The sequence below is a fragment of the Geothermobacter hydrogeniphilus genome, from assembly GCF_002093115.1.
Lineage (GTDB): Bacteria > Desulfobacterota > Desulfuromonadia > Desulfuromonadales > Geothermobacteraceae > Geothermobacter_A > Geothermobacter_A hydrogeniphilus.
The window spans coordinates 1-56517 of record NZ_NAAD01000008.1; the positions used below are offsets into that span (position 1 = coordinate 1).

General features: G+C 60.7%; 52 protein-coding genes and 3 riboswitches (1 of these 55 only partly in view). Of the genes, 15 read left to right on the plus strand and 37 right to left on the minus strand.

Translation table 11 applies throughout. The features are described from left to right. Positions 1 to 51: 51 nt before the first annotated feature. The 15 genes from B5V00_RS07585 to B5V00_RS07655 all read right to left on the minus strand — a co-directional run bounded on the left by B5V00_RS07585 (position 52) and on the right by B5V00_RS07655 (position 17078). A complete protein-coding gene (locus tag B5V00_RS07585) occupies positions 52 to 1422 on the minus strand; it encodes a sigma-54-dependent transcriptional regulator (RefSeq protein WP_085010174.1) in 1371 nt (456 codons plus the stop codon). 26 nt (positions 1423 to 1448) lie between these two features. Further along, positions 1449 to 3695 (minus strand): sensor histidine kinase, encoded by a 2247-nt coding sequence (locus B5V00_RS07590; RefSeq protein ID WP_085010175.1) that lies wholly within the window; start codon positions 3693 to 3695, stop codon positions 1449 to 1451. 130 nt (positions 3696 to 3825) lie between these two features. Continuing rightward, positions 3826 to 4755: a UDP-3-O-acyl-N-acetylglucosamine deacetylase gene (gene lpxC, locus B5V00_RS07595; RefSeq protein WP_085010176.1), complete on the minus strand. Its 930-nt coding sequence runs from the start codon at positions 4753 to 4755 to the stop codon at positions 3826 to 3828. 217 nt (positions 4756 to 4972) lie between these two features. Then, positions 4973 to 6664, minus strand: a complete 1692-nt coding sequence (locus B5V00_RS07600) for an ABC1 kinase family protein (protein ID WP_085010177.1) — start codon at positions 6662 to 6664, stop codon at positions 4973 to 4975. A gap of 18 nt (positions 6665 to 6682) precedes the next feature. Further along, on the minus strand, positions 6683 to 6988 hold the full coding sequence (locus B5V00_RS07605; protein WP_085010178.1) for a phasin family protein: 306 nt from the start codon (positions 6986 to 6988) through the stop codon (positions 6683 to 6685). A gap of 68 nt (positions 6989 to 7056) precedes the next feature. Beyond that, positions 7057 to 8025: a patatin-like phospholipase family protein gene (locus B5V00_RS07610; RefSeq protein ID WP_172399652.1), complete on the minus strand. Its 969-nt coding sequence runs from the start codon at positions 8023 to 8025 to the stop codon at positions 7057 to 7059. Between the two features lie 40 nt (positions 8026 to 8065). After that, positions 8066 to 8605 (minus strand): epoxyqueuosine reductase QueH, encoded by a 540-nt coding sequence (locus B5V00_RS07615; RefSeq protein WP_085010180.1) that lies wholly within the window; start codon positions 8603 to 8605, stop codon positions 8066 to 8068. Positions 8606 to 8633: 28 nt separating this feature from the next. Further along, the gene (locus tag B5V00_RS07620) at positions 8634 to 10994 is read right to left on the minus strand and encodes a hypothetical protein (RefSeq protein ID WP_085010181.1); all 2361 of its coding nucleotides are present in this window, start codon (positions 10992 to 10994) and stop codon (positions 8634 to 8636) included. Between the two features lie 150 nt (positions 10995 to 11144). Further along, positions 11145 to 11585 carry a hypothetical protein gene (locus B5V00_RS07625; protein WP_085010182.1) on the minus strand — a complete coding sequence of 147 codons (441 nt, stop codon included), beginning with the start codon at positions 11583 to 11585 and terminating at the stop codon, positions 11145 to 11147. 4 nt (positions 11586 to 11589) lie between these two features. Further along, the gene (locus B5V00_RS07630) at positions 11590 to 12915 is read right to left on the minus strand and encodes a diguanylate cyclase domain-containing protein (RefSeq protein WP_085010183.1); all 1326 of its coding nucleotides are present in this window, start codon (positions 12913 to 12915) and stop codon (positions 11590 to 11592) included. A 17-nt stretch (positions 12916 to 12932) separates the two neighbouring features. Further along, a complete protein-coding gene (gene ruvB / locus B5V00_RS07635) occupies positions 12933 to 13958 on the minus strand; it encodes a Holliday junction branch migration DNA helicase RuvB (protein WP_085010184.1) in 1026 nt (341 codons plus the stop codon). A gap of 111 nt (positions 13959 to 14069) precedes the next feature. After that, complete coding sequence (gene ruvA / locus B5V00_RS07640) at positions 14070 to 14666, minus strand: Holliday junction branch migration protein RuvA (protein WP_085010185.1); 597 nt, start codon at positions 14664 to 14666, stop codon at positions 14070 to 14072. Further along, on the minus strand, positions 14663 to 15190 hold the full coding sequence (gene ruvC / locus B5V00_RS07645) for a crossover junction endodeoxyribonuclease RuvC (RefSeq protein WP_085010186.1): 528 nt from the start codon (positions 15188 to 15190) through the stop codon (positions 14663 to 14665). Before ruvC ends, ruvA begins: the two co-directional genes overlap by 4 nt. Before the next feature lie 90 nt (positions 15191 to 15280). Then, positions 15281 to 16024, minus strand: a complete 744-nt coding sequence (locus B5V00_RS07650) for a YebC/PmpR family DNA-binding transcriptional regulator (protein ID WP_085010187.1) — start codon at positions 16022 to 16024, stop codon at positions 15281 to 15283. 226 nt (positions 16025 to 16250) lie between these two features. Then, entirely contained in the window at positions 16251 to 17078 is an 828-nt protein-coding gene (locus B5V00_RS07655) for a cytidylate kinase family protein (protein WP_085010188.1), read from the minus strand. Positions 17079 to 17511: 433 nt separating this feature from the next. Here B5V00_RS07655 and B5V00_RS07660 point away from each other — a divergent pair, with 433 nt between their 5' ends. The 6 genes from B5V00_RS07660 to B5V00_RS07685 all read left to right on the plus strand — a co-directional run bounded on the left by B5V00_RS07660 (position 17512) and on the right by B5V00_RS07685 (position 21508). Then, the gene (locus B5V00_RS07660) at positions 17512 to 17910 is read left to right on the plus strand and encodes a rhodanese-like domain-containing protein (protein ID WP_085010189.1); all 399 of its coding nucleotides are present in this window, start codon (positions 17512 to 17514) and stop codon (positions 17908 to 17910) included. Beyond that, complete coding sequence (locus B5V00_RS07665; protein WP_085010190.1) at positions 17910 to 18665, plus strand: glycerophosphodiester phosphodiesterase; 756 nt, start codon at positions 17910 to 17912, stop codon at positions 18663 to 18665. The genes B5V00_RS07660 and B5V00_RS07665 overlap by 1 nt, the downstream gene beginning before the upstream one ends. Before the next feature lie 223 nt (positions 18666 to 18888). Then, entirely contained in the window at positions 18889 to 19533 is a 645-nt protein-coding gene (locus B5V00_RS07670; protein WP_172399653.1) for an HAD family hydrolase, read from the plus strand. Positions 19534 to 19625: 92 nt separating this feature from the next. Then, positions 19626 to 20777, plus strand: coding sequence for a class I SAM-dependent methyltransferase (locus tag B5V00_RS07675; RefSeq protein WP_085010192.1), 1152 nt, complete (start codon positions 19626 to 19628; stop codon positions 20775 to 20777). 273 nt (positions 20778 to 21050) lie between these two features. Then, positions 21051 to 21272, plus strand: a complete 222-nt coding sequence (locus B5V00_RS07680) for a NifU family protein (protein ID WP_085010193.1) — start codon at positions 21051 to 21053, stop codon at positions 21270 to 21272. Between the two features lie 44 nt (positions 21273 to 21316). Then, positions 21317 to 21508, plus strand: coding sequence for a hypothetical protein (locus B5V00_RS07685; protein ID WP_085010194.1), 192 nt, complete (start codon positions 21317 to 21319; stop codon positions 21506 to 21508). A 57-nt stretch (positions 21509 to 21565) separates the two neighbouring features. On the opposite strand, the gene B5V00_RS07690 is transcribed toward B5V00_RS07685, so the two are convergent. Genes B5V00_RS07690 through B5V00_RS07700 form a run of 3 tightly spaced genes read right to left on the minus strand, consistent with a single transcriptional unit; the run spans position 21566 to position 24624 of the window. After that, positions 21566 to 22351 carry a TonB family protein gene (locus tag B5V00_RS07690; RefSeq protein WP_085010195.1) on the minus strand — a complete coding sequence of 262 codons (786 nt, stop codon included), beginning with the start codon at positions 22349 to 22351 and terminating at the stop codon, positions 21566 to 21568. 12 nt (positions 22352 to 22363) lie between these two features. Next, positions 22364 to 24445 (minus strand): TonB-dependent receptor, encoded by a 2082-nt coding sequence (locus B5V00_RS07695; protein ID WP_245803930.1) that lies wholly within the window; start codon positions 24443 to 24445, stop codon positions 22364 to 22366. Then, entirely contained in the window at positions 24442 to 24624 is a 183-nt protein-coding gene (locus B5V00_RS07700; RefSeq protein ID WP_085010196.1) for a hypothetical protein, read from the minus strand. Before B5V00_RS07700 ends, B5V00_RS07695 begins: the two co-directional genes overlap by 4 nt. A 199-nt stretch (positions 24625 to 24823) precedes the next feature. Between B5V00_RS07700 and B5V00_RS07705 the strand changes: the two genes are divergently transcribed. Beyond that, positions 24824 to 25474: a DeoR family transcriptional regulator gene (locus B5V00_RS07705; RefSeq protein ID WP_085010197.1), complete on the plus strand. Its 651-nt coding sequence runs from the start codon at positions 24824 to 24826 to the stop codon at positions 25472 to 25474. On the opposite strand, the gene B5V00_RS07710 is transcribed toward B5V00_RS07705, so the two are convergent. The 3 genes from B5V00_RS07710 to B5V00_RS07720 are packed head-to-tail and all read right to left on the minus strand — an operon-like array spanning position 25463 to position 27815. After that, complete coding sequence (locus B5V00_RS07710) at positions 25463 to 26593, minus strand: DUF362 domain-containing protein (RefSeq protein WP_085010198.1); 1131 nt, start codon at positions 26591 to 26593, stop codon at positions 25463 to 25465. The two genes, B5V00_RS07705 and B5V00_RS07710, sit on opposite strands and share 12 nt — an antisense overlap. Continuing rightward, positions 26590 to 26985, minus strand: a complete 396-nt coding sequence (locus tag B5V00_RS07715) for a secondary thiamine-phosphate synthase enzyme YjbQ (RefSeq protein WP_085010199.1) — start codon at positions 26983 to 26985, stop codon at positions 26590 to 26592. The genes B5V00_RS07710 and B5V00_RS07715 overlap by 4 nt, the downstream gene beginning before the upstream one ends. Next, positions 26982 to 27815 (minus strand): alpha/beta fold hydrolase, encoded by an 834-nt coding sequence (locus B5V00_RS07720; RefSeq protein WP_172399654.1) that lies wholly within the window; start codon positions 27813 to 27815, stop codon positions 26982 to 26984. Before B5V00_RS07720 ends, B5V00_RS07715 begins: the two co-directional genes overlap by 4 nt. A gap of 256 nt (positions 27816 to 28071) precedes the next feature. On the opposite strand from B5V00_RS07720, the gene xerC reads away from it, so the two are divergent. The 3 genes from xerC to B5V00_RS07735 all read left to right on the plus strand — a co-directional run bounded on the left by xerC (position 28072) and on the right by B5V00_RS07735 (position 31148). Then, positions 28072 to 28998, plus strand: a complete 927-nt coding sequence (gene xerC, locus B5V00_RS07725) for a tyrosine recombinase XerC (RefSeq protein WP_281249674.1) — start codon at positions 28072 to 28074, stop codon at positions 28996 to 28998. A gap of 154 nt (positions 28999 to 29152) precedes the next feature. Beyond that, a complete protein-coding gene (locus B5V00_RS07730; protein ID WP_085010201.1) occupies positions 29153 to 29755 on the plus strand; it encodes a peroxiredoxin in 603 nt (200 codons plus the stop codon). 109 nt (positions 29756 to 29864) lie between these two features. After that, entirely contained in the window at positions 29865 to 31148 is a 1284-nt protein-coding gene (locus B5V00_RS07735) for a U32 family peptidase (protein WP_085010202.1), read from the plus strand. On the opposite strand, the gene B5V00_RS07740 is transcribed toward B5V00_RS07735, so the two are convergent. The 9 genes from B5V00_RS07740 to B5V00_RS07780 form a co-directional block, all read right to left on the minus strand. After that, positions 31140 to 31511 carry an iron-sulfur cluster assembly scaffold protein gene (locus B5V00_RS07740; RefSeq protein ID WP_085010203.1) on the minus strand — a complete coding sequence of 124 codons (372 nt, stop codon included), beginning with the start codon at positions 31509 to 31511 and terminating at the stop codon, positions 31140 to 31142. The genes B5V00_RS07735 and B5V00_RS07740 overlap by 9 nt on opposite strands. 6 nt (positions 31512 to 31517) lie before the next feature. Then, entirely contained in the window at positions 31518 to 32222 is a 705-nt protein-coding gene (locus B5V00_RS07745) for an ATP-binding cassette domain-containing protein (protein ID WP_085010204.1), read from the minus strand. 5 nt (positions 32223 to 32227) lie between these two features. Next, positions 32228 to 32914 (minus strand): ABC transporter permease, encoded by a 687-nt coding sequence (locus B5V00_RS07750; RefSeq protein WP_085010205.1) that lies wholly within the window; start codon positions 32912 to 32914, stop codon positions 32228 to 32230. Positions 32915 to 32926: 12 nt separating this feature from the next. After that, positions 32927 to 33721 (minus strand): ABC transporter substrate-binding protein, encoded by a 795-nt coding sequence (locus B5V00_RS07755; protein ID WP_085010206.1) that lies wholly within the window; start codon positions 33719 to 33721, stop codon positions 32927 to 32929. Between the two features lie 223 nt (positions 33722 to 33944). Beyond that, complete coding sequence (locus B5V00_RS07760; RefSeq protein WP_172399655.1) at positions 33945 to 35159, minus strand: porin; 1215 nt, start codon at positions 35157 to 35159, stop codon at positions 33945 to 33947. A gap of 246 nt (positions 35160 to 35405) precedes the next feature. Further along, positions 35406 to 35525, minus strand: a riboswitch (molybdenum cofactor riboswitch). A gap of 281 nt (positions 35526 to 35806) precedes the next feature. Then, positions 35807 to 35924, minus strand: a riboswitch (molybdenum cofactor riboswitch). A gap of 13 nt (positions 35925 to 35937) precedes the next feature. Continuing rightward, the gene (locus tag B5V00_RS07765; protein ID WP_085010208.1) at positions 35938 to 36756 is read right to left on the minus strand and encodes a HesA/MoeB/ThiF family protein; all 819 of its coding nucleotides are present in this window, start codon (positions 36754 to 36756) and stop codon (positions 35938 to 35940) included. Between the two features lie 2 nt (positions 36757 to 36758). Then, positions 36759 to 36983: a MoaD/ThiS family protein gene (locus B5V00_RS07770; RefSeq protein WP_085010209.1), complete on the minus strand. Its 225-nt coding sequence runs from the start codon at positions 36981 to 36983 to the stop codon at positions 36759 to 36761. Next, the gene (locus B5V00_RS07775; protein ID WP_139800701.1) at positions 36980 to 37558 is read right to left on the minus strand and encodes a hypothetical protein; all 579 of its coding nucleotides are present in this window, start codon (positions 37556 to 37558) and stop codon (positions 36980 to 36982) included. The genes B5V00_RS07770 and B5V00_RS07775 overlap by 4 nt, the downstream gene beginning before the upstream one ends. Positions 37559 to 37615: 57 nt before the next feature. Next, positions 37616 to 39352, minus strand: coding sequence for an aldehyde ferredoxin oxidoreductase family protein (locus B5V00_RS07780; protein WP_085010211.1), 1737 nt, complete (start codon positions 39350 to 39352; stop codon positions 37616 to 37618). A gap of 22 nt (positions 39353 to 39374) precedes the next feature. Beyond that, positions 39375 to 39491, minus strand: a riboswitch (molybdenum cofactor riboswitch). A 365-nt stretch (positions 39492 to 39856) separates the two neighbouring features. On the opposite strand from B5V00_RS07780, the gene B5V00_RS07785 reads away from it, so the two are divergent. Continuing rightward, entirely contained in the window at positions 39857 to 41185 is a 1329-nt protein-coding gene (locus B5V00_RS07785; protein WP_085010212.1) for a radical SAM/SPASM family putative metalloenzyme maturase, read from the plus strand. 215 nt (positions 41186 to 41400) lie between these two features. Here the strand turns inward: B5V00_RS07785 and mobA are convergent, their stop codons facing one another. The 5 genes from mobA to fdnG form a co-directional block, all read right to left on the minus strand. Next, positions 41401 to 42096: a molybdenum cofactor guanylyltransferase gene (gene mobA / locus B5V00_RS07790; RefSeq protein ID WP_085010296.1), complete on the minus strand. Its 696-nt coding sequence runs from the start codon at positions 42094 to 42096 to the stop codon at positions 41401 to 41403. Between the two features lie 14 nt (positions 42097 to 42110). Continuing rightward, positions 42111 to 42959 (minus strand): formate dehydrogenase accessory protein FdhE, encoded by an 849-nt coding sequence (locus tag B5V00_RS07795; RefSeq protein WP_172399656.1) that lies wholly within the window; start codon positions 42957 to 42959, stop codon positions 42111 to 42113. A gap of 143 nt (positions 42960 to 43102) precedes the next feature. Beyond that, positions 43103 to 43714, minus strand: a complete 612-nt coding sequence (locus B5V00_RS07800) for a formate dehydrogenase subunit gamma (protein ID WP_085010297.1) — start codon at positions 43712 to 43714, stop codon at positions 43103 to 43105. A gap of 2 nt (positions 43715 to 43716) precedes the next feature. Beyond that, a complete protein-coding gene (locus tag B5V00_RS07805) occupies positions 43717 to 44487 on the minus strand; it encodes a 4Fe-4S dicluster domain-containing protein (RefSeq protein ID WP_085010214.1) in 771 nt (256 codons plus the stop codon). Positions 44488 to 44499: 12 nt separating this feature from the next. Beyond that, positions 44500 to 47550, minus strand: a complete 3051-nt coding sequence (fdnG, locus tag B5V00_RS07810) for a formate dehydrogenase-N subunit alpha (RefSeq protein ID WP_085010215.1) — start codon at positions 47548 to 47550, stop codon at positions 44500 to 44502. 468 nt (positions 47551 to 48018) lie between these two features. Between fdnG and B5V00_RS07815 the strand changes: the two genes are divergently transcribed. From B5V00_RS07815 to B5V00_RS07830, 4 genes are all read left to right on the plus strand, one after another. After that, positions 48019 to 49383 (plus strand): sigma-54-dependent transcriptional regulator, encoded by a 1365-nt coding sequence (locus B5V00_RS07815; RefSeq protein WP_085010216.1) that lies wholly within the window; start codon positions 48019 to 48021, stop codon positions 49381 to 49383. Next, entirely contained in the window at positions 49380 to 50594 is a 1215-nt protein-coding gene (locus B5V00_RS07820) for an ABC transporter substrate-binding protein (RefSeq protein WP_216355472.1), read from the plus strand. Before B5V00_RS07815 ends, B5V00_RS07820 begins: the two co-directional genes overlap by 4 nt. Continuing rightward, a complete protein-coding gene (locus tag B5V00_RS07825) occupies positions 50591 to 52957 on the plus strand; it encodes a two-component system sensor histidine kinase NtrB (protein WP_085010217.1) in 2367 nt (788 codons plus the stop codon). The genes B5V00_RS07820 and B5V00_RS07825 overlap by 4 nt, the downstream gene beginning before the upstream one ends. A gap of 178 nt (positions 52958 to 53135) precedes the next feature. Beyond that, positions 53136 to 53819: a PEP-CTERM sorting domain-containing protein gene (locus tag B5V00_RS07830; RefSeq protein ID WP_172399657.1), complete on the plus strand. Its 684-nt coding sequence runs from the start codon at positions 53136 to 53138 to the stop codon at positions 53817 to 53819. Between the two features lie 136 nt (positions 53820 to 53955). Here the strand turns inward: B5V00_RS07830 and scpC are convergent, their stop codons facing one another. Both scpC and B5V00_RS07840 read right to left on the minus strand, forming a co-directional pair. Beyond that, entirely contained in the window at positions 53956 to 55521 is a 1566-nt protein-coding gene (gene scpC, locus B5V00_RS07835; RefSeq protein ID WP_085010219.1) for a succinyl-CoA:acetate CoA-transferase ScpC, read from the minus strand. A gap of 520 nt (positions 55522 to 56041) precedes the next feature. Further along, a protein-coding gene (locus B5V00_RS07840) for an outer membrane protein assembly factor BamD (RefSeq protein ID WP_085010220.1) crosses the window boundary here: on the minus strand, positions 56042 to 56517 show its 3' portion. The gene runs 259 nt beyond the window's last position; only the last 476 of its 735 coding nucleotides appear in the window; its start codon lies off the right edge, out of view; its stop codon occupies positions 56042 to 56044.

A 56517-nucleotide genomic window follows, 5' to 3' on the forward strand; every position in this document is an offset into this window, starting at 1 on the left:
TCTCACATCTCACATCTCACATCTCACATCTCACATCTCACATCTCACATCTCACTTTTTCAACTCGATTCCAAATGACTTGATCTTGCGGTGCAGGTTGGACCGTTCGATTTCGATGGCTTCGGCGGTCCGGGAAATATTCCAGTCGTTCTCCTCAAGTTTCTGCAGCAGGAATTCCTTTTCAAACTCCTCTCTGGCCACCCGGAAAGAGGTTTCCCTGGTGATGTTCGAGACAGTCGCCGAGCGTCGGCCGTTGCGTTTGCCGCCGGCGATGGCAGCCGGCAGGTGATCACAGGTTATGACGGCGTCCGGGACCATGATGACCAGGCGTTCGATGATGTTCTTCAATTCTCGAACGTTGCCGGGCCAGCTGTAGGCGGAAAGGGCGTTGATGGCCTCGCTGTCAAGTCGTTTGCTCTCGCGGCTTTCCTTGCTGCAGAAAAAATTCAGGAAATGCTCGGCAAGCTGCGGGATGTCGGCACGGCGTTCCCGCAACGGTGGGACATGAAAGGGGAGAACATTGAGGCGGTAATAGAGATCCTCACGGAAGTTTCCGGCTTCGATTTCGGCTTCGAGGTCCTTGTTGGTGGCGGCAATGACCCGGACATCGACTTCAATGGTGCGGTTGCCGCCGACCCGTTCGAACTTGTGTTCCTGCAGGATGCGCAGAATTTTCGCCTGGGTTTTCAGGCTCATATCGCCGATTTCGTCGAGGAAGAGGGTGCCGCCGTTGGCCTGGTCGAATTTCCCCTTGCGGGCGGTCGTGGCGCCGGTAAAGGCACCCTTTTCGTGTCCGAACAGTTCCGATTCGATCAGTTCCTCGGGGATGGCGGCACAATTCACCTCGACAAAGGGTTTGCTGTTGCGTCGTGAGTGCTGATAGATGGCCCGGGCGACCAACTCCTTGCCGGTGCCGTTTTCTCCGGTGATCAGAACCCAGCCCGAGGTCGGCGCGGCAATGCTGATCTGCTTTTTCAGTTCGGTGATCGGCGTGCTGTTGCCGATGATCTCGAAGTCTCTCGCCAGCCGCTCCTTCAGGACACGGTTTTCCTCGGTCAGGGCTCCAACCTTCAGTCCATTCTGAATCGAAAGCAGTACTTTTTCCAGAGAGAGGGGTTTTTCGATGAAGTCGAAGGCGCCGAGCTTGGTGGCCTTGACCGCCGTTTCGATGGTGCCGTGGCCGCTCATCATGATCACGGTCAGATGCGGATGACTGCCGGCGATCTGTCGCAGAACCTCCAGCCCGTCAATTCCCGGCATCCAGATGTCGAGCAGCACCAGGTCTGGTTCCTCCTGGCGCAGCAGGGCAAGGGCCTGTTCTCCCGATTCTGCCAGCAGCGGCTTGAATCCTTCATCCTGAAGAATGCCCTGAAGGCTTTCCCGGATACTGCGCTCGTCGTCAACGACAAGGATGGTTTTCATAGATATCTTCCTGAGTTTGGTCGGGGTCAGGCCGTAAGGCTCTGACCGCTGACGGGTAGTTCGACGATAAACCGCGTTCCCCGGGGATCATTGTCTTTCACCCGGATGTAACCGTTATGGTCGGAAATAATGGTTGCGACAATGGCCAGACCGAGACCTGTTCCCGATTTTTTAGTGGAGAAATAGGGTTCAAAAAGACGGGGTTTGTCTTCGGCACTGATACCCTCTCCACTGTCGGCGACGGTGAAGGTTGCCATCTGCAGACCCTGGTTGAAAAGGGTTTCGATTTCGATTGTCCCCTTGCCGTGCATGGCGTCTATGGCATTGTCGAGCAGGTTGATCAGGACCCGCTTGATCTGTTCCCGGTCCATGTCGAAGGTCGGCACCCGGGGATCCTGGCGGAATTGAAACTGAATCGCCTTGTGTCCTTCCTGGTAGAGGATGAGGGTGTCGCTGATGATTTTGTTGAGATCATTGGGTGTTGGATTGCTGGCCGGCATACGGGCAAAGCTGGAAAATTCATTGACCAGGTTTTTCAGTTCGTCAACCTGGTTGATGATCATCCGGGTGCATTCATCAAAGACCGAATCATCGTCACTGAAGCGGTCAAGGTAGCGCCGGCGAAGGCGTTGGGCGGAAAGCTGGACCGGGGTCAGGGGGTTCTTGATTTCGTGGGCGATACGTCGGGCGACTTCACGCCAGGCGGCCATGCGTTGGGCCTTGAGAAGCTGGGTCAGGTTGTCAAAGACGACCACGGTTCCCATGAATTCGTCCTGCTCATCGCGCAGCGTGGTGATGTTGACCAGCAGGGTCAGCCGCTGTTCCCCGACCTGGATGTTCATCTGTTTGCGGATGGAATCCTTGCCTGAACTGACCAGCTCCCGTAAAAAATCCTTGATGACCGGAAGGTAGGTCGGGCCGACGACCTCACGGAAGTTTTTGCCGATGATTCGTGTCGGGGCGATTTTCAGCAACCGGGTCGCCGATTTGTTGATGGTGGTGATCGCCCCCTGTTTGTTGATTGAAATGACGCCGGCGGTGACATTGGAAAGGACGATCTCCATGTAGCGGCGGCGCTGGTCAAGCTTGAGGTTGGAGGATCGCAGTTCGCGGTTGGTTTTGCGCAATGCCTGCTGATGGCTGCGCAGGTCGGCGGTCATCTTGTTGAAGGACTGAACCAGACCGCCGACTTCATCGTCGCTGTGAGCCTCCAGGTGGACATCAAGTTTGCCGGCGGCAACCTGTCCGGTGGCTTCGGCCAACTCCTGCAGGGGGCCGGTGATGCCGCGAGCGAGGTAGAAACCGAACCAGGTGGCGAGAAAAATGATGACCAGGGCGATCAACAGCAAGACGATGATATAGCCCTTCTGGATACGCGATTTGAGAAACTTGGTCCCCTTGTACTGCTCGTAGGAGGCGGAGATCTCCTTCATTTTGCTGACCAGGGAGTAGGGGACATAGTAGTTGACGACCACGGTGCCGACAATATCTTCGGGATTGAAGTTGGAATAAATCGGGACGATCCCCCGAATCAGATCGGCTTTGCCGATCGGCGTGATGCGGGTGATGCGCTGGCCCTGCAGGGCTTCACGAATGGAATCCGAGTCCGGATTGGTGAACTCGACCGCTGGAATGTGGGGATTGGTGGCCCGCACCAGTTCCTCGTAGGTTGCAGAAAAAACTTCAACGATACCGAGGTTGTATTCCTTTTGTTTCTGCATGATCAGGGCTTCCAGTTGTGGCAGATTGCCCTGGTTGAGCAGTTTGTTTTCCTTGATCATCGCCGCCAGCTGGTCGGCATAGTAGAGGGCGTTGGCAGCCGAGTTGCGATAGTAGGTCTGGGCCACCTCAAGCGATTCCTGCAGGGAATTTTCGATCTGGGTGTTGAACCAGTTTTCGATGGTCGTGCTGATGAAGCCGGCCGAGACGAAATAAAGCAGCATGGTCGGCACCAGCGACAGGGTCACAAAAGCCAGCACCAGTTTGCTGCGCAGCCGGGCTCCGGGAACGCCCCGACGACGTTCGACAATCAGTTTGAAGAGATTGCGGAAAATCAGGAACAGAAAAAGGATGATCAACAGGATATTGAGGTTGATCAGGGCCAGAACCAGAACGGTGTTGGAGAAGGAGATGTTGGAGGTGAATTGGAAAAGCTCGGTTTCGAACCGGGAGAAAAGCACCACCAGGACAATGACAACCAGAATGAGAATCCATTCCCGGCGGCGTTTGCGGGTTTCCTGTACCGCGGGGATGTTGTCACTGGAACGGCTCATGAACGTCCTGTCAGGGTAGTTGCGGATATCTCTTAAACTTAGGACAACAGGCCGCGGTTTGGCAAGGGGAAGACGCAAAAAAGGCAGCTGATGCAGCTGCCCTTATCGGTTTGCAAGGTTGTCTTGAAGGTCAGGCCTTGGAGAAGGCAAGTTCCCGCTGGTAGGTCGCGGGGGCTTTCTGCAGCGCGCAGGCCAGATCGGCTTCACTGAACTCCACCAGTTGCCAGTGCTCGGCGGAACTGAGAACCTTTTCAACGGCCTGGTGGTTGATGTCATGACCGGCCTTGAAGGCCTTGATGTGGCCGAGCAGGGGGTAGCCGAGCAGGCTGAAATCGCCAACCGCGTCGAGAATCTTATGGCGGACAAACTCGTCGTTGAAACGCAGCCCTTCCTCGTTGAGAATCTTGTCTTCGCCGATGACCACGGCATTTTCAAGTGACCCGCCCCGAGCCAGACCGTTGGCCTTGAGATATTCGACCTCATGCAGGAAGCCGAACGTCCTTGCCGGAGCTATGTCGCGCCGGAAAACCTCCGGTGAGAATTTGACGCTGCGGTGCTGCTGGCCGATGCAGTGGTGGTCAAAGGCGATATCGTAACTGATGCGGAAGAAACGCGAGGGTATAAGCGAGACCCGCTTCTCTCCGTCAACAATAGTGATCGGTTTGCGGATCGCCAGGTACTTGCGGCTGTGGGGCAGGCTGTGGATGCCCGCGGCAGCGATCATTTCCACCAGCGGCGCTGCGCTGCCGTCCATGATCGGCACTTCCGGACCGTCGATATCGATATGCAGATTGTCAATGCCGAAAGCGGTAATGGCAGCCATCAGGTGTTCGATGGTTGAAACGCTCAGACCCTGCTTGCCGATCACCGTTGCCAGTTTGGTATCAACGACATTGCAGGATTTCGCTTCAATCGAAACGGTTCGTTCTCCATCGCTGCGGTGAAAGATGATCCCGGTGCCGGCATCGGCGGGACGCAGGGTCATGGTGATCGGAGTCCCGGAGTGGAGACCGATTCCGGTCATGGTGACGGGTTGAGCGATGGTTGCCTGAAAAATCATGATAACTGTCGTAACTCCTCGAAAGTTCCGCCTTCACAGGCGTACGGGGGAGTACATATAGCAAACTTCGTGCCTTGTTTGAAGTTTTTTTTTCGGTCGGCGAATCGCCTGTTATTTAATGGCTTTGCAGGATGCTTAGTGTTGTGAAGGGGGACCGGGAAGACGATTGACTTGTGGTGACAGAACCACAGCCTGTGGCGCAGCGTCCACAATCAGGTCACAGGCGTCCCGATCTGAGGATGGCGATCGCGAGCCACAGCCCGAGGAAACCGGCGACCGAATAGCCGAGAAAACCGAGAGCCGGGAAGCCGAAGATCATCGGTCCCTTATCGGTCTGCATGATCAGGGAGGAGCCGATGATCAGCGCGGCGATCAGCAGGCTGAAGGAGAGCCGGTTGCTGGCCTTGTCGAGGTCGGTAATCAGTTTTTCCAACCCGCGATGTTCGAGGTCGATTTTGAACTTGTTGCGGTTGACGCGGTTGATGAACTCCTTGATGTCACGCGGCAGGTGTCGGGCCAGGGAACCGTAGGCCTGGGCAACCCGCAGCATTTCGCGGGAGAGGTTGGTCGGGGTGAGCCGTTCCTTGACCAGCCGTTCGAGAAACGGCCGCAGGTGGGTGATCATGTTGAAATCCGGGTCGAGCTGCCGGCCGAGTCCCTCCATGGCGACCAGGGCGCGGGCCAGCAGCATCAGGTCGGAAGGGAAGCGGATCCGGTAGTGGGTCAGGATCTCGACGAAATCGGCCAGCAGTTTGCCGACCTTGATATCCTGCAGGGGGATTTCGTAATAGTCCTCGATGAATTCCCCCAGGTCGCGATTGAGGGCCTTGAGATTTGATTCGTCGGTCAATTCTCCGGAATAGAGTAATTGGGAGATGATCCGGTCGACATCGCGCTGCAGCACCGCCAGCAGCAGGTCGACCAGTTGTTCCTTGAGATCCTGGTTGATGCGCCCGACCATGCCGTAATCGAGCATGCAGATGGTGTTGCCGGGCAGGATGAAGATATTTCCCGGATGGGGGTCGCCGTGAAAGAAGCCGAATTCAAGCACCTGGCGCAGGAACGAATTGGCGCCGCGATCGGCAATGAGCTTGAGATCGTAGTCTTCGGCCCGGAGTCGTTCGAGATCATTGACCTTGATCCCGGAGATATACTCCATGGTCAGAACGCGTTCGCCGCAGAAATCCCAATGGACTTTCGGGACGTGGACGCTGTCGTCGTCCTTGAAATTGGTTGCGAAACGTTCAATTGTTCGCGCTTCGCGGGTGAAATCGAGTTCACGATGAATCGTGCGGCGGAATTCCTTGACCAGCCCGACCGGGTCGTAGATGTCTCCGCCGGGGAGATGATGTTCGACTAGGTAGGCCAGCCCCATCAGGATGTCGAGATCGGTTTCGATGACCTGAACGATGCCGGGACGGCGGATCTTGAAGACTACCTCTTCGCCGTTGTGCAGGCGCCCGCGATGGACCTGGGCGACGCTGGCGGCCGCCACCGGTTCCGGGTCGAAGTGGGCGAAAAGCTCCGCCAGTGGATAGCCCAGTTCACTTTCGATCTCGATGCGAATCTGCTCGGTGGGCACCGAGGGAACCTTGTCCTGCAGTTTTTTCAGTTCGTCGAGGTAGTCGCCGGGAATCAGGTCGGGGCGGGTTGAAAGCAGCTGGCCAAGTTTGATGAAGGTTGGTCCGAGTTCCTCAAAGGCAAGCCGCAGGCGCTGCGGCTGGCCCAGACGCTCAATGCCCTTGGGCGCCGTGCCGAGGGTGACGATTTTGCGGCCCAGCTCCAGGTAGTAGTTGATGTTGAGCTGTTCGACAAACTGGCCGAAACCGTACTTGATGAGGATACCGAGAATGGTCCGGTAGCGACGGATCGTCCGGATATTCCGGTTGAAGCGGGTAAATGGCAGCATGCTGGCGGCGGGCCGGCGTCAGCGCGACTGGGCGCGGAGCTTTTTTTCCAGCTGCGTCACTTTTTTGCGCAGTTTTTCAAATTCCTCGGTCGTGACGACTCCCATCCGCTGACAGGCCTTGTGGACTTCCTGCTGGGCCATTTCCTGGAGTTTGCTCTGATTCTCTCTGGCGATCCCCTGCAGTCGCTGCAACAGGTCCTTGCCCTCTTCCTCGCTGAGGTTGCAGCGTTGCTTCAGTTCTTCCAGCATCTCTTCGGCCTTTTTCTGCGTCATGGAGACCGCCCCCATCGCCGTGAGAACCGTTTTTTCGATCAGCTCAAGCATTTTATCCTCCGGATCCCTGAGTTATTCCAAGTACTTGAATCCTACCACAGGAGGGCGGTATGGCAACCTTAGAAACCGTCTCCGGTTGGTTCCGCCAGTTTTCGAATGTTTGTCAGTTCAAGACGGGCCGCGGTTTCTCCGGCGGCGATGATCTCCTCGGCGCGATGAAATTCCAGCAGGTTGACCCCCGCAAGTTGCGGGCGCAGCAGCAGGTCGATATCGTCGTGTGCCAGGCGCAGGGCATTGATCTGGTTTTCCATGATGGCGACGCTCTGGGCGAAGACCCGAAAGATATTGGGCGGTCGGCGGTTGCCGTTGGCTTCGCCGCGATTGCCGTTGCGACGGCCGAAAATGTCGCGCCAGAGTTTTTCCACCCGCTCGGCGTTGAGGATGCCGAGCAACGGAGTGCTGCGAACCTTCCGGTCGGTCGTGGATCGTCCGGGCAGAAAGGCTTCATGGCTGCTCTTGTCGACCTCGGGAATGGCGCAGATGCCGAGAACCCGGGTGGCCCCGAGTTCTCGGACGATGGCGGCCGGGACCGGGTGGCAGAGTCCGCCGTCGACCAGGTAGCGATCACCGAAACAGACCGGCGGGAAGATGCCGGGAAAGGCGATCGCCGCCCGCAGGGCACTGAGCAGGTCGCCCTGCCGCAGGACGATGCTTTCTCCGGTTTCGACATCGGTGGCGACCATCGCCAGCGGGATCTGCAGTTCGGAAAAATCCCTGACCGGCAGCAGCTCGGAGAAAAAACGGGTGATTTTTCGGCCGTCGATCAGTCCGCGGGTCGGCAGTATCGGGTCGACCAGGCGGGCGAGACTGCGCCAGTCAATACTGCGGGCGACATCTTCCATGTCGGCGGCGGGAACGCCGGCGGCGTAGAGAGCGCCGATCAGGGCGCCGATGGAGGTGCCGGCGACGGCGGATGGACGGATGCCTTCAGCTTCCAGCACCTTGATGACGCCGATGTGGGCCAGGCCTCGGGCGGCTCCACTGCCGAGGGCAAGTCCCAGCCGGTTTCTTGTTTGCAGTCCTGGCACGGTATTCTGTCCCGTCGAATAGGCAGCTTTACAGGTCGGATCAGTTTGTCGATGGTCGGTAATAACGTTCTTTTTCAGAATAGATGCAGCCGCAGTACTGCTGGCGGTAGAGCCCCATGGTCTTCGAAACGTCAATTCCTTCCCGCCAGCCGACACGGTAGTCCTCGTAGACAAAGACCAGGCCGTACTCGGCGGCGAGATTTTCACCGAAGGCACGGATGGCGTCATGCTGCTGATAACGGGAGTAGAGCAGGCTGGTGCTGAAGCCGTCAAAACCCTGTTCGGCGGCCAGGCGGGCGGTGGCGCTCATCCGCGCGCGGTAGCAGTAGTCGCAGCGTGAAGCGGGATCGGCGGCGACATTGGAGAGGAACTCTTCCAGGGCGTACTCTTCGCTGACGATCAGCGGCAGGTCGACCTGTTCGGCGTATTCGCGGGTGGTGTCGAGTCGGCGTCTGAATTCCTGGTAGGGATGGATGTTGTGGTTGAAAAAATAGCCGGTCAGGAGGTGGTGCTGCTGGCGCAGCATTTTGACCGGATAGATGGCGCAGTTGGCGCAACAGATATGCAGCAGCAGATTCATCGGATTCTCCCTGGCCGTGTGGTCGCAGTCATTCTACTTGGTTTGTCTCCGGAAGGAAAGCCTTGACCCGTTCGATGCTGTCAGGTCCGGGAAGCTCCCAGCGTTTCCAGATGCGGCTGACCAGGCGCCTGGCGGCCGCCGGATCTTCCTGCAGCCGGTGGGCTTCGCGGTTCAGTTCACCGCGCAGGCGGCGCAGGTCGGTCAGGTAGCGCCGCGCGATGTCGGCGGCAACCCGGGCGTCGTTCGGCAGATCCAGGGGGCCGCGATGACCGGCTGACGCCAGCAGCAGGCAGGCGGCCAGGGGGTCTGAGTCAACCTGGATCTCTTGGTGCTGATCGCGTAAAGCGATCTGGCCGAAAAACCGACCGCACTCTTGCAACTCGCCGTGCAGTTCGTAGCGGGTCAATTGAGGCCGGTAATGATCGTAGAGGTAGTGGGTGGGGAATTGCGGCAGCCCGTCCACCAGGATCCGCTCTTCGATCTCTTCGATCAGGTCGGTCGGGGACGGTCGCTCGTGGGCGGTGGCGCCAGTTTCCCGCTCCGGCGCCTCCGGCCAGTTGTCGTTTGTCAGTTCCGGTCCGATCCAGAGCGCGACTTCGCTGTCGAAACGGCTGTCGTCGGGCGTTATGTCGGCGGCGATATTGGCCAGCCTGCGCAACCGGTCTGGGTGGGGGCAGCAGGGCAGTCCGGCTCGCTCGGCTCGGTAGCCCGCCTTGTTCAATCGTCTGGAATCGATTCCGCACCAGGCCGCGAGGCGCAGGCCATGAGAGGATTGCCAGTACAGTTGTTCGACCGCTGCCAGCTCTTCGGGACAGCCCTGCTCGTCGCAGAGCAACAGCAGTTCCCGGTCGACCAACTGCAACAGCGGTTCGGGCCAGTTGAGCAGCAGTCGCAGGTAGCTCAAGGGTCGCCGGCGCAACTCCGACCAGGGCAGCTCGCGGTTGCTTCGGTGCCCGGTGATGACGCAGTTGATGTCGTTCCGCTCCGACTTGACCATCTGCAGGCAGATAAACTCCTGACGTTCCGGAAAGAGTGCCGTCAGTTGAAAATCGCTGCGGATCAGCTCCCATAGCGGTTGGCCGTCAGCTCGGTCGATCCAATCCGCCGGCAGACGGATTTCCAGTCGGGCTCCGGGGGCGGCGCGTCCCAGCAGTTGCAGCAGGTCGTAGTGCCAGCGCGGGGCGGTGGCCGGCAGGGAGAATCTCCGGCTTGGCCAGGCGATGCGCAGTGCCGTGGCCAGCTGTGGACGTTGCGGTCGTTGCGGCGGAGGGGACGGGTAGAGGGTTCCCCGTATCAGGTCAGGTTTGAAATCCGCCGGCAGGGCGGCGATTTCCGCCAGCTGCAATCGTGGCTGCGGTCGGTGACGCAACCAGCGCAACAGGGTACGTCGGCCAAGGGTGGCGGGCAGGCCGATTTCCGCCGCGGCGGTACGGTCGCCGGGGATTTCGGGCGGATTGATGACAAGTTCCCCGGTCTCTTCAGCATCCGTTTGTTCCGATTCGGTGAAGACCGTCGGCAACGGTTCAGATCCGGTCGGCAGCCATTCGACGGCTTCGGCGAGCAGCGTCCGGTTCGACAGGCAGCCGAGCTGTTGCAGTCGTCGCCAGACATGGTGCAGTCGGGCAACAGCGGTGGCCGGCAGCGGTGGTTCCTCGGCTGTTGGCGTCAGCTGTCCGGCCAGTTCATCGGGCAACTGGTTGCAGGCGAAGCGGAGTGCCCGTTCCAGACCGTCGGCGACAACGGTCGGCGGGAGCAGGTCGGCATGACCCACGGCAAGCAGGCGACAGAGGGTGAGCAGAACTTTGCTCCTTCCCGGGTCGCGTCCCCCGGGCCAGGAGTTTTCCGGGGATTGTTCGGAACGGCAGACCCGCAGGCTCTCATTGAGTTCGGGGGTGGTTTCGAGCAGCGCCAGGTGGAGCAGGTTGGTCAGGTAGAGAGCGGACAGTTCTTTGTTGTCCGGGGCGTTGGCCACGGCGAAAAATTTCAGTCGTTCGAGAAGGGACTGCAGTTGCTGCTGGAACTGGCCGGCGCTGCGGACGGTCGCCGCGGAGATGGTTTCCTGCTTGACCGCGGCTCCGCTGTTCAGGGCCCAGATGCCGAGCTGGTCGCGGTCCCAGCAGGCAAAGGTTTTCAAGCCCAGGGCATCGGCCAGAATGACCCCGGTGGCGAGCGCCTGGTCGATATCACCGTCCGGCAGCAGGATCAGGCCGCCCGCCATGTGACTGTCGCGGTTGATCCAGAGAACGAGATGGGGCAGGTCGCGACAGGGGGGATGGATCAGCGGCGGATTGAGCTCGACCTTGCGAAACGGAGTGCGTCCGGATTCGATGACCTGACTGGTCCAGCGGCCAAGTTGAAGAAGAAAACTGTCGAGAGATTCTCTGGACATCGATCTGCGGGAGAATGGGGGAATGGAAAAGCAAAAGGGCCGTCACCATGACGGCCCCGGGGGTCAATCAGCAGGGCTTTATTGCTTATTTTCCCCCTGCAAAAAGCTAGCACAGGGGGTGTGCTTTGCCAACAGGAAAATGCACCATTTTCAGCGGGCCTGTTTCTCCAGTTCAATCAGGATCCGGGTCAACTCGTCAAGCTTGCCCTGCAGTTGCCGGTTCTGCTCTTGAGTCCGTTTCAGGTTGTTGTCGGTCGTGGTGAGTTTTTTTCGCAGGCGCCGGACCTCCCGCCGCAACGTTTCAACCTGTTGTTGCCGGTTGTGGTTTTCAGCGCCCAGTTGCAGCAGTTTGGCGGCCGTCAGGCTCCAGATCGTATGCGGTTCGCTGTCGGCCAGCCGCCGCAGACGTTTGTCGTTGCCGTTGCCGAAGTCTTCAAGCCCCTGGCGAAAAGCTCTGCGGCCGAGTTCGTCGGCATTTTCCGCGGTCGAACTTTCCGGCGAGGATGGGCGATCCTGTTGCTGCAGGCCCGGCAACGGACAACCGGTGGTCAGCAACAACAGCAACAGCAGGCCGATGACAAGGCGCGGCACGGTTTCACTGCCCCCGGCGGCGGTCGATGAGGAAGATGCTTCCCGGCTGGTTTTTCAAATGCTCTTTCATGCGCGCACACTCCCGGCCGATCAGGGCCGCGGTCGGATGCTCGAAGTTGTCTGAACAGACGATGGCAATGGAAATGCTCAGCAGCGGGAAGCGGCGTTCTTCTCCGAAACGGTCACGGGCGTAGAAAAAACCGGCTTCCCGATCAGCTTCAGAATAACAGTCCGGCACCACCCGGTCAAAACGGGCGATAATCTCAGCCGCCATCTGCTCGGCAAGCTCCGGCCGGGTGAGGAAGATATAGTCGTCGCCGCCGATGTGGCCGACTGTATCCCCGGGGTCACCGTACTGCTCGACCACTTCGCGGATGATGGTTCCGGTCAGGTTGATGACATCGCTGCCCCGCTGGTAGCCGTAACGATCGTTATAGACTTTGAAATTGTCGAGATCGGCAAAGGCGTGGGCAAAGGTTTCGCCGCGCTTGATGCGCTGCTCGATTTCCCTGGCGATGGCGAGGTTGCCGGGCAGGCGGGTCAGGGGGTTGGCGTCGAGCTGCAGCTGTTCCAGCTCCCTCAACTTGGTGGCCATGGTTTGAAATTCCCGTGCCAGCAGGCTGAACTCGTCATGTCCCTTGTCATCGACCTTGATGTCGAAGCTTCCGGAGGCGACGTCGCGGATCATGCGGGCCAGTTTCTGCAGCGAGGCATTGATGTACAGGCGCAGCGAGATGGCAACGATGGTCGCCAGCAACATCCCGCAGATGACCAGCACCAGGGTGATCTTGTAGGCACTGCGGCTTTCCCGGCCGAGCAGTTGCAGTGTCTGATCGACCCTGGTGGCGCCGGCGGCGAGGTTCCGGTTGAGCTGCCGCAGGGTTCGTCGACGGGTTTCGGCCAGGCGATCGCGCAGTTTTGCGGTCATCTTTTGTCCGCTGTTGCGGCTGGCCTGAAGGAATTTTTCGCCGGCGGCCAGGTAATCGCGGCCGGCCGCCGCCAGTTGCGGATCGAACTGTCCGCCTTCCAGCGCTTCAAGGGCATCGCGGCGGGCGCGGAACTCGGCCAGCCGCTCCGCCAGGGGAGGCAGCAGGTCCGGTTGGCCGAGAACCTGGTACTGCCGGGTCAACCGTTCTTCACCGAGCAGGCTGGAACGTAGCGACCGCAGCAGGTTCTGGGCGCGGATGTCGACCTGGACCAGGTTGTCCGCCCGGTTGACCTGGTCGTGCAGGCTGTTGAGGGCGTAAGCCACCGCCGAAAGGCTGAACAGGGCCAGGATCAGGTAGCCGAAGACGATCTGGCGGGTCAGGGTAGGGCGGATCAGGCGCATGGTCGGTGCCCGGATGGTCAGGATGAGGAGTCGAACAGTCCGCCCGGGGGCGATGCCCGGCGGTCGAAGTGGCGATAGGCGAGGGGCGTCGCGACCCGTCCGCGGGGGGTGCGGTTGAGATAGCCGCCCTGGATCAGGAAGGGTTCAATGACATCCTCGATGGTGTCCCTTTCCTCGCCGATGGCAGCTGCCAGGGTGTCGAGACCGACCGGTCCCCCGGAGAATTTGTCCATGATGGTGAGCAGCAGCCGGCGGTCCATGTGGTCGAATCCTTCGGCGTCGACCTCAAGTCGGCCGAGCGCCATGTCGGCCACCTCGCGGGTGACCATGCCGTCGCCCTTGACCTCGGCGAAATCGCGCACCCGCCGCAGCAGGCGGTTGGCGATCCGCGGCGTGCCGCGGCTGCGACGGGCTATCTCCAGGGCGCCCGCCGCGTCGGTCGGGACACCGAGCAGTTCCGCGCTGCGCCGGACGATGGTGGCCAGCTCCTCGGACGTATAGAATTCCAGCCGCGAGATGACTCCGAAGCGGTCGCGCAACGGGGATGAGAGCAACCCGGCGCGGGTGGTCGCTCCGACCAGGGTGAAGCGCGGCAGGTCGAGTTTGATGGTCCGCGCCGACGGCCCCTGGCCAATGATGATGTCGAGCTGGTAGTCCTCCATGGCCGGGTAGAGGATCTCCTCCACCACCGGAGAGAGACGGTGGATCTCGTCGATGAAGAGAACATCGCCCGGTTCGAGATTGGTCAGGATCGCCGCCAGGTCGCCGGTTTTCTCGATCACCGGTCCGGAGGTGCTTTTGATGCCGACCTCCATCTCGTTAGCGATGATGTTGGCGAGGGTGGTCTTGCCGAGGCCGGGCGGACCGTAGAAGAGGACGTGATCAAGCGACTCCTGACGTCCGCGGGCGGCGTCGATGAAAATCTTGAGGTTCTCCTTGACCTTGGCCTGGCCGATGTATTCGCTCAACTGCCTGGGGCGCAGGCTGGTCTCGAAGCTGTTGTCGTCGTCCTGAATCTGTCCGGAAATGAGCCGCTCTGTCATGCGCTGATCCTTTGCTGGCGTCGCAGAAACTCTCCGACAGCTGCGTTGCCGTGCTTGTTGCCGACACTTTTGGCTTAGCCAACGGCATTATTGCATGCCTGCGAGAGCATCTTACTTGATCAGGAGCCGGAGGGCGCCCTTGAGAATCTCTTCAACCGTACTGCCGGGGCTGATATCCAACGATTCGATGGCTTTGCGGGCCTGGTTTTCCTTGTAGCCGAGGTTGGTCAGGGCCGACAGGGCGTCTTCCAGGCTGAACCCCGTGCCGGTGGTTGTCGCCGTCTGGCCCGTTGCCGTTTCCGGAGCGGAGGCGCGGGCCTTTTCGCGCAGGTCAACCACCAGCCGCTCGGCGGTTTTTTTGCCGATTCCGGGAATGCTCGACAGCCGGGCGAGGTTCCCCTCGCCAAGGGCGGTCCGCAACTCATCGGTACCGATGTTGGAAAGGATGTTGACCGCCAGCTTGGGGCCGACGCCAGAAACGCCGATCAGTAGCCGGAACATCTCCTTTTCGTCAAAGGTTGCAAAACCGAACAGCTGGAAGCTGTCTTCCTTGACATGGGTCTGAACCTGCAGGGTGACCTGGCCCTGGTCCGGTAGAGCATAGAAGGTCGAAAGGGGGACGATCACCCGGTAGCCTACGCCGTTGACGTCGAGGATGATGTGGTCCAGGGAGCGGTAGGCGATCAGGCCGGTCAGTTGAGCAATCATCGGCGGGTCTCCCGGCGGCGGCCGGTCGCGGCCTGCAGGCGCGCCAGCTGGTTGTTGAGCGGTCGACTGTGGAAGTGGCAGATCGCCACCGCCAGCGCGTCGGCGGCATCCTCCTGGGAAATTTCCGGCAGGTTGAGCAGGGTCTTGACCATCTGCTGAACCTGGGACTTGGCGGCCTTGCCGTAGCCGACCACCGCGCTTTTGACCTGCAGGGCGGAGTATTCGGCGACCGGCAGGCCGGCATTGACCCCGGCGATGATGGCGCTGGCCCGGGCGTGTCCCAGCTTCAGCGCCGACTGGGCGTTTTTGGCCAGGAAAACACTTTCGATCGCCATCGCTTCGGGATGGAACTCTTCGATCAGGGCGGCCACGCCGTCATGGATGATTTTCAGTCGCTGCGGCAGGGGATCCTTGCTGCTGGTGGCGATGACCCCGTTGTCAACATGGCGCAGGTGATTGCCTCGGCCTTCGATCAGGCCGTAGCCGGTCAGTCGTGATCCGGGGTCGATGCCGAGAATGCGCATAGATAAGTCGCGGCGTTGGCTGTCGGGTCTCAGGCGCCGGGCTTCAAGACATGAGTCCGGCACCCGGCGCCCGGCGCCTGAAGCCTGCCTTTATCCCATGATCCGATCCATCTCCTCGTCGGAGATGTCGAAGTTGGCGTAGACGTTCTGCACGTCATCGTTGTCTTCCAACTTGTCGATCAGCTTCATCAGCTGTTCGGCGTGCTTCCCTTCGACCGTGGTCTGGGTTTGCGGCAGCATGGTGATTTCGGCGGTGGTCATCTCCAGCCCGGCGGATTCGAGGGCGTTCTTCACGGTTTCAAAGTCGGCCGGATCGGTAATCACCTCGATGCCGTTGTCCTGTTTGACATCCTCGGCACCGGCTTCCAGCGCCGCTTCAAAGATGGCGTCGAAATCGGCATCGTCGGGGAAGGTGATCAGCCCCTTGCGGTCAAACATGAAGGCGACCGAGCCGCTGACGCCGAGGTTGCCGTTGTGCTTGGCGAAAATATGGCGGACATCGGCCACGGTGCGGGTGCGGTTGTCGGTCATGAATTCAACGATCACCGCCACGCCGCCGGGGCCGTAGCCTTCGAAGACGCCTTCTTCGTAGGTGACTCCGTCCAGGTCGCCGGTGCCTTTTTTGATGGCCCGGTCAATATTGTCTTTGGGCATGTTCGCCTGCTTGGCCTTGTCGACCGCCAGCCGCAGGCGCGCGTTGGCCTCAAGGTCGCCGCCGCCGATCTTTGCGGCCACGGTGATTTCCTTGATCAGCTTGGTGAAGATTTTGCCGCGCTTGGCGTCCTGGGCCCCTTTCCGATGCTTGATGTTGGCCCATTTACTGTGTCCTGCCATACCTGGTATTCTCCTTTGATGCCTTGATATTGGTCGTGCTGCAGCGAAGGCCCCGGTGTCGTCTGTCACCGGCGGCATCGCGGAATACTGTCTCGTCGGGCGTTGCCGGGTGTGGCTTTCCGGTCGCAAAAACGAGCAATCCTACCATAGACGTCGCCGCCGGGACTACTGCAAAAGCCGGCCCGAAGGCCGGCTTTTGCAGATGGGAATCGCTGATTGTCGGGGCTCAGTGTTCGTCCGGAAAATTGCGGTACTGGATGATTTTGGTCCGGTCAATAATTTCAGTCACCCCGTCGATGGCCTCGATAATCTGCAGTGCTCTCGTCCGTTCTTCCCTGCTGTGCATGTGACCGGTGAAGGTGATAACGCCTTCAGCGGCGGTCAGTTCCGTATGCAGGGTGTCGATTTCCTTGTCGGCGGCGAGAGCGATTTCGGCCTTTTTCTGCAGGATCAGGTTGCTGAGAATTTTCTTCGAGGCTCCCTTGCGCTCCACAAGATTGCTGTCCATGACCCCGTCACAGATCATTTTGACGGCCATTTCGTGGGAGAGTCGGGAGGTATTGATGACCAGGTCATAGTCGAGCGGGTCTTCCCAGTCCCGGTCAAAGTAGTATTTGATGAACCCGGCCCGCTGCTGGTCGCTGCGCCGTACCAGGATGCGGGCGTAGTCGGGGTCGAGCCATTCACGTTCCGCCCAGCGTTCGACGCGTTCTTCGAAGGGAGCGATAATCCGCACCCGGAAGACGTTGGCGACCTGCTTGAGCAGGTCCTGGCCACCGCGACCGTAAATGATCACGTTGCCCTGCAGGGCCTTTTCGAGGATGATCAGTTCGATCTGGTGCAGGTCGACGGCCAGTTGGTCGTCGAGGGCATCGACGAATGCCGGCGGCTTTTCATCCGCCTGTTCGATGGCCTCTTCGGTCAGACCGTACTCGCCGGCTACTTCACGGATCGAATCGCCGTCTATCAGGGCGTAACCAAGTTTCTGGGCGGCTTCAACGGCAATTGGGATACCGCCGCTGCCCATCTCGCGTGAAATGGTGATGATGGCCATGATCTGTCCTTTGGTGAAAACGGCGCGGTGCCTGTGTCGTGAGTCCGGTCAGTTCCTCCGTTTCCGTTTGTTGACATGGAAACGGTTGTCCGCTGGACGGACTCGCTGATTCGGATTTTCCAGCCTCGCGAAGTTTAGCAACTGCTGTCCCGCTTGACAAGGGTTTGCTGAACGGCGGAAAAAGCACGATACCTGCGGGAACAGTGCTGGTCAGTATATGGCTTTTTGCATATACCTGAATCAGTGAGCCCTTGGTCGGCGGCCAGCACAAGTCATTGTCCTGCCTGAGCTTCCCAAAAATCACCAGCGAACCTATGGGTGCGCTTCAGATTTTTGGAAATCTCATTCAGGCCAAGCACTTGCACTCTCCATCCAACAGGGGCTCACTGATTCAGGATATACTGTAGGGAACCCTTGATGCTGGAGGAAAAACATGCCTCTGTTGCGGATAGCTGGAATTCTGCTGTCAATCTCGCTGCTGCTCCCGGTCGGCCCGGTCCGTGCGGCACAGGTCAGGAATATCAATGCCGATCAGGCACGGAAGATCATCGCGACAATGGATGATCTTTTTCTGCTCGATGTTCGGACCCCACAGGAATATGCCGAGGTGCGGCTGGACGGCGCCCGGCTGATTCCCATCAATGACTTTGTCGCCCGGATCGCTGAAGTCCCGAAGGACCGGCCGGTCCTGGTCTATTGCGCGGTCGGTTCACGCAGTTCACGGGTTGCCGATTATCTGGCCCGAAGCGGTTATGCCGATGTCTACAATCTGACCGGCGGCATCTGGGCCTGGCAGCTGCGCGGCTATCCGGTGCTGAAGGGGTTGCCCTGATGGGCCTCTTTATCTGGGCGCATCGGGGCGCGTCGGCACGTGCCCCGGAGAATACCCTGGCAGCATTTTTCGCTGCTCTGGAAGATGGCGCCGACGGTATTGAACTGGATATCCAGTTGACCCGCGATGGCGTTCCGGTGGTGCTGCACGACGTGACGCTCGACCGCACCACCGACGGCCGGGGGCGGCTGTGCCGCTGGCTGTTGCGCGATCTGCGGCGGCTCGACGCCGGCAGCTGGTTCGATAACCGATTCGCCGGAGAACCGGTGCCGTTGCTGGAGGAGGTGCTGTCTCTGTTCGGCGGTCGACTGCGTCTTAATCTCGAACTGAAGGATGGTGCCGCCGCCCGCCCGGTCCTCGACCTGGTGCGCCGCTTTCCGCGGGCCGAGGTCGTACTCTCCTCCTTCAATCGACGGTTGCTGCGTCAGTTGCGGCAACACGATGCCGGGTTGCCGCTGGCGGTGCTGACCGACCAGCGGTTCTGGCGACCGGCGCTGGCGGCTGCCCGCCGCCTCGGAGCGGAGAGCCTGAATCCCCGTGTCTCCCTGGTCGGGCCGGCCCTGGTTGCCGCCTGCCGTCGGCGGGGACTGGCGGTTGTTCCCTGGACGGTTGACGGTGATGGCCCCCTGCGGCGGATGCGGCGTTTCGGGGTCGACGGTCTGTTCAGCAACGATCCGGCCGCCGCGCGCCGGGTGCTGCGGTACGATCAACCTGAATCCGTGAGTTCCTTGTCGGCGGACAGCACAAGTCATTGACCTGCCTGAGCTTCCTGGAAATCACCAGTGAACTTCAGATTTCCGGCAATCTGATGCAGACCGGGCACTGGCACTCTCCATCCCACAGAAACTCAACAGGTTCAGGATTAAGGGCGCACGGGGTCCGGTTTCGCCGCTTGCCTGCGGGGGCATCTCTGGTAGTCTTGTCAGACCCGGTCGGATGGGGCCGGAGTTGTCCAGTCCTCTGTTGTTGGAGTCGCCCTTGCTGACCTCTGCCGAGCATGTTCGATCGATAGTTTTCGATCTCGACGGAACTCTCTACACCAATGCCGGACTGCAACGCGAGATCGGCGCGGCGGCTGAAGAACTGGTTTCACGCAGTCGCGGCATCAGCCCCCGCAGGGGGGCGGAACTGCTGCGGGGGTCCCGCGAGCGACTGGCGGAGAGTCTTGACCGGGAACCGACCCTGACCCAGGCCTGTGTTGAGCTGGGGCTCTCGGTCCAGGAACTGCACCGGGTGTTTCAGGATTTCATCCGCCCGGAAAACTATCTGGTCTACGACCCGGTGCTGCAGGCTCTGCTCGACTCGTTGCGGGATCACTGCTCTCTCTATATCTATACCAACAACAACCTGCCGCTGACCTGCAAGATTCTCGCCCTGCTCGGGGTCGAAGAGATGTTCGACCGGCTCTACACCATCGAGTTTCGCTGGGTGCCGAAGCCGGACCCGGTGACCCTGCAACTCCTGTTGGAGGATATCGGCGGGCCGCCGGAGAGTTTTCTTTTCATCGGTGACCGTCATCAGGTCGACCTGCAGCCGGCCGCCGACCTCGGTATCCCGACCCTGCTGGTCTCCGAAACCGCGGATCTATTGCAGATCCACCAGTTGCTGGGCCTTCTTCCATGAGAAAGTCCGAGCAAAAAAGTCACCTTTTACTTGTCAAGCAGCACGTCCTCGGCTAAAATCAGCCCCTTCAAACCGGAGGGATAAATAGGCCAATGACCGAGGAAATTCAGGAAAATCACCGGCTCCGGGAGCTGATCGGTGAGCAGATCAGGAGCCGGGGGGGGCTGCCGTTCATCGATTACATGCGGTTGTGTCTCTATCATCCCGAGTACGGTTATTACATGTCGCCGCGTCGGCGTATCGGCAAGGAAGGCGACTTCTTCACGTCGAGCAGCGTGCATCATCTTTTCGGTCGCCTGATCGCCCGGCAGATCGTCCAGGTGTGGGAGCTGCTCGGCCGACAATCAATGACAGTGGCCGAACAGGGGGCCGGGGAGGGGCACCTGGCTCTAGATATTCTCGACGCCCTGCAGCGGGAGAACCCGGACTGTTATGCCGGTCTCAGCTACCGCCTGGTCGAGGTCAGCCCGGTGAATCGAGAGCGGCAGCAGCAGTTGCTGGCCGGCCATACGGCCAGGGTCGACTGGTGCGAGCTCGAAGCTCTGCGCGGTATGCAGGGCTGTTTTCTGAGCAACGAACTGGTCGATGCCTTCCCGGTTCACCTGCTGGAGAAAAGGGACAACCGGCTGCGGGAAGTCTATGTTGTTGAAAAGGACGACCGATTTGCCGAAGAACTGCGTCAGCCCGCTTCGGCGGTTATCGATTACTTCGACTGGCTTGGTTGCGGCCCGCTGGAAGGCTGCCGTGCTGAAGCCAATCCGGCCGCGGTCGACTGGCTGCGGCAGGTCGGCGATCTGCTTGGGCGCGGGCTGGTGCTGACCATCGACTACGGCTACCCGGCGGAAGAGCTTTACGCCCCGTTTCGCAGTGCCGGGACGCTGCTGTGCTACCATCAGCACCAGAGCAACGATAATCCTTATGTTCACATCGGCTGCCAGGATATCACCAGTCACGTCGATTTTACCGCCCTGCAGAAAGCCGGCGCGGAGGCCGGACTGGAGACCCTCTGGTTCGGTGAACAGTACCGGTTTCTGATGGGGCTCGGTTTTGTCGAGGTGTTGATGGAACTGCAGGCGAAAGAGAATGATCCGCGCAAGGCGCAGCAACTGCGTATGACGCTGAAAAACCTGATCATGCCCGAAGGGGGGATGGGGGAGACCTTCAAGGTGCTGGTTCAGGGCAAGGGGCTCGGCAGCCCCGAGTTGCTCTGTCAGAGAGGTATCGACGCGATACCGATCCCTTAGTGGGCTGATGAAAAACACCCATCTGCTGCGTTGCCCTCACCCCGCGTCAACGACGTACCTTGCGGTACGCCTTATTCCGCGGGGCTGCGGCCGCCTTGCATCTGGGCATTTTTGCTCAGCCCGGGGAACATGGTTTTTTCAACACCCCTGTTAGATCTTGCTATATTTCGTTAGACGACCGTTTTGAGCCAGCGGGGCCCGGCGGTGCGGTTCCAGGTCAGTGCGCTTTGCTGATTTGAGGTATACTTAACAGACACGATTGGAGGTTGCTTCATGAGAGCACAGGTTGAAGAGGTATTGAATCAGGTTCGTCCTGCCCTGCAGGCCGATGGTGGTGATGTCGAGCTGGTTGATGTGACCGATGACGGCGTGGTCAGCGTCAGGCTGACCGGGGCCTGCGGTTCCTGCCCGATGTCGACCATGACCCTGAAAATGGGCATCGAACGAACCCTGAAAGAGAAGATCCCGGGGGTGAAAGAGGTCGTGCAGATCTGAGTTCGGCCTGAACCGGACCCGGGATCGAGTCGACGGAGGTCGCGATGATCCAGGTCAAAACATTCGGTGAGCCGTTGCAGCCGTTCAAGACGCGGCGCGAACTTGAAGAACTCGATGCCAGGGTGAACGCCTTCGTGGTGGAGAATGTCGCCCGGGTGATTTCCGTGCAGGATATGCCGATCACGGAGAACGGGTCGGTGATCGGCATGATCAGGACACTGGTCTACGAGACCTGAGTCCCGAACGGTGAAATCCAGAAAAAAGGCCCTCCAGCCTGAGCCGGAGGGCCTTTTTTATCGCCGCAGCTCAAATCGGATCGGCAGCTGTAGTGCCAGGCGGGGGCCGAAGTCTTCCGGCAGGGGAGAGAAGGGAGCGGCGGCGCGGACCGCTTTCAGGGCCGCCCGGTCGAGCAGCTTGAAGCCGCTGCCGCGCTCGACTTCGCAGCGGCACAGTTTGCCTTCGGCGTTAATCTCGAAGTCGATCAGCACCACGCCCTGCTGCCCGCCGCGTCGCGCCATCAGCGGGTAGCGCTTGCTGCGGTCGACGCGTTGGCGGATGTCACTGAGGTAGGCCCGGTAGGCGGGATTTCCCGCCGGATCGGCGCGGGGGGCGGCCGGTGCGGGGGCCGTTTCAGCAGGGAGCGCCTCTGCGGGTACGGTTGCCGGTGACGGGACGGGGGCGGTGATTGCCGTGGATGGCGGGAGTCGGTGCGGCGCCGGGGGCGGTGGTTTCGGTGCGGACGCCGCCGGTGTCGGGTGGGCTGTCTTTACGACCGGTGCCGGTTTCGGCGCGGCTTTTTTGATCGGCCGTGGATCGGTCCCGGCTGCCGGTGGTTTCGCGGGCTGAGGTCGCCGGGTTGCCTGGTGAGGCGGAGTCGAAGGGCGAACCGCCGGCACGGTCGGCTTCGGGGCGGATGTGAAGATCAGCCCGACCTTGATGGGTGCCGGAGGGTCCGGCATCCGGACCTGGAGATCATAGATCATCCCTGTCAGGGCCAGACCAAGAAAGTGCAGCCCCAGTGAGATCAGCAGGGGGCCGCTCCAGGGGTGGCCTTCTTCATGGCAGCAGCGTCCGATCACAGTTTCTCCTTGTCAGTAGTGGAAGGCCAGGGTGGCGTAAGCGAAGAGACCGGTCTCCGGGACCTTGACGCCGCTGCTGAAGGGGTCGCGCTGGTAGGAGAGATGGCTGAAGTAGAAGCGGTCGAAGATGTTGTTTACCCCACCCGTCAGCGACCACCGGTTCCAGTCGGCTCCGGCCTTGACATCCGTGACCGCCCAGCCGGCGGTTTCCTCTTCCTGCAGGTCCGGGTCGACCCGGTTCTGACGGTCGGCGAAGCGTTCGGTCGCCTCGACGAACCAGTCGCCGTTGTCGTAACGCAGGGCGAGACGGCCGTTTAAGGGCGGGATCTCCGCCAGCGGGCGGTTGCTGTCGTCGTTTTCCGCCCTGACGTAGGAGAGGCTGCCCTGCAGGAAAAGATCGAAGGGCAGAGATGCCTGGCCGCTTAACTCGCCGCCTTTGAACCTGGCGTCGACATTCCGGTAGGTACGGGCCTGGATCAGCGGACCGGTGCCGTCCGGGTCAGGTTGTTCGGTGATGTAGATAAAGTCCGAGATTCGGCTGTAGAAGAGGGAGACGCTGGCGAAGAGGGTCTCGCCGGACCACTTGGCGCCGAAATCGACCTGGGTGTTGCGGCTGGCGCCAAGGTTCGGGTTGCCGAGCCAGTTTTGACCCGTTGTCCGTTGCAGGCCGATGTAGAGTTCCTGCTGGTCGGGGGGGCGGCTGACGGAGGCGGCCCCGGTGAAGATTTCCAGCTGGTCGGTCGCCTGCCAGGTCAGTTGCAGGTTGCCGCCTGGTTCGGTGAAGTCGGTGTCCGCGGCGATTCCGGGAGCGAAATAGGGTTGATAGAGGCCGGCGAGGCGCGTGGCGGAGAGCGCCTTCGCCTTGACCTCGGTGTAGTCCAGTCGCGCGCCCCCCTTGAGAGTCAGGCTCCCGGTCAACGGCCAGCTGTATTCGGCAAAGGCGCCAAGATTGTCGATATCGACATCGGGAATCATCGGCTGCGGGTCGTAGCTCATCCACATGGCCGATTCGTTGGTTGCGTCCCAGTTGCGGCGGTAGATATCAATTCCGCCGCTCAGGGTGCCGGGGCCGAGCCGGAAATCACCGTTCAGCTTGGCACCGGCGGTCATGGTTTCGGCGTCCGTCAGCATCATGGCGGGGCGGGTTACCATCATGCTCGGCCGTGAACTTTCGCGCAGGCTGTCATCCATCCGGTGCTCGACGCGGTTGTACCAGGCCTGAAAATTCAGTGCGGTCAGGTTGGCGGACAGGTTGTGCAGCCGGGTGGTCCAGTTGACCCGGTGGGTGCGGTCGTAATCGGCATCCATCAGCAGGTAGGGATAGAGGACGTGGTCGGCGTCCTGGTAGGCGTAGCTGATTTCACTGCGTCCCTTTGCCAGCTTGTAGCCCCCTCTGGTCCAGAGGGTGTTGATTTCGTAGGCCTTCGAATCGATTGCCTCGGGCCGGTAGCGGTTGGGGCTGGTGGCCGGGTAGATTTCGGTCAGTCGTTTGCCGTCGCCTGATTCCGGGATGTCGGAGGTCTTGTAGGCATAGCCGAGCAGTCCGTCGAGGGTCTCGCCGCCGTAGCTGCCGACCAGGGAGCTGTCGAGATAGTTGTCGCTGCCGTAGCTGAGGTTGGCCCTGAAACCCGGTCCTTCGCCCGGTGCCCTGGGTACGGCGTTGATCATGCCGCCCATGCTTCCCGGGTTGGCCAGGTCATAGGGCCCCTTGATGATTTCGATCGATTCGACCTCGGCGAAGTCGAAGTGAAAGGAGGGCGGGTCCATGCGCGAGGGACAGCCACCCTGCAGCCTGACGCCGTCGAGGAAGACGTTGATGTTGTCGCGCATGAGACCGCGCAGCACGATATCGTTGGCGATCGCCCCCTTGCGTACCGAGCTCAGGCCCGGAACCGCCTGCAGGGCCTCGCCGATGTCCCTCGCCGGGCTCTCCCGCACCTCGCGGATGGTCAGACTCTCCTGCTGTGACGACTGTCGTTGGCCGCGGACGGTGATTTCGTCCAGCAGGGTGGTCTCGGCCCGCCCGGTCACCGGGACCATGAACAGCGTGACAAGCAGCAGTCCTGACATGGTTGCCGACAGACTGCGTCTCATCGTGCCAACTCCTGGGACTGGTCGAGCCGGCGGTGCTGTTGTTGCTCGTTCAGACAGCCCCGGACCGGGCTGATGATCAGCTTGCGGATCTGGCGCAGAGTTGGCCGGCCGGGCGGTGTTCCGCGGACAGTGAGTGGGTCGATATTTCTGGACCGATGAACGAAACGGGTTGCCGGCATCTTCCCTCCTGTCCGGGTTTGGCAGAAAATGTTTTTTATGAAACAAAATTTACCGGCACGTTAGGTGAAAATCCAGTGTGCTTAGGATTGAAGTGTGATAAAAGATGTTATGTTTAAAACATTCTCCTGAATCAGTGAGCCCCCTGCACTCTCCATCCAGCAGAAACTCATTGATTCAGGATTTCGAAAGAGGGTACGTATGCGGGGAACCGAACGACGCAAGCTGGTGCTGGAGCGCCTGGAGGCAGAGGGCAGCCTGTCGATAAACGAATTGGCCGCCGTTCTCGGGGTGTCGAAGATGACTGTACACCGCGATCTGGATTTATTGGAAAAGCGCGGCGCCCTGCGACGGATTCATGGCGGTGCGGTGTTGCCGAAGCCGGAAGCTCCCGTTGAGCAGGAACGCAGCGGGGGATCTCACGGGTTGCGGGAATGTATGATCTGTTTCCGTCCGGCCACCCAGCACCTGGTCTACAGCATGACGCTGCGTGACGGAACCCAGCGTCACGCCTGCTGCCCCCATTGCGGCATCTCGGCCCAGCTCAGCCTCGGCGCCCAGGTGATCATGGCCCTGACCGCCGACTACCTGAGCGGCCAGCTGCACAGCGTACAGCGTTCCTTTTTTCTCTACGGCAGCACCGCCGCGCCCTGCTGTCGGCCGTCGATTCTGACCTTTGTCGAGGAGGAGAACGCGCGCCGCTTCCAGGCCGGGTTCGGTGGTGAGCTGGGACGTTTCGAGGATGCCCTCAATTATCTCCGCGCCGAACTGCAGTTCAACGCCGGAGAGCCAGGCTGCCCGTCCTGCGCGGTGCTGGTTGAGGAAAATGCCGGTCGGAATTCAGTGACCTGAGCGGTCTGTGAGTTTCAGCAGCCAGCCCTGTCTGGTGTCAATCGCCCCCTTGGGACAGAGTTCCTGGCAGCAGAAACAGCGGATGCAGAGTCGGTCGTCGATCTCGACCCGCTGGTCGAGTTGCATCGCCTGTGGCGGGCAGTGATCGACGCAGTGCCCGCAGCGAATACAGGCGGTCGCATCGATGACGGGCCGGGCGCTGAGAGCCCGCTTGAGCCGGGTCCGCAGGAAGGCGGGCAGGCCGAAGCCGGCATCGGTGCTTTTCGCCGGGCGGAACGCGGGGCAGCGCAACGTCTCAAGCGCGTCCCCTGCCAGTTGCAGCTCTTCGATTCGGGTATGCCACCGTCCGCTGTCGCGGGCGACCTTCCAGGTCCAGACCTGGTCCGCGCTCATGCCGACCAGCTCACCGGCGACCGTGTCGACGGCGACCGGATCGCGGCCCGCCAGCAGGGCGCCGATCGGCACCGGGTCGCCGCTGCCGGGACCATCCCCCTCCATCCCCACCACCGCGTCGACAATGGTCAGGGCCGGGGAAACCTGCTCCGCCAGCTCCAGCAGCATCAGCGCGAAGAACTCCTTGTCGGCTCCGGCCTGCAGGTGCAGACGCGGTTTGCGCATCCCCACCACCGCCCCGAACAGGTTCTTCACCGCGCAGGTCAATCCCATCATCTGGTGGGTCTTGAGCTTGGGCAGGTTGATGATGACATCGGCGTCAAGGATGTCGCGAGCGATCTCCAACTGGTGAAAGGTGCCGCCGTCGGCGGTGACCGGCTGTGATTCGGTGAAGGGGGCGAAGCGGGCGCCGGTCTCCTCGATCACCTGCAGGATGCCGCATTTGCGCGCCACCTGTTCGGGCCGGCCGAGACCGGGAGAGTCCCCGACGCTGACGATGCCGCCGGCCGCCTGCGCCAGGCGGATCACGGCGCGGACGATTTCCGGATGGGTGGTCACCGCCTTGTCAGGAGATTTCCCGGACAGCAGATTCGGTTTGAGCAGCACCTTCCGGCCGGGCTGGACAAAGGTTTCGATGCCGCCGAGGGGGGCGAGCAGCTGCCGCAGGGCGGCGTCGATCGCGGTCGGCCGGTAGTCGGCCAGGGCCTGCAGGCTGACAGTGTTCATCGGCCGATGACCTGCAGCTGGACGCGTCGTCGCCGCGGACCGTCGAATTCGCAGAACCAGATCCCCTGCCAGGTGCCGAGCTGCGGCTGGCCATCCTCGATGATCAGGGTTTCGCCGGCGCCGACCAGGCTGCTCTTCAGGTGCGCGGCGCTGTTGCCTTCGAGGTGCCGGTAGTTGTCTTCAAAGGGAACCAGCTTGTTCAGTTCCATCACCAGGTCGCGGACCACATCCGGGTCGGCATTTTCGTTGATGGTGATCGCGGCGGTGGTGTGGGGTGTGCAGAGGACGCAGATGCCGGAGCGGATGCCGCTGTCGGCAACGGCCTGCCGCACCTGATCCGTGATGTCAATCATCTCCACCCGCTGTCGGCTGAGAACTTCGAAGGTGGTCATGCCGTGGAATCTTCGAGGGCTTTGAGTACTGCTGCCACGGCGGATTTCTTATACAGCAGGCCCATGTGTCCCATGCCCTGCAGTTCGATCTCGCGGCTACCATTCAGTCGGGCGGAGGCGGCCGGGATGACAATATTGTCGTGGCGGCTGTAGATGGAGGTCAGGGGGATGTCGGACGGCAGTTTGCTGGCATTGAGTTCGGCCAGAAAGGTTGATCCGGGCAACAGGTTGCGGGCCAGCGGGCTGACGGCGAAGGGGGCGAGTTTCGAGCCGCCGTTCGGAGTCCCGAGCTGGATGCAGTGCGCCACCCGCGCCGCGCCGCCGCGGCGCTGGATATAGTTGCGGGCGAGGATGCCGCCCATTGAGTGACCGATGAGAATGACCTGCTCGACCCCGGCCTGCAGGCGCAGTCGGTCGACCTTCTTGGCGATCAGTTCGGTGAGGACCTCAATGTCATGCCAGGCTGACAGGTGCAGGCTGTAAATCGTGCGATAGCCGGCCCGCTTCAGCCGCCACTTCAACCACCACCAGCAGGAGCGGTTGTGAAACAGCCCGTGCAGCAGAATAATTGGAGGCTTGCCGCCGTCAACTGTCGGTTTTTCTTTCGGCCAGATCCAGCCGAGCGGGTGCAACACCACGCTGACGAACAGCAGCAACGTTTCGCTGACCAGCAGCCGCAGGGCCAGCAGCAGGCGACGCGGGGCGAAACGCTGTTCCAGCAGTTGCGGACTGAGGTTGGCCGACTCGTACCAGTAGATGGCGTAGGAGAGCAGCGTGATCAGTGCCACGATCGCGAAGACGATGGCTAACATATTGAAAAATATATGCATATTGAGATCCTTGCAGGGGCACCAATTATGCCATGGGACCACCCGTCCGTCAAACATGACGGATATGTCCCAAGTCCACCAGCTGTTTTGTGGACCGAGGGTGGCGGAACGGGTGGAGATGCGAGGCGCCGCGCCGTTTCGGGCGCAAACGTAGCCGAGCTACGTTGAGCACCGAAGCGGTGAAGGCAACGAAGCAGATTCAGCCGTAACGACAGCCGAATCCCGAAATTGTCGGTGGATTTGGGATATGTTTTCCTTGTGCTACAATTCTCTGATGGAAGAGCAATTGCAGCGGTTTTATCGCCACCTCGACGTTGAACGCAACCTGTCGGTGCATACCCGTAAGGCCTACCGGCGCGACCTGGAGGAATTTATCCGCTGCGCTCGTGGCTATCTCGGCCTGGAGGAAGGGCAGGCGTTCCGGGTCGACCGGGTCGACCGCCTGCTGCTGCGGCGGCATCTGGCCGAACTGCACCGGCGCAACCGCAAGTCGACCATTGCCCGCAAGCTGGCCGCTCTGCGGACCTTTTTCCGTTTCCTGGTGCGTGAGGGGGATCTTGACGCCAATCCCGGCGAGCTGATCGCGACCCCGCGGCAGGACAAGTACCTGCCCTGTACCCTCTCTGTCGACGAGGTGTTCGGACTGCTCGATCATGGCGGTGACGGGGATCTTCTCGCCCTGCGCGATCAGGCGATGTTCGAGCTGCTCTACAGCAGCGGGCTGCGGGTCGGGGAGCTGACCGGGCTCGACGTCGGAGATCTCGACCTTGCCGCCGGCCTGGTGCGGGTGCTCGGCAAGGGAAGCAAGGAGCGGATCGTTCCCGTCGGCACCAAGGCGCTGGCCGCGTTGCGGACCTATCTCGACGCACGCTCCGCTGTCGCCCCGGATCACCCCCTCTTTCTCAACTGCCGGGGCGGCCGCCTGAGTCCGCGCAGTGTCCAGCGGCAGCTCAAACGCCGGCTGCTGAAAAGCGACGTTTTGCGTGACGCTTCCCCCCATGCCCTGCGACATTCCTTCGCCACTCACCTGCTCGATTCCGGTGCCGACCTGCGCGCCATTCAGGAGCTGCTCGGTCACGCCTCGCTCTCCACCACGCAGAAATACACCCGGGTCAGTATTGAACACCTGACCAGCGTCTATGACCAGGCGCACCCCCGCAGCCGCAAAAAAACGTCATCCTGAATGTTCTCGATCGATGCTCATGCAAGGGGCTGATAATCAAGTGACTAAAAATGACTAAATAGGTCAGATTTTGCTTGACAGTCGTGAGTCGCTGAGTAGAATTGTCAGGAAATTTCGGTTCCACCAACAACAGACAAACAAGGAGATGAATATCATGAGTGTTCTGGTTGGAAAGCAGGCCCCCGAGTTCACCGCCGCCGCCGTCATGCCCGACGGCAGCATCAATGCCGAGTTCAAGCTCGCCGATTACAAGGGCAAGTATGTTGTCCTGTTTTTCTATCCGCTGGATTTCACCTTTGTCTGCCCGACCGAGCTGATCGCTTTCTCCAAGCGCATCAAGGAATTCGAAGAGCGCGGCGTGCAGGTCATCGGCTGCTCCATCGACTCCCAGTTCACCCACGTCGCCTGGCGCAACACCCCGGTTGAAGAGGGCGGAATCGGCCAGGTCACCTATCCGCTGGTCGCGGATGTCAAGCATCAGATCTGCCAGGCCTACGACGTTGAATTCGAAGCCGGAGGCGTCGCCTTCCGCGGTTCCTTCCTGATCGACAAGGAAGGCGTCGTTCGTCACCAGGTGGTCAACGATCTGCCGCTGGGTCGCAACGTCGACGAAATGCTGCGCATGATCGATGCCCTGCAGTTCACCGAACAGTACGGCGAAGTCTGCCCCGCCGGCTGGAACAAGGGGGATGAAGGGATGAAGCCGAACGCCGAAGGCGTCGCCTCCTACCTTGCCTCCAACGCCGAGAAGCTGTAGAGTGAGGGAAGCGGCGAGGTGTTGCCGCTTTGGATTATTTTGTCAACAAACAAGGGGGCCCCGGAAGGGGGCCCCTTGTTCTTTTTTGGGCGGAAAAGAGAGCTGAACGATGAGACTGAGTGTCGCCACCAATTTCGATCCGCAGTTGATTGAATCCCTGAAGGATTATCCGGTTGTCGAGTTGTTCGGCAAGTTGCGGGAGGACGTGGTCGGGGGAGGGCGGGCGCCCTACCAGCTGGGCAAGGTTTCCCGCCGGCAGCTTGCCGAACATGTCGCCCAGGCGCGGGACGCCGGAATCGCCTTCAACTATCTGCTCAATGCCGCCTGCCTGGGGAACGTTGAAATCACCCGCCAGGGGCAGAAGAAAATCAACCAGCTGCTGGAGTGGATCAGCCGCATCGGCGTGACCTCGGTGACCGTCGCCACCCCCTTCATGCTGCAGCTGGTCAAGACCCGGTTCCCGCAGCTGCGGGTCCGTATCTCCGTATTCGCTGGCGTCGACCGGGTGCGCAAGGCCCAGATGTGGGAGGAGATGGGAGCGGACTGCATCGTGCTTGACAGCATCCTGGTCAACCGCGAGCTGCAGACCCTGCGGGAGATCCGCAAGGCGGTCCGTTGCGACCTGGAACTGATGGCCAACAACAACTGCCTGTCCGGTTGTTCCATGTCGCCGATGCACATGAACGCCCTGGCGCATGCCGGCCAGACCGGGAGTGAGAACAAGGGTTTTTTCGTCGACTGGTGCTTTCTCAAATGTACCGCGATGAAACTGGAAGATCCGGTTAATTACATCCGTTCCGAGTGGATTCGTCCCGATGATCTGCCGGTCTATGAAGAGTTGGGCTACGATCTGTTCAAGATCGCCGAGCGCGACCTGCCGACCGAGATTCTGCTGGCCCGGGTCAAGGCCTATGCCGCCCGGCGTTTTGACGGCAACCTGCTTGATCTCATTCAGCCGTACGGGTTTCAGGGGATCAAGGAGGGGGCCCGTTATTATCGTCGCGGGCTCGGTTGGATGCTGCGGTTCCTGATCCGTCCGGGTCTGGTCAACCCGTTGCGGTTGATGCCGCTGAAACGGTTGGCGGAGCTGCGCGGCATGATCCGGCCGCTGGAGGGGGATCCGCCGGTCTACATCGACAATCGCGCCCTGGACGGGTTCCTGGAGCGGTTCCAGGATCAGAGTTGCCGCGATGTTGATTGCGAAGATTGCCGCTGGTGCCACCAGTTCGCCGCCAGGGCGGTTCGAATCGACACCGCCAGTCGGGATCAGGCCCTTGCCGCCTATGCTGAACTTTTCGATTCGATGCATGGCGGCGATATGTGGCGCTATCTGCCGCGGAAGAAGGACGGAGTGCCGCAGGGGAGTTGTCGTGACCCGGAATGTTCAGGGTGAGCGGCGCGCGCGGTAATCCCGGATGGCCGCGTGCAGGGCGTCGGCGGCCAGGTTGGAACAGCTCAGTTTCTCTTCCGGCAGGCCACCGAGAGCGGCGGCGACATCCGCGTTGCTGATCCGCAGCGCCTGCTGCAGGGTCTTGCCGTTCGCCAGTTCCGTCACCATTGACGAGGTGGCGATGGCGGCCGCGCAACCGAAGGTCTTGAAGCGGATAGCGGTGATGATATCCCGTTCAACCCGCAGGGTGATGCGCATGATATCGCCGCAGTTGATATCTCCAACCTCGCCGATGCCGTCGGCATCTTCCAGTTCGCCGGCATTGCGCGGGTGATAGAAATGATCTTTGACGGTTTCGTTGTACATGAGTTTCTAAGCCCGGGCCTGCAGCGGGACGGGATCTGATTCCAGCTGCTTTTCATCGTCCTTCGGGAGTGTGAGGATCCCGTCGCGCAACGGCAACAGCCTGGTTTTCAACCGTCGCGGCTGCTGCTGGTCATGGCCGGCCAGGACCACGGTCACGCCCTTGTCGGACAGGTCGGTGATCAGTTTTTCGAACATCGGCAGCGCCTCGGTGTCCAGCCCGGCGCTCGCTTCGTCCAGCAGCAGCAGCCTCGGGCGCAGCACCAGCGCCCGCGCCAGGGCTACCCGCTGGACTTCACCGCCGGAGAGGTTGTCGCTGTGCCGGGATTCGAAACCCTCCAGGCCGACGGCCGCCAGGGCCCGTTCGATACGGCGGCGCTGCAGATCTCCCTTGATGTCCCGCAGGCGCAGGCCGAAGGCCAGGTTCTGGTAGACGGTGCCGTTGAAAAGAAACGGGCTTTGTTCAACCAGGGTGATCTGCCGGCGCAGTTGCTGCCGTTGCCTCGGGCCGGTCACCGGCTCACCGGCAAACCACAGTTCTCCCTGTTGCGGGACCAGCAGTTGCGCCAGCAGTTGCAGCAGGGTGCTTTTGCCCGCTCCGTTGGGACCGGTCAGCAGATAACGTCCACCGGCCTGCAGGTCGAGAGTGTTCACCCGCAGGGTGAAATTGTCGCGACGGAAAACGACATCGCGCAACCGCAGAAGATCGTCCATTCGATTCACCTCTGTTGCATCAGGTTGAGAAACAGGTTGATCATCAGTGCCACGCTCAGCAGCACCATGCCCAGCGCCAGCCCGAAGGCGAACTCGCCCTTGCTGGTCTCCAGGGCGATGGCGGTGGTCATGGTGCGGGTGTAGCCGCGGATGTTGCCGCCGAGCATCATCGCCACCCCGACCTCGGCGATCACCCGACCGAACCCGGCGACAATGGCCGCCATGACGCCGAAACGAACCTCCAGCAGCAGCTGCCAGGTGCCGCGCAGCCGGCCCGCCCCCAGGGTCAGGGCGGTCGGCAGGATGCGCGGGTCGGCGCCGGTCACCGCCGACAGGGTGTAATTGGCGATGATCGGGGTCGCCAGCACCGTCTGCCCGGCGATCATCGCCCAGGGGGTGAAAAGCAGCCCGAGACCGCCCAGCGGCCCCTGGCGGCTGAACAGTCCGAACAGCAGCAGCCCGACGACCACCGTCGGCAGGGCCATCAGGGTGTTCAGCAGGGTCAGGATGATCCGTCGTCCGGGAAAGGTGCCGACGCCGACCGCCGCTCCGAGCGGCACCCCCCAGACGGTCGAGAACACCGTCGCTGTCAGGGAGGTTGCCAGGGAGACTCCGACGGCGCCCAGCACCTCCCCGTTGAGGTGGATGATCATGCCGAGCGCGGTGCCCAGCGATTCTAGCAGGTAACCCAAGTCAGGCTCCCGTCAATCCGCGACGTAAAAGAGCTGTTCACCGCCGCGGCGATAGCCGGTGATCAGTTTTCTGCCGGTGTCCGAAGTGAGGAAATCCATGAATTTCCGCGCCAGCTTGACCTTGACATGGGGGTGTCGGGCCGGGTTGACCATGATGACTCCGTAGGGATTGAACAATCTTTTGTCCCCTTCGACCATGACTCCGAGGTCAATCTTGTCCCGGTAGGCGAGGTAGGTGCCGCGGTCGCTCAGGGTATAGCCGCGACGTTCGTCGGCCATGGTCAGAACCTCGCCCATGCCGCGGCCGGCCTCAAGGTACCAGTCGCCCTCCGCCTTGATACCGGCGGCTTTCCAGAGCTGGAGTTCGCGGGTGTTGGTACCGGAATCATCCCCGCGGGAGACAAAGGTCGCCTGCGTCAGCGCGATTCTGGTCATCGCTGCCACCGCGTCCTTGAGTCCCTTGATGCCGGCCGGGTCGCTTTTGGGGCCGAGAATGACGAAATCGTTGTACATCACATCCCGCCGGTCGACGCCGTAGCCGGCGGCCACGAATTTGTCCTCCTTGCTGCGGGCGTGGACCAGCACCACGTCGACATCGCCGGTTTCTCCAAGTTTCAGGGCCTTGCCGGTGCCGACGGCGATGACGTCGATGTGGCAGTCGTTGGCCTTTTCAAAGGGCGGCAGCAGTTCGGCCAGCAGCCCGGAATTTTCGGTCGAGGTGGTGGTCGCCAGGCGCAGATGCTCGATGGCGAAGGCGGGCATTGCGAGCAGGACCAGCAGGGTTGTTATCACGAAATGACGTAACATGTTCTTTCCTCCCAAGGATCATCCGGATCCGGCATGGGCCGGATCCGGATTGACTGTTAATCCTGAATCAGTGAGCCCCTTGTCGGCGTATAGCACAAGTCATTGCCCCGTCTGAGCTTCCCAAAAATCGCCAGCGAACCTATGGGTGCGCTTCAGATTTTTGAAAACCTCATTCAGGTCAAGCACTTGCACTCTCCATCCAACAGGAACTCACTGATTCAGGTTAATAGTAAAACTGCGCCTGCATTCTGAAAACCACATCATCGCCGTTGTTTTTCAGATCGTCCTGCACGAAGGTGAGATCGGTCTGCAGCTTGGCCAGATGCTTATTGAAGTAGTAGTTGACGCCGACCTGGGTTTCGGACTTGTCAAACTCTGCCGAGACCTGTCGGGTTGCCGTTTTGCTGTCGGAGTCGATGGCCGCATAACGTACGCCGACCTCCAGGGTCTGCGGGAGAACCTGGTAGCCCGCCTGCAGGTAATAACCGTCCGCATCCCAGTCCTCGCCAATTTCCGGGTCGGCATTCATGGCGTAATATTCGCCTGCCATGGTCAGGGCCGACCATTTGTAGTTGATGTTGGCTGTCATGACCTGCACCTTGAGGTCCTTTCCGTAGGCGGTGGTGAACTCTGCCTTGGTCATGGCATCGAGGTTGAGTGCCTTGTCGAGGACATCGTTGTCTTTGTCGAAATTGCTGCCGACGTCATCCCCCGTGACCGTGTTATAGGAAAATGAGGCGCCGAGGTTCAGCAGGGCTTTTTGGGGTGGAAAGCCTGCTTCATTCATCTTGAAGGAGCCCAGCGGGTTGATGTCGATGCGTCCGTTGTACATCAGGTGATTGTCGGGATTGCTGATGTTCGGACCATTGCCGTTAAACACCCCGACGCGGTATTGCAGCAGTTTGTGTTTAAAACTGCCGGCAATCTGAATCCCCTGATCCCGTCCGAAATTGAAGGTGTCATTGGCCAGCGAGCGGTCGGGGAAAAGCTGCCGTGAAGCCGAAGTCAATTCCTGACGGGCCTGCGGGGGTTTGAACTGGCCACCCTGCAGCACCAGCGGAGCCCCGAATTTGTAATTGAGATAGGCATCTTCGGTTTTGAAGCCGCCGGCCATCTCTCCCTGAAATTTGTAACCGAATTTCCTGTTGACCAAGTGCCCTTTCAACTGAATTTTGAAACGGCGGATATCAAAGTCACTCTTGTTGTTTCTGGCGGAGTCATCATAGTCGCTGTAGCGGTAAATCAACTGGGCATAGCCGCCGATCTGCGCCTTGTAGTTGCCGTCGGCTGTTTCGATCGTCATCCCCTTGCCCGGCTGGTAGTAGGCAAGAGCGGGATTCCTGGTGGCCTCGGCATAGTCTTCAGCGGTAATCACGCCTTTGTCTTTGAGGATATCCTCCAGGGTACGGGCCCTGGCTGCCGGAGTCAGACAGCCCATCAGTAAAACTGCTGCGACACACGAAATTACACTGCGAATCATTGAACCATTCCTTCCTGTTAAATCTCAATTCAACGTCCATGACATGAGCAGCGACGGACAGTTGCTGCTCGCCCAAACATCTGAACCTCCTTTCCGGTGTTGATTTTGCCGGGAAAGAAGTGCAGACACCTCAGGCGCAGGCGCGACCGGACAACCCGGAGCCCGGCAAGAGTGCCGGTCCCGTTTGTCCGACCACCAGAACAGAAAAGGGTGGCTGATTCTCCTTTCCAAGCGTGGGAGGCCCGGCCGTTTCCAACCGAACCCATAGGCCGTGCACCGTAGGAAGAATCCGCCAGGTGAAACGGCTCGGAGACATAGACCTGAATCCGTGAGTTTGTCACCGGCGAATTGTGCAAGCCATTGACCTGCCTGCGCTTCCCCAAAATCACCGGCGAACCTGTGGGTGCGCCTTAGATTTTTGAAAATCGCATCCAGGCCAAGCACTTACACTCTTCATCCGGCACAAACCCACGGATTCAGGATAGAATATTTATCCTGATTCAGGTTATTTCAGATGGTTGTTCGTGGTCAGCCTCCTTTTGTGGCAACAGAAACGGGGTCCCTTTCACGATGGAAAGGAACCCCGTTGGATGCACCACGAGTGTTGCATCGGTTTGAGTTCTCCTTTCCAAGCGTGGGAGGCACGGCTGTTTCCGACCGTACCCATTGGCCGTTCACCCTGGGTTGCCCTTTAGGTGATGCGGCTCGGAGAGCAGTAGATTGTTGTCAGCTGGTATCAGAACGTAATTTCGTCAATCTCCATATCGAGCAGGTTGAAGACGAGTTGCCGGTTGCGCAATGGTCGTCCCTGTTCGAGCAGCAGCTTGCAGACTTCACCGACCTGGAAACTCGCCGCCAGCGCCGGGGTGAAGGAGGGATTGCCGAGTTGCGCCTCGACCCCCTTGCCGCCCTGCCAGTGGCGATAAATCTTTTTCAGTGTGCCTTCTCCGGGCAGAATGGTTGCCACGTGCCCGTACCAGCCGGCGATGGCGCCGTGAACCAGGGGCAACTGCAGGGATTCACACAGCTCTTCCAGCTCCAGTCGGGCCGGAACATTATCTACCGCATCGACCACGCAGTCAACACCGGAAAGCAGTTCGGCGCCGTTGTCCCTGCCCAGCAGTGCCCGGATCGGGGTCAGGGTTACGGCCGGATTGACTTCGGCGATGCGTTCCGCCGCGACCTCGACCTTGACCCGGCCGAGGTTTTTCGGTGACGAGAGCAGCTGGCGGTTGAGATTGTTCTCCTCGAAGATGTCATCATCGATGGAGATGATCCGGCCGACGCCGAGGCGCGCCAGCTGTTCAAGGATGTAGCCGCCAAGGCCGCCGGCGCCGATCACGGCAACCGTGCTGCGGAACAGCAGCAACTGCTGCTCTGTTGAAATCATCTGCTGGTTGCGCTGGTAGCGGGCCGGCAGCAGTCCGGCCTGAAGAATGGTTTCCTCGACTTCGGCGACGGGCCGGTTGAATTGTTCGCCTGCCTGCTGCTGGTCATGCCACGAAACCAGCCCGTCCGTGGCCCGTTCATGGAGAAATGTCTGCAACGCGTCCATGGTCAACCTCCTCCAACCAGGGGAAAGATAGCCAGCGTATCCCCGTCCTCGAGGCAGCGATCCAGGTCCACGTGGCGGCTGTTGATCATCAGGATGCCGAGTTTTTCCATCGGCAGGTCGAGCTGTTCGACAACCTGCCCGACCTTAGTCCCCGCGGGGTAGTCGCGGGTTTCGATATCGAAGCGCCCGGCGCGGAAGGTGGCAAAGAGCTTAACGGTAATTTTCATGGTTTCCGGTCTCCGAAAAGGACTCTGAGTTCCAGGTGTTCGTTCTCCCGCAATCGTTTGTCGGCAACCGACAGCCGGTCGCCTGAGTGGAAGCTTTCCGGCAGTTCGGCGAAAAGGGAGCTGAACCGCTGCGGTTCGAGCAGAATGCCGTGCAGGAGAATCCGCGGTGCCAACTCCGGCAGCAGCAGGTTGAACAGTTTCAGGCGGATACGTCCCCGCCCGGTTGCGGGCGCCTGCTCGGGATTCCGGTAGGTGATGCCGTCGCGCATGGCCGCGAGATGCCCGCCGCTGCGCATGGTGGCGCCGACCAGTCCGGGCATGGCGCCGGAGAGAGCCAGGGTAGCGCCGTCTTCGATCACCGCCGTGGCGGCATCGTCGACCGCCTTATGGTTGAGAAATATCGTCGTAATCCGGTTAGCCTGGTAGTCACGGCTGATGTTGAACTGTTCCATCAGCATCTGCCTGACGGTATGGCCGACTTCGACTTCGACCTCGACCCCCTCCTGAAACAGTGGGAAGAAATTTGCCAGACGATCTTTCGGGAGTTGTAGCTCAAGAGATGGGGTGCCAGGCATTTTCGTCCTTGCTTGCAGCCCGGAGGCGACCGGATGCGGCCACCTCCGGGCATTCATTTACCAGTTGTAGACTCCGTCCAGCTCCTCGTCGCTCATCGAGAAGGTCTGGTTGTGCGGCGCGATCGGATCGGTGTAGAAGTAGCGCGGCAGGCGGTCGTCGGCGCTGGTGAAACCGGCGCGTTTGTTGAAGTCGCGTTCCGCGGTCAGGACCTTCTTGCCCAGTTCGACCACGTCGTCGGCGGTCAGTTCGGTGCCGTAGAAGGCGTTGAGCATGTCGATGTAGGCCTGGAAGGTTTCCGGCTGATCGAGAATCGCGAAGGCGATGAACAGGCACATGCCGGTCGAGTCGATGGCCGCGGTGGCGATCTGCAGATTGCGCGACAGTTCGATCTGTCCTTCGGTCCCCAACGGATCGACATCGCCGCCGACCTTGAGGATGTTGGTGGCAATGGCGTAGCCGGCGGTGTGGTCGGCGCCCATGGTGGTGGTGGCGTAGGTGACGCCGATGCCCTGGATCGGGCGCGGGTCGTAGGCCGGGATCGCCTGGTTCTTGACCACCGGCACCTTTTCGACGCCGAACACCTTGCCGGTGATACCGGCACCGCTGCCGAGAGTGCGGCCCAGCGGCGTCCCCTTGCCGACCTCTTCGAGCAGCCTGATGGCCCCTTCACTGTCGCCGAATTCCGCCAGCCCGGCCTGCATGGCGATGCCGATGGTGACCCCCATTTCGATGGTGTCGAGGCCGAAGTTGTCATCCATGTAGTCGAGTTTCGCTACGGTGTCGAGGTCGTCGATGCCGCAGTGGCCGCCATGGGCCCAGACGGTCTCATACTCCGGCTGTTTGGTGAGGTAGTTGCCGTCCTTGTCGTTGAAAATGCCGGAACACTGGATCACGCAGCCGCGATGGCAGCCGTGGGTGGCCTTGCCGCCGCGTTTGATCTCCATTTCCGCCAGGGCCTCACCACTGAGTTTGGCACCGCCCTCGAAAACGCCCGAGGTGAAGTTGCGGGTCGGATAACCACCGGCCTCATTGAGGACGTTGGTCAGCACGTTGGTGCCGTAGGCGGGAAGGCCTTCGCCGGTGACCGGATGCTTGCGCAGTCCCTCGACGAAGATCCGGTTGGCATCGCGGAAGGCTTCCGGGTCTTTCGGCGCCCGTTGTTTGCGGCCGGCATCGTCGAGGATGATCGCCTTGACCCGTTTCGACCCCATCACCGCGCCGACGCCGCCGCGTCCGCAGTGGCGGGTGGGGCGCAGTTCCGGGTCAGTACAGGCGATCGAGGAGGCGAGCATCAGCCGTTCACCCGCCGAGCCGATCGACATGTAGGCGACCTTGTCGCCGTACTGGGCGCGCAGCTTTTCGATCAGTGGATAGTTGTTCAGCAGTTTGAGGCTGTTGTCGATTTCAACTTTGACATCGTCCGGGGTGACGATGATCTTGTAGAGATCGTCCCCTTTCGGCTTGCCTTCAAGGATGATGGCGGCATAGCCGATGCGCGCCAGCACCTGGGCGGCCTGACCGCCGGCGTTTGACTCCTTGATGGTGCCGGTCAGCGGGCTCTTGCAGCCGACCGAGAGTCGGCCGCTCATGGCGCCGCTGGTGCCGCTGAGCATGCCGGGCGCGATGACCAGCTTGTTTTCGTCGCCAAGGGGATGGCAGAGGGGATTGACTTCCTTGCTGATGATCAGCGAGGTTACCGCTCTTCCCCCCAGCCCGGCATACTCGCCGACCGGTTCAAAGCTGACCTTCGGACCTCCTGCTGCCCCCATGTCGATTCTGACGATCTTGTCCATGTGTTGCATTCCTCCACGCTCGAGGTTGACCACAGGGTCCCTTTCCCCCAGGGAGGCCCGGCCGTTTCCAGTCGAACCCGGCGGCCTGGCGCCGTGGGAACATTCCGGTAGGCGGGCAGGCTCGGCGACACACTGTGATTTTCGGATTACCTGAATCAATGAGTACCTGTTGGATGGAGAGTGCAAGTGCTTGGCCTGAATGGGATTGCCAAAAATCTGAAGCGCACCCATAGGTTCGCTGGTGATTTTTGGGAAACACAGGCAGGTCAATGACGTGTGCTGTCCGCCAACAAGGGGCTCATTGGTTCAGGATTACAACAAAAATTAATAATACCTTCTTCTTTGGTGATTGGAAGGGGCTTTTCAGGTCGGGAAAACATTTTTTTTGTGGCTCTTTACCGTCCTGCCTTCCTCCGGCATACTGAAGCCTGGGTGACAGCTCATTCCTTTCCGCCTGCAAAAGCGGGGCGGGTTGTTCCCTCCTCAACAGGAAAGCTACGCATCATGTCCACACTGCAGCAGGCGGACCCCGCCATGAATCACCCCGCATCCCTCGCGCAGCCGAGCAAGCTGTTCGTCGAGACCACCGCGCGCTGCAACCTCAACTGCGCCATGTGTGTCAAGCAGACCCCGGGAACGGCGGCTGCCGAGGGCGATCTTTCGGACGAGACCTTTGCGGCCCTGCTGCCGGCGATGGGCTCTCTGCAGGCGCTGGTGTTGAACGGCATCGGTGAGCCTTTGCTGCATCCGCAGCTCGAAAATTTCATCCGCCGGGCGCGGCGGGCGATGCCGGAGACCGGCTGGATCGGTTTTCAGAGCAACGGCTTGCTGCTGGATGCGGCGCGGGCGCGCTCCCTGGCTGCCGCCGGGCTCGACCGGGTCTGCCTGTCGGTCGATGCCAGCTCGCCGGAAACCTTTCGCGCGCTGCGCGAGGGGGGCGAACTGCAGGCGATGGAGACCGCCTTTGCCGCCCTGCGCGAGGCAAGGACGCTGCGACCGGGGCTCAAGGCCGGAGTCGAGTTCGTGCTGATGAAACAGAACCTGCACCAGCTCTGTGACACCCTGCGCTGGGCTGCTGCTCAAGGGGCCGAATTCGCCCTGGTCAGCCACCTGCTGCCCTACGCCGAGGAGAGCCTGGAGCATAAGGCCTACCCCGACGCTACCTCCGCCGCCATCGAACTGTTCGACCGCTGGAAACGGCAGGGCGAACAGTTCGGGGTCGACATCGGCCGCTATTTCCAGGTTGCCTTCAAGTTCGCCTACGGTCGCAGTCCCGAGGAGGAACGGCTCATCGAACTGGTGGCCGGGATGAAGCGGGAGGCCGAACAACGGGGCATCTTCTTCGATCTGAAGAAACTGCTGGGGATCGATCGGCCTTTTCTGGATCAGGTTGGCGCCACTTTTCAGGAGGCCGAGCGGCTTGCCGCCGAACTCGGTCTCGAGCTGCGGCTGCCGGGGGGGGTCCCGAAGGCTCAACGGCGCTGTGAATTCATCGAGGATGGCAGCGCCTTCATCAGCTGGGACGGCAGGGTGCATCCTTGCTACTTCCTCTGGCACGGTTACCGTTGTCACGCCAGCGGCTGGGAACAGCAGGTCCAGGCCCGCAGTTTCGGCCGGGTCGGTGACCGGAGCCTGCTCGCTATCTGGAACAGCCCCGAGTTCAGCGCCTTTCGTCGCAGTGTTCTCAGCTACGACTATCCTTTCTGTTTTGCCTGTACCCTGGCGCCCTGCGATTACATCCAGACCGACAACTTCGAGCAGGATTGTCACGTCAACGGCGAGCCGTGCGGGTCGTGTCTGTGGTGCATGGGACTTTTTCAATGCCTGCGGTAGGGCGGATGAAAAAGCTTTATGCCGCCAAGACGCCAAGAGCGCCAAGAAAACCTTTTTCAACGGAGAGGCGCTGAGAGGGAGAGCCGCAGAGACAGCCGGGTCGGGATTGTGGGGTTGAAAGCCAGGGCTGGTTCATCTTTCTCTCCATCTCTGCTCCTCTGCGCCTCTGCGTTGAGATCTTTTAAAGCTTTTGGTGCCTTTGGTTGCTCAGGTTTTTAATCCCCAGCAATAGATTCCCGTTGCAGTTCCGGTAGTTCCGGCTGCGCCCCGCGCAGGGCGAAGTAGTCCTGCGGGGTGTTGATGTTGTGGAAGGAGAGCCCCCGCGGGTCGATCTGCCGCCAGCTTTCTTCGGCCAGCTCGACGACCCGTACCGCCGGGAAGAAGTCGATGATCCGTCGGCCGCCGCTCTTCAGCACTGCCTCTATCGCCGGTAGGCAGCGTTTGTGATAGCGGGCGTGCAGCGGTTCGAGGCCGCATGGGTTGCGCGGGATGAGGACGTCGGCCCGCCCGGCCCGGCGGCAGATATGGCGGATCAGCTTCGGCTGCAGAAAGGGCATGTCGCAGGCGACGACGAAGATCCGCGGTCGGCGGGCGTGGTGCAGCCCGGCGTGAATGCCGGCCAGGGCCCCGCGGCCGCGATGGATGTCGGCAATCTTGCGGCAGGGGATGTCGCGATACAACTCTGGCGCGTTGGTAACGATCAGCACTTCCGCGAACAGGTCGGTCAGCAGCTGGCAGGTGCGTTCAATGAAGCGTTTCCCCTCCAGCGGCAGCAGCGATTTGTCGCTGCCCATGCGCCGGCTTTCACCGCCGGCGAGAATCACTCCCGTGGTGTCCGGGATGACTCCGGTGCCGGTGAACGGCGGTTGGAGTTCTGCCCGATGCCGGTGACCGGATCGTAACGTCTTCATGGGCTGTTCCTCCCTCATCCGGGGGTCTCTTTCCTGCCGCGGCTGAAGCCTTCTTTCGCGGCCAGCAGGTCGAGATGCAGGGTGGCGGCATCCTCAACCTCAAGCGGCAGCTCTTCCCCCCGTTCGCGGCTGTCGACCACCTTCAGGTAGCCGCAGCACTTGCGGCAGATATCGACCCGGTAGCCCGGTTCCCCCTCGGCGGTGAAGTAGGCGAGGGTCTCATGGTCACTGTTGCCGCAGTGAACGCAGGTCAGTCGATGGAACGACCAGCGGCTGCCACAGAGACTGCACTGGAGTTTTTTCTTCCCCTCCTCGCCGCTCAGTTCGGCAATCGCCGGCAAGCCGCCGCAGAGCGGGCAGTAGCCGTGTTCCCAGTTCTCTTCCCGGCTCTCAAGGCCCTCGGCGCGGCAACGTTCGAGGGCCGCTCCGAGGGTCGTGGTCAGGCAGTATTCGAGCAGGGCCGGCTGCATGCCGATCGTTTCAGCCGTGCCGGTGATCGGTTTCCGGTCGCGATCGAGGGCGGCGCGCAACAGCCCTGTCAGATCGAGACTACCGTTCTGCAGGGTGGTTTGCAACGCCTGCAGCTCCTCCTGTCCCTGCTGTCCGTGTTGCTGCAGGATGAGCAGCAGTTCGGCAAAGAAGGCCCGCGCCCGGTTTTCGTCGATGTTCAATGTTTCGCCGCTGAGCAGCGGGAAACCCTGTTGCTGCCTGGGCGTGGCAGTCTCGTGGTCGATGTCGACCTGCAGAAAATTTTCGGCGGTGGCGAACAGCTGGTAAAGCCGGGTATAGAAACGGCAGATCTCGGCCAGCGCCGGTTTCGCGGTGGCCAGTTCTTCAAGTCGTTGCAGGCGTTTCTGCAGCATGGATGACTCCTGTCGGAAAAGACCGCGGGGTGGACACCGTCCGCATGTTGCAACGGACAGGCGGCGGGCAGTGCCCACCCCGCCGAAGCTGCGGGCCGTGGAGAGAGGTGTCCGGCCTGCAGTCATGGAGGTTGGCGGTTCGTTCAGTCTTTGACGACCTTCTCAAGCCATTTGCCGGCATGTTTCTTCGCCCAGCTTCTGCGGACCTGGCCGTAGAGCATTCCCTCAAGGGTGCCCGGATTGCCGATGGTGGCCAGGTAGACATGGACGATCATGCCGACCATGAACAGGTTGAAGAAGATGCTGTGCAGCAGGAAGGACGCCTGGGTCAGTTCCCGGCTGTAGGCAGTCGGGTCCCAGATGACCAGTCCGGTCGCGCCCATCACCAGGGCGGCGATGACGGCGAAGATCCCGAACAGTTTCTGGCCGGCGTTGAATTTCCCCTGGGGAATCTCTTCCGCGTTGCGGGACAGGTAGCCGCCCAGCCGGGCGATCCATCTGCGGTCATCGGCATCAAAGCGGCAGACTTCTCCGGCGTGGCTGAGGAACAACAGTACCGAACCGATCAGAAAAACGATTCCGGCCCACTTGTGGACCATGATGCCCTGTTGCGGTCCGCCGAACAGGTCGAAATAGCCGAAGAAGGTGTGGGCGTAAAGACCCAGGCCGGACAGCACCAGCAACAGGAAGGAGATGGCAACCAGCCAGTGCAGAACGCGGCTGGCGGTGCCGAAGCGGTCAATCGTGTTGGTCATGGTCATTCACCTCCCTTGCGCGGTTGGTCATCCGCGTCATCCAGTTTCTTCGGCCCGATGGTGACATAATGCAGGGCCGCGACGCCGACGGCGCCCCAGAAGCCGAGAATGCCGAGCGGTTTGACGACATCCTTCCAGAAGAAGATCGAGGCCGGAATAGCCGGATTTTTCGGCAGCCGGTAGGTGCCGGGTTCATCATCAAGGACATAGAGGACTCCGAGACCGCCGAGATCGTTCTCACCGTAGAGCTTCTTGCCGGCCGCCTTCGCCTCCGCGATCAACTGGTCACGGTCGCCGAACTTGAGGGACTGGGTCGGACAGGCCTTGGCGCAGGCGGGCAGCAGTCCGTTCTGCACCCGGTTGCTGCAGGCATGGCACTTGGTGACCTTCTGTTTCGTGTCGTAACGCGGCACGTCGAAGGGACAGCCGCTGACGCAGTAATGGCACTCGATGCACTTCTCCCGGTTGTAGGCGACCAGCCCTTCTTTGGTGTGGTAGAGGGCGCCGGCCGAAGGGCAGACCTTGACGCAGCCGGCATCAGCGCAGTGCATGCAGCGCCGGTTGATGAACAGCCAGCGCAGGTCGTCCCCCTGCTCCTGCTCGATGAAGTGGATCTGGTTGTAGAGCAGCGGCGTCAGGTCCGGCGGATTCTCGTAGCTGCCGTGGTTGACCGTCGCTTCGGCGGCGAGTTTATTCCACTGCTTGCAGGCGACCTGGCAACTGCGGCAGGCGGTGCAGCGGGTGGTGTCAATCAGGAATGCTTTCCGTTTCATAGTCTCCTCCCCCTAGCTCAGCTTTTCGACGTTGACCATGAACGCCTTGGTTTCCGGGATCATGGTGTTGGCGTCGCCGGCGGTCGGAGTCAACAGGTTGGCGCTGTCTCCGGCGTTTTTGGTCTCCCAGCCGAAACACCAGGGCAGGCCGACCTGGTGGATGGTCGCGCCCTCGATCTTGAAGGGACGGAAGCGCCTGGTGACAATCGCCACCGCCTCGACACTGCCGCGGCCCGAACTGACCTTGACCATGTCACCATGGCCGATGGCGCGGTCAGCCGCCAGTTCCGGACTCATCTCGACAAACAGCTGCGGCTGCATTTCCAGCAGCCAGGGGGTGTTGCGGGACATGACCCCGGTCTGCCAGTGTTCGGTTACCCGGTAGGTGGTGGCGACGAAGGGATAGCGCTTGTCGTTGCTGTAGTAGATATCCTCCGGCAGTTTTTCTTCCCCTTCGTAGAACAGTTTCATCGCCGGATTGTTCCTGGTTCCCGAGAGCGGGTTGTTCTTGATCGGGCTTTCCAGCGGTTCGTAATGTTCGGGGAAGGGGCCCTCCTTCATCTTGGCGCCGAAGATCGAGGCGACGCCGTCGGGGAGCATGATGAAGGATTTCCTGGTGCCCGGCTGCGAAAGCGGCTTCCAGCCGCCGTCGGGCACATCGCCCTTCCAGCCGCTGCCGGTCCACCAGATGACCGGCCGCTGACTGTTCCAGGGGACGCCGTCGGCATTGACTGAGGCGCGGTTGTAGAGGATGCGGCGATTGACCGGCCAGCACCAGGCCCACTCGGGGTAGAGGCCGATGCCGCTCGGATCCTTGTGGCTGCGGCGGGCCATGTTGTTGCCGTGGCCGTTGTAGCTCTGGCAGTAAAGCCAGTTGCCGGACGAGGTCGAGCCATCATCCTGCAGGTAGGCGAAGGAGGGGACCAGATCGCCCTTTTTGAAGGTCTTGCCCTTGACCACCTTGTCGGTGAGGAAGTAGCCGTTGATTTCTTTGGCCACGGCATGGATGTCGAGTTCTCGCAGCCGGCCGTCTGGCATCCTGAAGCCGTAATTCCATGAAAGTTTCAGAATCGGATCGGGGAAGGCGCCGCCCTCGTTCCGGTAGCGTTTGGCCACTCGGTACTGCAGTTCGGTCATGATCTCCGAGTCGGGGCGGCTGTCGCCGAGGGGCTTGACCGCCCGGTAGCGCCACTGGGCCCAGCGGCCCGAGTTGGTAATACTGCCTTCCTTTTCGAAGGAGGCGGCTACCGGCAGGAAGAAGACCTCAGTGTCGATCTTGGCCGGGTCCATGCCCGGGCCCTTCCAGAAGGACGCGGTTTCGTTGTCGAACAGGTTGACCGCCACCATCCAGTCGAGCCTGGCCAATGCCTTGCGCACCTTGTTGGCGTTGCTGCCGCTGCAGGCCGGGTTCTGTCCCCAGGCGAAAAAGCCCTTGACCTGGTCGCGGATCATCTTGTCGAACAGCATCAGCCAGGAGGCGTTCTGGCCGTCGTCCAGCTTCGGCAGCAGCTGGTAGCCGAACTCGTCCGCGGCACCCAGGCCGGTGTCGAAGTGCGCCCGCAGCAGCGAGGTGATGTACTTGCCGCGGTTGCCCCACCAGTTGGCGCTCTGCGGATCGTTGGTGGTCGGTGTGGTTTTCCTGATGTAGGTGGCCAGGTCTTTCAGGCTCGCTTTCGGGGTGGGCAGGTAGCCGGGCAGGATGTGGAACAGCAGGCAGTGGTCAGTCGAGCCCTGGACGTTCGATTCGCCGCGCAGGGCGTTGACCCCACCCCCGGCGACGCCGATATTGCCGAGCAGCAGCTGGATGATGGCCATGGTGCGGATGTTCTGGGTGCCGACGGTGTGCTGGGTCCAGCCCATGGCGTACATGATGGTCGCCGCCTTGCCCGGCTTGCCGGAGGCGCCGTAGGTCCGGTAGATCTCCTCGAGTTTTTTCACCGGGGTGCCGGTGATGCCGGAGACCACTTCGGGGGTGTAGCGGGAGAAGTGCTTCTTCAGCAGCTGGAAGACGCAATTCGGATCCTGCAGGCTCGGGTCGCTCTTCGGTACGCCGTCGGCATCGCGCTGGAAGTCCCAGGTCGATTTGTCGTAGCTGCGTTTGGCGGTGTTGTAGCCGGAAAAGAGCCCGTCCAGGTCGCCCGGCATCCTGAAGCGGGGGTCGACCAGGAAGGTGGCGTTGGTGTGGAGCTGCAGATACTCCTTGTGATACAGGTCATTGTTGAGGATGTAGTTGATCATCCCGCCGAGGAAAGCGATATCGGTACCGCTGCGCAGCGGGGCGTAGATATCCGCCCTGGCACTGGTGCGGGTGAAACGCGGATCGACGCTGAGGATCTTGGCGCCGTGTTCCTTCGCTTCGAGGACGTAATGAAAGGAAATCGGGTGGTTCTCAGCGGCATTCGAGCCCATCACCAGCACCACATCCGAGTTGCGGATGTCGATCCAGTGATTGGTCATCGCGCCGCGGCCGAACGAGGTCGCCAGACTGGCAACCGTGGCGGAGTGTCATATTCGCGCCTGGTGTTCGATGTACACCAGGCCCCAGCTGCGCAGCAGTTTCTGCAGCAGGTAACACTCCTCGTTGTCGAGGGCGGCGCTGCCGACCGAGGCGATGGCGTCGGTACGGTTGACCACCTGCCCCCTGGCGTTCTTCTCCATGAAGGTGGCGTCACGGGTCTTTTTGACGCGCTCGGCGATCTGTTCAAGGGCCCAGTCCCAGGAAACCTTCTTCCATTGATTCGATCCCTTGGCGCGGTACATCGGTTCGATGACGCGCTTGTCATTGTGCCGCAGCTGGTAGATCGAGGCGCCTTTGCTGCAGAGGGTGCCACGATTGATCGGATGATCCGGATCGCCCTCGGTGTTGATCACCTCGCCGCCCCGGCTGTGGACGATCAGGCCGCAGCCGACCGCGCAGTAAGGACAGATGGTGGCGGTCTCCCGGGCATACTGGATTGCCAGGGGCTGGGCTTCGGCCTCGGCCGCCTTCAGGCCGATACCGAGGACCGATCCGGCCACCGCCCCGCCTGAAACCTTGAGAAAGCCACGTCGGTTCAGTTGCATTTCGTGCCTCCTTTATGCTGTAGCCTGAATCAGTGAGTCCCTTGTCGGCGGATAGCACAAGTCATTGCTCTGTCTGAGCTTCCCAAAAATCACCAGCGAACCTATGGGGGCGCTTCAGATTATTGGAAATCTCATTCAGACCAAGCACTTGCACTCTCCATCCAACAGGAACTCACTTATTCAGGTGTGAATAAAAAGTCGCCCGCCCGCTCGTGCGGGAGGTAGATGAACGACCCATGTGCCGCCAGGCAGCGGCACGAATTAAGCTCATGGATTCGCAAGTTGCATACCAGCGTTTTGAAATTGTTATAATTGCTATTGAAAACACACGGTTGCGTATTTATTCAATGAAATTGATGGGGAAGAGTATATTTTTGATTGTGTATATTTTTCCGTGGACGTATCTTGTGTGGGTAGAATCTATCCATATGGCATTTTGTGTTCATTGTTTTTAAAACGGAATTATTCATGAATGGACGGGTTTATATCTGCGATGACGAAGCCGGAATGCTGCGTTATCTGAAAAAGATGCTGGTCGCCTGGGGGGTCGAGGTGGTGACCTTCGACCGTCCCCTGGCGCTGCTGGAAGGGTTGCGGACGAACCGGCCGGGGGCCGATCTGCTGCTGCTCGATATCAAGATGGCTGAACTCGACGGTCTGGAGACCCTGCGTCGGGTCCGCGGCCGTCATCCCGACCTGCCGGTGGTGATGATGACTGGTCACGGCAGCATCGAGTCCGCGGTTGAAGCGATGCGGATGGGAGCCCAGAACTACCTGACCAAACCGTTTCCACAGGAGCAGTTGCGGGCGGTGGTCGGGCAGTGTCTGCAGCGCGGCAGGCTGCTGGAGGAGAATCGCAGCCTTAAACAGAAACTTCGACGGAACGACGGCGAACAGGTGATTTTCAAGAGTGCCGCCTTTGCCGAAGTCTATGATCTGGCGATGCGGGTCACCGGCGTCGATTCGCCGCTGCTGGTGCTGGGGGAAAGCGGCAGCGGCAAGGAAATGATCGCCCGCGCCGTTCATCAGCACAGCCCGCGCAGCGGGGCTCCCTTTCTCGCCATCAACTGCGCGACCCTGACGGAAACCCTGCTTGAGAGCCAGCTCTTCGGCCACCGAAAGGGGGCCTTCACCGGGGCGCTGCAGCATCAGCCGGGACTGTTGGCCGCGGCCGAGGGCGGCACCCTGTTTCTCGATGAAGTCGGAGAACTGAGTCCGGCGCTGCAGGCCAAGCTGCTGCGGGTGCTGCAGGCCGGAGAATATCTGCCGGTCGGTTCGACCAGCCCGCAGCAGGCCGATGTGCGTTTTGTCGCCGCCACCAACAAGAACCTGGAGCGGGAGGTCGAGGCCGGGAGATTCCGCGAGGACCTTTACTACCGTCTCAACGTGATCACCCTTGAGCTGCCGCCGTTGCGGCAGCGCCCGGAGGATATCAAGCCCCTGGTTGAGCACTTCCTGGTCAAGATGGCGCGACGGATGGGGCAAGCCCCCAGGCAGGTCGGGGACGAACTGCTGACGGTCCTTCAAGGCTACAGTTGGCCGGGCAACGTGAGGGAGCTGGAAAATGTCATTGAACGCTGCGTGGTGCTGGCGCGCGATCCGGTCCTGACCCCCGATCTGCTGCCGGGCAAACTGCGGCGTCCGGAATCGGTTTCCTTCGCCGCTGTCCTGCCGTCCTTCAGTCTTCGGGATGCCGAAAGGCTGCAGGTCAGAAGAGCCCTGGAGGAGACCGGCTGGAACAAGAGTCGCGCCGCGCAGCTGCTCGGAGTGACGCGTAAAACCCTGGATAAGAAAATCCGTGATTTTGAGCTCTCCCCGGAGCCTTCGTCATGAGTCGCCGTCGCAGGGGAGGGGTGTTGTTGCTGCTCTGGACGCTGATCATGGTGTCGCTGCCGGGTGCCGCTGCCGCGGAGAAAGCCGGGGAGCTGCTGCTCGGCATGTCGACCGCTCTGAGCGGCCCGGCCGGAGACCTCGGCCGCGAGATGCGGCGCGGTGTTCTTGCCGGCATAGCTCGTGTCAACCGCGCTGGAGGCATCAACGGTCGGCGCTTGCGGCTGATCGCTCTCGATGACGGCTATGAACCGGCGCGCACCGCGCCGAACATGCACCAGTTGCTGGAGAAGGACCGGGTGCTGGCGGTGATCGGCAATGTCGGGACACCGACCGCCATCGCCTCGTTGCCGCTTATTCGCGAGCAGCGGACACTCTTTTTTGCTCCGTTTTCCGGCGCCGGGGTGCTGCGGCGCGATCCGCCGGAGCGTTACGTGATCAACCTGCGGGCCAGTTATGCCGAAGAAATCTCCGCCATGGTCGACGCGCTGGTTGACAGGGGTGGTCTGCGGCCGGAGCAGATCGCCTTTTTTACCCAGCGTGACGGTTACGGCGACGCCGGCTATGTCGGTGGTTTCGCGGCGTTGAAGCGTCATGGACTGCGCAGTGAACAGCAGGTGCTGCATGTCCGCTATCGACGCAATACCCTGGCGGTCGAAAACGCTCTCGCCGACCTGTTGCTGGCGGAGCATCCACCGTCCGCGGTGATCATGGTCGGGGCCTATGCACCCTGCGCCAAATTTATCCGTCTGGCCCGCCGGTCGGGGCTGGATGTTCTGTTTCTCAATGTTTCTTTCGTCGGCAGCGCGGCACTGGCGCGCGAACTCGGCGTCGACGGTGACGGGGTGGTTGTGACCCAGGTGGTTCCGCACCCGACGCAAAGCAACCTGCCGCTGGTGAAAGCTTACCGAACGGACCTGCGGCGGATCGATAATCTTCCGTTCAGCTTCGTCAGCCTCGAAGGGTATGCCGCGCTGCGAACGCTGCTGGCCGGAATGGAGAAGGTCGTGGGCCCCTTGACGCGCGAGACGCTGATTGACGGCCTCGAACAGTTGGGAGAATTCGATCTCGGCATCGGCATGCCGTTGAAGATCGATGCCCGCAACCACCAGGCTGGCCATCGGGTGTGGCCGACCCGGCTGAAAAAAGGTACTGTCGTACCGGTCAGTTGGGATCAGGTTGTTGCCGGGCTGCCCGGCCGGAGCAGGCCATGAAACCGCTCAAGCCGGGTCGTAAAATCATTCTTCTGGTCTGGGTGCTGGTGATGATCGGTCTGCTGGCCGGGGTGTTGACCAACGGCCTGGTGGGCTGGACGCTGCACGGTCTGAACCGGGAACGGCAAAAGCTCGCCGAGCAGGAGGCCCGCCTCAGTCGGGGTGCAGAACAACTGCGACGGCTCAGTCGCCAGGCACAGACGGCCCTGAACGAACTGCTGCAGCTCGATCTCGGCCCGGTGCGCGAACCTTTCCCTGAAAACGACCTGGTGCAATTGCAGGAAGAACTGCGGAATACCCCCGGGATCGCCGATCTGAAGCAGGTCAGCAGCGCCCTGGAACAGCGCAGTTACCAGTTGCGACGCATCTGGCGGCGGGCGGTCTCCTGGCGGGCCGGGTATCGGCCGGTCTATCTCGATAATCGTGATCGGCAGACCCTGGCGCGGGTCCGGCGTCAGCTGCAGCGGTTGCGCGCCGATCTGGAAATTTTCGAAGGTCGCAAGCGGCTCAAAGAGGCACTCACCATTCGTCGTTGGCGGACAGCCGATTCGCGCGAGGCGGACCGCCTGGCGAGGGAATTGCTCAGTTACCGCAATCAGTCCTGGCGCCGCAGCCTTGACGGGATCAATACGGAACTGGTCGATTTGTCGCGGATGGTGGAGATCCTGGCCGGTGAGGATCGCCTCGATCAGCTTGCCGATCTGAAGGATAATCAACTCAAGCCGAGCCTGGAGCGTCTGGCCCGCGAAATCAGGCGTCTACGTGCTGCCGGCCAGCTCGGTCCGGATGAATTGCCGTCGCAGGTGATCATGGCTCTCAACGAGGCCCTGTTCGGTCGCGGCTTCACCGTTTATGAGCAATACCAGACCATCCGTCCGGGGAAGGGAGGACTCTATCTGCTGGTTCAGCGTCGTCTTCAGTTGCTGCAGCAGAGAGAACGGTTGCAGGCCGAAGCGCAACGAGAATTGCAGCAGCTTGAGGCGCTCTATCCGCCCCTTGCCAGTCTCACTCAACAGCGTAACCGGGAGCTGGCGCGGCAGGCCGACCGCAGTCTCACCAACGGTGCTCTCGATCTTTTTATGCTGAGCCTGCTGACCCTGGTGGGATTTCTCGGCCTCGGTTTCCTGATTATCCGCATGACCCGTCACCAGCTGGCGGCCATGGCCCGCCTGCGGCGACAAAACGAACTGATCCTGACCTCTGCCGGGGAAGGCGTTCTCGGGCTTGACCGCCGGGGGAAAGCCATTTTTATCAATCCGGCCGGTGCCCGTCAGCTCGGCTGGGAGCAGGAGGAACTGGTCGGTCTGGATTACCGGCAGATACTGCGTGGCGGGGAGGGGGCCGACGCGTCCGCGGATCCGATTTCCGGGACCCTGAAGCAGGGGCTCTGCCATCGCAGTGACGAAGAGCGGTTTCGGCGTCGGGACGGCAGCTTGATCCCGGTGGCCTGCGCGGTGACGCCGCTGCAGGATGAATCCCGGCAGATCGAGGGGGCGGTGGTGACCTTCATGGACATCAGCGACCGCAAGGCGGCCGAGAAAACCCTGCGTCGTTACTACGACCGGCTGGCGGAGCAGGAACACGCCCTGGCGGAACTGAACAAGGATCTGGAACAGAAGGTTGCCGAACGGACCCGGCTGCTCGAAGAGAAGAGCCGTGAGCTGATGGCCGCCCAGGAAGAACTGGCGCACGCGGAAAAACTGGCTGCCATCGGTTCCCTGGCCGCCGGGGTCGCCCACGAAATCAACAATCCGGCGGCGATTATTCGCGGCAATGTTGAAATCCTGGAAACAACCCTGCCGGCCGGCAGCGAGGCGCGGGAAGAAACCGGGGAAATTCTCCGCCAGGTGGAGCGCATTTCATTGATCACCGGCAATCTGCTCGCGTTTGCCCGCAAGCAGAACCTGCGGTATGCCGAGTTCTCTCCCAACCTGCTGCTGACCGAAATTCTCGAACAGATCGGTCACCATGTGCCCGTGGACGGGGTCGATATCCGCTTCGAACCGGCTGCGGGTCTGCCCCCCTGTCGTGGGGATGCCGAACGTCTGCGGCAGGTGTTTATCAACCTGATTGTCAATGCCCTGCAGGCGATGGCCGGCAACGGGGTGCTGCGGGTTGCGACGCTGCTTGACGGGGATTCCCTGCTGGTGGTGATCGCTGATTCCGGTCCCGGCATTTCGGAGGAGATCCGCGGCCAGATTTTCAATCCCTTTTTCACCACCAAGGCTGAAGGGACCGGTCTCGGGCTGTCGGTCTCCTACGGAATCGTGCAGGCCCATGACGGCACCATCGAGGTGGAGAGCCAGGACGGCTGCGGGAGTACCTTCAGCGTGCGTCTGCCGGTTGGTGCCGAGCCGGTTTGAGCTCCGCAAACGTTTCTTTTTTTCCTGTCGGATTTTTTTACAATCTGTTGTTCGTCTTCTGACCTCCAAGAAAAAGCGTATAAAAACAGTACGTTATAAATGGGAATGTTGTTTGCAGTCTCCTTGGATGACGAACAAATATGGATACTGGCCATCAGGAACAGAGGAGGAGGCTGCGATGTTGAGACTTTTGGTGCTTGTGATGTTGATGACTGCGGGGATGTTTTCTACGGCGGGTGCTTCAACCATCGGCTGGACTGACTGGACCGCGGCGACAACCGGCGCTTCCGGATCGGCCAAAGGGGCGATCTCGGTCGGCGGCTCGAATATCGATGTTGCCTTTAACGGGGTGCTCAGTTTTGCCCAGTTGGGGACCGGCACCAATTTCTGGACGGAAGGAAGCCCGGCTCCCTATACCAATAATCCGGTGATCGACAACGCGCCGACCCCCTCCGAGTTGCTGGGGCTCAACCTGAGAGGCAGCTATTCCCTGACATTCTCCGAACCGGTGGCCAACCCGGTGATGGCCATTGTCAGCCTCGGGCGCATAAACCAGCCTGTTTCCTATGTCTTCGACACCCCTTTCACTCTCCTGAGTGAAGGGCAGGGCTGGTGGGGGGATGGCAACTACACCCTGGGAGGAAGCAATGTTCTGACCGGGTATGAGCTGCATGCCGCGATTCAGTTCGAGGGGCTGCTGAGCTCGATCAAGTGGACTTCGGCGCCCGACGAGTACTGGCACGGCATCACCGTCGGGGTGCCCGACGATGTCGCCCCGGTTCCCGAGCCGTCTCTGATGCTCCTTCTTGGCAGCGGTCTGGCGGGGCTTGCCCTGCTGCGGCGTAAGGAAAAAAACGTGTAAAGTTTTTCGACACCACGTCTTCAGCCGAGAGGGTGATGGCCCCATCTCCGGTGAAAGAATTTCCAACCTGCAAAATAAAAAGCCCCTCCCGATTTTCCGGGAGGGGCTTTTTATTTCAGCACTTGTCAAACCGGGATCAGATGTCCCAGTTGTCGATCTTCATGGTGCCGTTCTCGGCCAGGTTGAGCTGCATCTTGAAGCAGCGGTCGAACAGCTGCGGCTCATGCCCGATCCCTTTTTCAAGGGTGATTCTGCAGGCCATGTCGAAGTACTCCTGGATGATGTCCTTGTAGTCGGGATGGACGCACTTGTTGATGATCTCCTGGGCGCGATCCTTCGGTGCCAGACCACGCAGGTCGGCCAGACCCTGCTCGGTGACCAGCACGTCGAGGTCATGCTCGGTGTGGTCGATATGCGGCGCCTTGGGGACCACGCAGGTGATGCCGGTCGGGTCGGTCTTGGTCGGACGCACCGACGGGCTGTGCATGATCTTCAGGTAGCCGTTGCGCAGGAAGTCGCCGGAACCGCCGAGGCCGTTGATCATCCGGGTACCGCCGACCAGGGTGGAGTTGGCGTGGGCGTAGATGTCGAACTCGACCGGGGTGTTCATGGCGATGCAGCCGAGACGACGGATCGGCTCGGGGGCGTTGGAAATCGACAGCGGGCGCAGCACGATCTTGTCGGCGTACTTGTCCCAGTTCTCGAAGAAACGCGGGAAGCCCGGATTTTCGGAGAGAGACAGGGAACAGGCCGAAGCGCCGTCCAGTTTGCCGGAGTCGAACAGGTCGAGCATGGTGTCCTGCAGAACCTCGGTGTAGACGGTGAGGTTCTTGAACGGACCCTTGGTCAGACCGCCGACGACCGCGTTGGCGATGGAGCCGACCCCTGACTGCAGCGGCAGCAGGTTTTCGGGCAGACGGCCCTTCTTCACTTCGTTGCCGAGGAAGTCCATGATGTGATCGGCGATGGCTTCCGAGGTGTCGTCCATGTCGGCAAAGGCGCGACCCTTGTCGCGGCGCTTGGACTCGACCACGGCGACGATCTTTTCAGGGTCGCAGGGGACGTAGGTGGTGCCGACGCGATGGGTGGCGCTGGTGATCAGGATCGGCTGTCTCCGCGGCGGCTTCTCCTGCATGATGATGTCATGCATGCCTTCGAAGGAAGGCTGTCCGGTGTTGACCTCAAGAATGATCTTGTCGGCCACCCTGACCAGTTCGGGGACGATGCCGCAGGAGGAGGTCGGAACCAGCCCGCCCTCTTCGGTGACCGCCGAAACTTCAATGATGGCGATATCCATGCGGCCGTTTTCGGTGTAGAAGCCGTAGCCGACATCCTGGGCGAAGTGGCCGAGGTGTTTGTCGCCCATGCGGATCTTGCCGGTGTTGATCCCTTTGGCGATATTCTTGCCGGTCTGGTAGGGCCAGCGGCGGTCCATCATGTCGAGGGAGGCCCAGCGGTCCTCGGTCTCGGCACCGGCGGACGCGCCGACAAAGAGATTGTACTTGGTGGTTCCCTGCAGGCCGTTCTTTTCGACATGATCGGCCAGGGCGATGGGCACCTCTTTGGGGTAGCCGGCCGGAGTGAACCCGGACCAGCCGATGTTCATGCCGTTCTTGAAGAACGGGATGCAGTCCTGAGCGGTCATGACCTTGCTCAGAAGTGATTTGCGACGAACGCGATCTTCCAGTGTACCGTAAGACATTCTCTCTCCTCCTCGTCAATTTGTCCGGAAACATGTTTTGCAGAAGATCGTTTCCGGACGGGCTAAAATCTGTGGTCAGGCTAAAACCGGCCTGCCTTCGGACCGGCTCCCTCCCGGAGCAGCATCAACCGGCATTAAGGCAGGCCAAACTGTATGATTTTATAAACAAATGTGGTCGAGATGCGAGTCGTGATGATGAGGTCTGGACGACCATTTTAAAAACCCATTATACAGGCGCAACTTTTATAATATGCCGTAGACGCCAAGTCAAGCAAAATTAGCGGTCGGGGGAATTGAAAAAAAACTCGAAATAAAGGCAGGTTGCAGATCTTTACAGGAGTGCGAAACCCCCTTCGGACAGCTCAGAAAGGGGTCTTAATTGCGATATGTGCGCAAAATAACTATGAATATAACAGGCGCCAATTCCGGCGGTTGCGGGCCTGCGGGAACCGGCTGTGTGGAGGGGGCCGGTTGCCGGTTTGCCGGCGAAAATTTACTGTGAGTAAAAAACGGTCCGTTGTCAGTAATATTTTTCCAGGCTTTTCTGAGCCTGCAGGATGTACTGGCTGTCGGGGAAATCCTTGAACAGGGTGTTGAAGGCCTGGACAGCCTTTTTTTTCTGCCCGGTGATCAGGTAGGCCTTGCCGAGGTAGTACCAGGCCTCGTCGCGGTAGTAGTAGTTTGGGTAGGTTTTGAAGACCTTTTCCAGCCGCCTGATGGCAGCGAAGGGTTTGCCGTATTTCAGATAGAATCGGCCGACATAGACCTCGTGCTCGGCGAGACGGTCCCGGCAGCGGCCGATGTAGACCTTGACCTCCTCTGTCCTGGGATCCTGGGGGAAGCGTTTCAGCATGCTTTCAAAGGTGACCAGGGCGTTGTTGGTTGCGGTCTGGTCGCGGTCGGCGGCGAGGATCTGCCGGTAGTAGGAGAGGCCCAGGTAGTACATGGCCTCGGCCAGTCGATCACTGTTGGGATGTTGCTTGATGAAATCTTCGT

Bases quoted from the DNA above. Each gene is read 5' to 3' on its own strand.
- mobA (WP_085010296.1), bottom strand. From the start codon at position 42,096: ATGAAGACGTTACGATCCGGTCACCGGCATCGGGCAGAACTCCAACCG.
- B5V00_RS07800 (WP_085010297.1), bottom strand. From the start codon at position 43,714: ATGACCAACACGATTGACCGCTTCGGCACCGCCAGCCGCGTTCTGCAC.
- B5V00_RS07795 (WP_172399656.1), bottom strand. From the start codon at position 42,959: ATGCTGCAGAAACGCCTGCAACGACTTGAAGAACTGGCCACCGCGAAA.
- B5V00_RS07775 (WP_139800701.1), bottom strand. From the start codon at position 37,558: ATGCCTGGCACCCCATCTCTTGAGCTACAACTCCCGAAAGATCGTCTG.
- ruvB (WP_085010184.1), bottom strand. From the start codon at position 13,958: ATGACAGAGCGGCTCATTTCCGGACAGATTCAGGACGACGACAACAGC.
- B5V00_RS07680 (WP_085010193.1), top strand. From the start codon at position 21,051: ATGAGAGCACAGGTTGAAGAGGTATTGAATCAGGTTCGTCCTGCCCTG.
- B5V00_RS07585 (WP_085010174.1), bottom strand. From the start codon at position 1,422: ATGAAAACCATCCTTGTCGTTGACGACGAGCGCAGTATCCGGGAAAGC.
- B5V00_RS07605 (WP_085010178.1), bottom strand. From the start codon at position 6,988: ATGCTTGAGCTGATCGAAAAAACGGTTCTCACGGCGATGGGGGCGGTC.
- B5V00_RS07780 (WP_085010211.1), bottom strand. From the start codon at position 39,352: ATGGACAAGATCGTCAGAATCGACATGGGGGCAGCAGGAGGTCCGAAG.
- B5V00_RS07675 (WP_085010192.1), top strand. From the start codon at position 19,626: ATGACCGAGGAAATTCAGGAAAATCACCGGCTCCGGGAGCTGATCGGT.
- B5V00_RS07620 (WP_085010181.1), bottom strand. From the start codon at position 10,994: ATGTCCAGAGAATCTCTCGACAGTTTTCTTCTTCAACTTGGCCGCTGG.
- B5V00_RS07815 (WP_085010216.1), top strand. From the start codon at position 48,019: ATGAATGGACGGGTTTATATCTGCGATGACGAAGCCGGAATGCTGCGT.
- B5V00_RS07700 (WP_085010196.1), bottom strand. From the start codon at position 24,624: ATGCCGGCAACCCGTTTCGTTCATCGGTCCAGAAATATCGACCCACTC.
- B5V00_RS07630 (WP_085010183.1), bottom strand. From the start codon at position 12,915: ATGCGCCTGATCCGCCCTACCCTGACCCGCCAGATCGTCTTCGGCTAC.
- B5V00_RS07685 (WP_085010194.1), top strand. From the start codon at position 21,317: ATGATCCAGGTCAAAACATTCGGTGAGCCGTTGCAGCCGTTCAAGACG.
- ruvC (WP_085010186.1), bottom strand. From the start codon at position 15,190: ATGCGCATTCTCGGCATCGACCCCGGATCACGACTGACCGGCTACGGC.
- B5V00_RS07660 (WP_085010189.1), top strand. From the start codon at position 17,512: ATGCCTCTGTTGCGGATAGCTGGAATTCTGCTGTCAATCTCGCTGCTG.
- B5V00_RS07820 (WP_216355472.1), top strand. From the start codon at position 49,380: ATGAGTCGCCGTCGCAGGGGAGGGGTGTTGTTGCTGCTCTGGACGCTG.
- B5V00_RS07715 (WP_085010199.1), bottom strand. From the start codon at position 26,985: ATGACCACCTTCGAAGTTCTCAGCCGACAGCGGGTGGAGATGATTGAC.
- B5V00_RS07735 (WP_085010202.1), top strand. From the start codon at position 29,865: ATGAGACTGAGTGTCGCCACCAATTTCGATCCGCAGTTGATTGAATCC.
- B5V00_RS07600 (WP_085010177.1), bottom strand. From the start codon at position 6,664: ATGCTGCCATTTACCCGCTTCAACCGGAATATCCGGACGATCCGTCGC.
- B5V00_RS07590 (WP_085010175.1), bottom strand. From the start codon at position 3,695: ATGAGCCGTTCCAGTGACAACATCCCCGCGGTACAGGAAACCCGCAAA.
- B5V00_RS07830 (WP_172399657.1), top strand. From the start codon at position 53,136: ATGTTGAGACTTTTGGTGCTTGTGATGTTGATGACTGCGGGGATGTTT.
- B5V00_RS07745 (WP_085010204.1), bottom strand. From the start codon at position 32,222: ATGGACGATCTTCTGCGGTTGCGCGATGTCGTTTTCCGTCGCGACAAT.
- B5V00_RS07740 (WP_085010203.1), bottom strand. From the start codon at position 31,511: ATGTACAACGAAACCGTCAAAGATCATTTCTATCACCCGCGCAATGCC.
- B5V00_RS07665 (WP_085010190.1), top strand. From the start codon at position 17,910: ATGGGCCTCTTTATCTGGGCGCATCGGGGCGCGTCGGCACGTGCCCCG.
- B5V00_RS07785 (WP_085010212.1), top strand. From the start codon at position 39,857: ATGTCCACACTGCAGCAGGCGGACCCCGCCATGAATCACCCCGCATCC.
- ruvA (WP_085010185.1), bottom strand. From the start codon at position 14,666: ATGATTGCTCAACTGACCGGCCTGATCGCCTACCGCTCCCTGGACCAC.
- B5V00_RS07805 (WP_085010214.1), bottom strand. From the start codon at position 44,487: ATGAAACGGAAAGCATTCCTGATTGACACCACCCGCTGCACCGCCTGC.
- B5V00_RS07615 (WP_085010180.1), bottom strand. From the start codon at position 8,605: ATGAATCTGCTGCTGCATATCTGTTGCGCCAACTGCGCCATCTATCCG.
- B5V00_RS07710 (WP_085010198.1), bottom strand. From the start codon at position 26,593: ATGAACACTGTCAGCCTGCAGGCCCTGGCCGACTACCGGCCGACCGCG.
- scpC (WP_085010219.1), bottom strand. From the start codon at position 55,521: ATGTCTTACGGTACACTGGAAGATCGCGTTCGTCGCAAATCACTTCTG.
- B5V00_RS07695 (WP_245803930.1), bottom strand. From the start codon at position 24,445: ATGAGACGCAGTCTGTCGGCAACCATGTCAGGACTGCTGCTTGTCACG.
- B5V00_RS07650 (WP_085010187.1), bottom strand. From the start codon at position 16,024: ATGGCAGGACACAGTAAATGGGCCAACATCAAGCATCGGAAAGGGGCC.
- B5V00_RS07770 (WP_085010209.1), bottom strand. From the start codon at position 36,983: ATGAAAATTACCGTTAAGCTCTTTGCCACCTTCCGCGCCGGGCGCTTC.
- B5V00_RS07655 (WP_085010188.1), bottom strand. From the start codon at position 17,078: ATGGCCATCATCACCATTTCACGCGAGATGGGCAGCGGCGGTATCCCA.
- B5V00_RS07730 (WP_085010201.1), top strand. From the start codon at position 29,153: ATGAGTGTTCTGGTTGGAAAGCAGGCCCCCGAGTTCACCGCCGCCGCC.
- B5V00_RS07755 (WP_085010206.1), bottom strand. From the start codon at position 33,721: ATGTTACGTCATTTCGTGATAACAACCCTGCTGGTCCTGCTCGCAATG.
- lpxC (WP_085010176.1), bottom strand. From the start codon at position 4,755: ATGATTTTTCAGGCAACCATCGCTCAACCCGTCACCATGACCGGAATC.
- B5V00_RS07760 (WP_172399655.1), bottom strand. From the start codon at position 35,159: ATGGGCTGTCTGACTCCGGCAGCCAGGGCCCGTACCCTGGAGGATATC.
- B5V00_RS07720 (WP_172399654.1), bottom strand. From the start codon at position 27,815: ATGCATATATTTTTCAATATGTTAGCCATCGTCTTCGCGATCGTGGCA.
- B5V00_RS07705 (WP_085010197.1), top strand. From the start codon at position 24,824: ATGCGGGGAACCGAACGACGCAAGCTGGTGCTGGAGCGCCTGGAGGCA.
- B5V00_RS07825 (WP_085010217.1), top strand. From the start codon at position 50,591: ATGAAACCGCTCAAGCCGGGTCGTAAAATCATTCTTCTGGTCTGGGTG.
- B5V00_RS07765 (WP_085010208.1), bottom strand. From the start codon at position 36,756: ATGGACGCGTTGCAGACATTTCTCCATGAACGGGCCACGGACGGGCTG.